We start from the raw sequence: 57671 nt of genomic DNA, 5'->3' as shown, positions 1-57671 counted from the left end.
TTTTTATTACGAATGAGAAAGAATTTCATCGAATGGATAAGGGCGATCTAGTCACGGAGGTTGTTGCTTTAGATTATGCGGAAGCCGAAGAGTTACTAAGTATGCTAGAAAAGCATCGGTTTGACGGTGGTATTGAACGCACTTATCAAAGTTCTATCGGTGCAGATCAAAGACTCAATCAATTAGTGATTACAGATCAAAGGGCTGAAGTGATGAAGCTCAAGCAGGTTATCCGACAACTAGATCAGCCGGCAAAGCAAGTTGAGATCTCCGCATATATCGTTGCGGCATTTGATGATTTTGCAAAAGAGCTGGGCGTGAATTGGGGATTAAGCTATCAGAGTGGATCGCAGAATGTCGGGGGAAATATCTCTTCTGATCAAGCAGGCGCAGGAAATCTTGGAAGTTTAGGTTCGCTTACCTCTTTGGGCGTTTTACGTCCTAATTTTTCGATGGCTTATATGATTCTTGGAAAAGGATTGAATTTAGGATTGGAATTATCGGCGATGCAATCAGGCGGTCGCGGGGAAATTATCTCCAATCCTACGGTGCTCACAACGAGCCGGAAATCCGCTTATATTAAACAAGGAAGTGAAGTTGCTTATTCCACAAGTTCCAATGACGGCACGAATACCCAGTTTAAAGAAGCTGTGATGGAGCTGAATGTCACACCGCAAATTACACCGGATAATAAGATCATGATGGATATTTTTATCTCTAAAGATGAAATCGCAGGTTATACGGCAAACGGTGAGCCAATGATTGCAAAAAAGGAACTCAGTACTCAAGCGATCGTATCTCATGGAGAAACGATTATTTTGGGTGGCATTTATGAATATGAAAATATCGAAGGCTCTCAAGAAGTCCCATTTTTAAGTCAGCTTCCTTTTATTGGCGCTCTGTTTAAAAAAGAGACGACCCAAAGGCGAAAAGCGGAGCTCTTAATATTTATTCGACCACAGATAGTTGATACACTAATACGTTAATCGAGTTAACTCATTAATATCCTCATAGATAATTGAACTCAGATAGGAATGATCTATTAATAACTCATAAATGTTTTATTCAATGGCTCATTGATAAGACATTTATGAGTGGTTATTCATTAATCTAAGAGGTTAGTTTTGTGATGCTTGAATGTAAAATATAAAAATAATGTATTCAATGTGGGGAATAAAGTGTCTGAGGAAATTACAAATATCTTTTTAGTAGGGCCCATGGGTTCTGGAAAAACAACGGTAGGGAAGTTACTCGCTCAGGAATTGGCGTATCACTTTAAGGATAGCGATCATCAAATTGAAAAAATAACAGGCGTGACGATCCCTTATATTTTTGAGATGGAAGGGGAAGAAGGGTTTCGCGATCGTGAAGTCAAAATGATTGAGCAGTTATGTGATATGGAAGGAATTGTGCTTTCTACCGGCGGTGGCGTTGTTTTACGTGAAGAGAATCGAATTGCATTAGCTAAAAATGGCATCGTGATCTATTTGAATGTGCCACCGGCATCTCTTTATGAACGGGTTCGCTTTGATACACAACGTCCGCTTTTAAAAAATGATAATCCCCAAGCTGTATTAGAGAAGCTTTTTGATGTGCGTGATCCTTTGTATAGAGAAATTGCGGATTACATCATTTTTTCTGACAATATATCCCCGAAAGTAGTGGTTAGTGCTATCATAGACGGCATTATTGAAAATAAAACGCCGCTTCCTGAATGGCTTGTAGGAAATAGATAAAAATGAAAACTTTAACCGTAGATTTAGCCGACCGTTCGTACGATATTCTGATTGATAATAATCTCTTAGCTTCTAGACGATTTTCTGAAGAGTTCCCTCATGAGCAAAAACTCGTTCTGACCAATAATACGATTTATGCCCTGCATTCAGATCGTATTTTATCGTTAGTAGATGGTAATCGAGATCGAGTGGTCATTATCGAAGATGGGGAGCGATATAAAAATCTCGAATCTTTTGCGGAAGTACATACTCGCTTATTAGAGTTGGAGTTTAATCGCCGAAGCCTACTCATTGCTTTCGGTGGTGGTGTCATCGGAGATTTAGCTGGTTTTGTGGCAAGTACTTACCAGCGTGGAATTGAATTCATTCAAATCCCTACAACGTTATTATCGCAAGTTGATAGTTCTGTTGGCGGAAAAACAGGCGTGAACCATCCGCTCGGTAAGAATATGATCGGAACGTTTCATCAGCCTAAAAAAGTGTTGATCGATCTCTCAATCTTATCGACATTGCCACAGCGAGAATATATTAGCGGTTTAGCAGAAGTTCTAAAATATGGCTTTATTCAAGATGCGGAGTTTTTAGAATGGATGCGTATTCATTACGAAGCCATTTTAGCGAAAGATCCGGAAATTGTATCAGAGATGATCTATCGTTCATGTGCATGTAAAAAATGGATTGTCGATCAAGATGAGAGAGAGTCAGGTATTCGAGCAACCCTCAACCTTGGTCATACATTTGGTCATGCCATTGAAAAGTTAATGCAGTACCAAGGGATTTTGCACGGGGAAGCCGTTGCTATTGGCATGAATATGGCAGGTTACTTATCTTGCCGTATGGGCTTTATCAGTAAAAAAGATCAGTTATATATCACATCGTTATTAAATCTCTTTGATCTTCCATGTGAATCGCCTAAGTCATTTTCGCCACAGGAATTTTTGAACGTGATGCGTTTAGATAAGAAAAATGTGACGCAGAAAATTCGATTTGTATTGCTGGAAGCCATTGGTAAAGCAATCATTACTGATGATATTCCTGAAGAATACATTATTGAAGCAATAGAGTTCGGTACCCCATAATTATGCGAAAAGAAGATTTTTTTCGAGAGCTTCCTTGGTTAAAGCTTGGCCCAACTGAAGAAGTCATGCGAAAAATAAAACAGCATATTTTTTCTCATCGAGGAGATTTTTACGCGATTTATGGACCTGCGGGTTGTGGAAAAACGCGTTTTATGCAGGAGCTTAAAGCGCGGTTAGACAGCGATGACTTTGTGGTTGCGCATGAAGTAGTTGCGGGTAATAAGACGGTTTATCAGCAAGTTGCGAAAATTCTTGATACTAGCGAAGATGAAGCAGATATTATCGCGCGGTTAGAAGAGATTCCGCCTACAGGTCTGAAAATGGTATTGCTCGTAGATGATGCCGATGGCTTAACTAATGAGGAGCTCTCTTTTCTTTACCGCTTGAAAGAGCATGTGAACAAGAAATATCGCTCTCGACATCTAGTCATCGCACTCTTCATGGATTTAAATAATCAGGATATTTTTTCTAAAGAGTTACTGCTGAAGTCGAATAGCTTTACGATTGGCCCCATTAATTTGATTCAAGTAAAAGAGTTTGTGAATCATCTATATCAAGCACATGGTAAAGAATCGCCATATTCTATGGTGGAGCTAAAACGTTTACATGCATTCTCATATGGATATCCGGGCAGGGTTGCAAGACTCGTTGCACCGGACTTAGAGAGCCGATTTGAATTCAAACTGAAATATCTTCTACTAGGAATTGTATTATTAGGCGTGATTAGCACAGCGATTTGGTCGGCATTTCATTATCAGGATATTTTAGAATATTTTGATTCTGATGAAACTGAGCAGACAGAAGGATTACCGATTCCTCCCGCAAATGAGGAACCTATTACTACTTCGGATATTGTTGAAGATGCCGGTATTAATCCATATCAAGGCATTATCATTATGCAAGAAGGGGATTCTACGTTTAATCCTGATGCGCTATTAGATGATGTGATAGACGAGATATTAGATGAAGTAGAAGCGCCGAAAAATTAGTCGCGATACGTCAATAGTGATGATAGCAAAGACAAAAAACAGTAGAAAAAATGGTAGTAACAGTAACACTAGCAGTAAAATAGAACAAAATAGTAATTACATAAACACAATGATTAACCACAATTATTAAAAACGTTCATTACAGATGATCAATATATAAGGAACAATATGGTTTTACTTCGTTTACAGGATATTTCTTTAGCTTACGGCGCAAGACCACTTTTGAAAGAGGTGAGCTTTGCCATCTCTAAAGGCGAGAGAGTCTGCCTTGTTGGGCGAAATGGAGAAGGAAAATCATCATTACTTCGGGTAGTATCGAAAGAGGTATTGCCGGATGAAGGGGAAATTATTCAGAGTTCGGATCTTAAAATTGCCAAACTCGATCAAGAAATTCCTGAAAACTTAAGTGAAACAGTTTATGAAGTTGTCACAAGCGGTTTAAGTGCTGTGGGTGCGAAGCTTCAAGAGTATCATCAACTATTAGATGCCGGCGATGCCGTGGATTTAGATGCATTAGGCAGAGTGCAACAAGAGCTTGATCGCTTGGATGCTTGGACGATTGATTCAAGAGTTTCAGAGATTTTGACACGTTTAGAGCTTGATGGTAACAAGCGCATGAATGAACTTTCCGGCGGTTGGATTCGCAGGGTACTTTTGGCGCGTGTTTTAGTGAGTAATCCTGATCTTATTTTACTCGATGAACCGACGAACCATCTTGATATTGAGATGATTGAATGGTTAGAGAAAACTTTAGTGGATATCTATCAGGGCGCACTTCTATTTGTCTCCCATGACCGCCACTTCTTAGATAAAATTGCGACAAAAATTATTGAATTAGATCGTGGAAATCTCACAGAATATCCAGGATCGTATAGTGATTATCAAAAATTCAAAGCCATCGAAGTGCATAATGAAGAGATGGAAAATGCACTGTTTGATAAGCGTTTAGCGGAAGAGGAAGTATGGATTCGCCAAGGCATTAAAGCCCGTAGAACTCGTAATGAAGGACGTGTTCGTGCGCTGAAAGCAATGCGCAATGAACGAAGTGAGCGTATTGATCGACAAGGCAAAGTAACCCTTCATCACGAAGAAGCGAAAAAATCTGGTCGCCGAGTGATTTTAGCAGAAGATGTTTCTCTCTCTTTCGGCGATAAACCCTTAATTAAAGATTTTAACTTCACGTTAATGCGTGGAGATAAAGTGGGCATTATCGGGCCAAATGGTGCTGGAAAATCCACTTTAGTGAAAATTTTAATGGGCGATTTAGCGCCTGATAGCGGTGTTGTGGAACTCGGAACTCAGCTTGAAATTGCATACTTTGATCAGCTTCGTACAAAACTCGATCTTGAAAAAACAGTTATCGATAATGTGGGAGAAGGCAGTGACTTTATTGAGATTGATGGTAAGAAACGTCATGTGATTAGCTGGCTTCAAGACTTTATGTTTACGCCAGAACGTTCAAGAAGTCCTGTAAAATCGTTATCAGGAGGAGAGCGTAATCGTCTTCTCCTTGCAAAATTATTTGCGAAACCTTTTAACTTCTTAGTGATGGATGAACCGACGAATGATTTGGATATCGAAACTCTGGAGTTATTGGAAGAGTTGGTATCGAATTATGAAGGAACATTGTTGCTGATTTCCCATGATAGAGCGTTTTTAGATAGCGTTGTCACATCTGTTTTAGTCTTTGAAGAAAATGGAAAAGTGGAAGAATACATTGGTGGCTACAGTGATTGGCAAGAGCGAGTCCGCCAAAATACAACGAAAGAAGTAAAAAATTCTAAGGTAAAAGAGAGTCCTTCAAAAGCTGTGCCGGAAAAAAGTTCGCAAGTTGCGGTAGAAAAAAATACGAATAAGAAAAAGCTCAGTTACAATGAAGTTCGTGAATTAGAGAAGTTACCACAATTGATCAGTCAGTTAGAGGCAGAGATTGAAGCATTAGAAACATTGGTGCAATCCGCAGATTTCTATCAAACCGATCATGCGCATCAGACAGAAAAATTGACAGAATTGGCGGATAAAAACCAAAAGCTCGAAGAAAAATATGAGCGCTGGATGGAACTTGAGAATAATCAATAGAATTTTTTGTAAAAAAGGGTATGATTTACATCTATTCTTCTAGGAGAAAGAATTAAATGAAAAAAACAAGATATTTCATGATGTTAGGATTGGTTTTTTTAGCGGTAGGATGTTCTAAGTTTTCAATGCATCGTGTGGATGTATTTCAAGGAAACTATATCGAACAGCAACGATTAGAAAACTTGAAGCCTGGCATGACAAAATCAGAAGTCCAATTGCTCTTGGGAACGCCATTAATAGAAGATGTTTATGATCCTTCCATTTGGTATTACGTATTCTTCCACTCAAGTTCATCAGGTAGTGTGAAAGAAGCACGTCAAGTACGTCTACATTTTGATGCGCAAGGTCGTTATCAATATATTGATGGAGATATTGCAACGCCTGTGACAGTTGAAGATATTTCAATTGCGGAAATTGAGTAATCAACGTTGAATAATGAGATTAGGTTCTCTATTTAAGAGCGAGAATGATTCTCTCTATTTTGGAATCTCATGGAGATGATTTGAATAGAGTGAATCATTTTTTGTATGCTGATATTTCATGTTAGGCACAGATCTGTCGAGGATGAAGAGATGGTAGATCGCATAAATGTGCTTGCATGAGAGCGCTTTAATTGCGAGATTCGATCAATATTTCGTGAAAATGAAGTAAAGGGTTTCTGAGGGAGATAATTATCCAGATGAGTCATTTTAAAGTTTTATTAGCTTCGAGATCTCCTCGTCGCCGGGAATTGCTAGAGCAATTAGCAATAGATTATGAAACGGTAGATGTCGAGATCGATGAGTCAATAAAAGCACCGATTATGCCGGAGTTTTATGTAAAGCAGATGGCAGAACAGAAAGCGATAAAAGCCCTTAAAGACTTTGGCGCATTAGTCACAGATCGGCAATTACTCTTAACGGCAGATACGACACTGAGCATTGGCGGTAGGATTATCGGCAAGCCGAAAGATGAAGCAGACTTCATTCAGATTATGCATAGTTTATCGAACAAAACTCATACCGTATTCACGGCGCTGACATTGGTTGGGAAGCAAGATGGAAAAGATCGTTTTGTAACCATGCTGAGTGAAAGTGAAGTGACATTCTCTATTTTGCCAGAAGACTTCATCAAAAATTATTGGGCAAGTGGAGAACCTTGCGATAAAGCAGGGGGATATGCCGTTCAAGGAATGATGGCGGGATATATTCAGTCAATCAAAGGCAGTTATTCCGGCATTATGGGATTACCTCTTTTTGAGTTACGGAAAGCATTGGAAGAGTTTGACTATTTTCTGATGAATTAACAGAGATTGATAAATAATATGTGATACATTAATTTTCAATACTTTAAGCGAATATTTAAAATCAGTAATTTTAAAGCAAGACTTTAAAGCAAAACGTTAAAACAATACGTTAAATATTATAAAACAATAGATAATGATGACTCAGAGAGAGAATCTGTATTTGGTATCAATATGAATTCATTAGATGATAGAAAAAAAGTAGATGAATCTACGGCAATTGTAGAACAACCATCTTCCGAACAAGTAAAAGTAGAAAATGCCGATCAAGATGTTCCGGTGCAGGATTCAGACATTCCGACACTTTATAATGATGTTGTGATGAATGTGTCTGAAGTGGATGATGCAGAATTATCTCAAGATTCTGAGATGCCGGCTTTCACTGCAAATCAATTGCATACGCCATTTTCTGCAGACGGCGATTTTTCGGAATTTCCCGAGCTGAAAGCGGATAAAAAGATTACAGATGAAAGACAAGAGCCGGTATTACGAGATCATGATGCGTTAGAAGCGCCAGAATCTCGTTTTGTTGCAGTCGATAAAGATTCAGATGCGGAGAATGACGCCGTTAATGAGGAAGAGGAAGCTGTAGTTGTTCCTCCGAAAAAACAACGAAAAGGAAGCGCACTAGGTATGGGATGGTTTCAAGGATTTAATCTATTTATTTGTGGTCTGATCTTTGTGGGATTAGCACTATTTGCATACTTTATTTTTGGGGAAAAACCATTATATAGTGGCAAGCTTCCTAAATATGTCGTCATTGAAAATGAGGAATTAGGGGCAACAGCGGCCTTGAATCCTGCAATTCCAATGGAGGAGCGAAAAAGTTATATTTATGTTCCTAAAGTAAAACGTGAAGATACTTCAGCATTAGAAAAGCCCCATTTAGACAATCAAAATATTGCCGGAACTACGACAAAAATCGAAATGTATAGCGGTAATGAAGAGGCTGAAATTATTGAGACAACAGATAGTTCCGAAGCAGTAGAGCCGGCATTTGAGCTTTTCTCGATTGATCATAATGCTGACGGTGTTTCAGCAGAAGAGCTTGCGTTAGTGGATGGTTTTATTCTTCAGGCAGAGATTGCATTTATGCAGGGGAATTATGTGGGCGTTGATGAAATGGATGCCTATTTCTATTACCAACAAGTACTCGCATTAGATTCTAAAAATCGTACAGCATTGCAAGGATTAACTTCGATTGCAGATGTATATTATCGAAGTGCTTACGATGCGTTTAATTATGGGGATCTTGATGTCGCACAGCAATATCTTGCGATTGGTTTAGTGGTTCAGCCAAATCACAGATCTCTATTAGATTTGCAACAGCGCTTAGAGCAAGGGGCATTTGTGCCACAGAATAATAACAACGATTTTGGCGGATTTGAGTGGAATTAATGAAGGCATAATCAGTGAATGATTGCATATTACTGGTTGTATTAATCAATTGATGATGAAAAAAGAGATCCTAATCAGCGATCTCTTTTTTTTATGCTAAGCGGATTCAAACATTTGAACCCGCTATGACTCAGCCTCTATTTGATAATGGGATCCTCTTAAATGAATGTCATGATAGATATTGAAGGAATAAAACTTCGGGAATAAAAAAGCTTCTATCATTCTAGTCACACTAGATTTATCGATAGAAGCTTTGATTGTGAGGATCATTATTTACTTTGTCATGATCCTTAGAACATCCTATTAAGATGCCGGTTTGTCAGTTTCAATAAGAGCATCCACAAATTCTTCGGCATTGAACGGACGTAGATCATCAATGCTTTCGCCTACGCCGATAAAGCGAATCGGGATTTTGAGCTCTTCCGCAATCGCGAAGATAATCCCACCTTTCGCCGTACCATCTAATTTTGTGAAGGTAATGCCGGAAAGAGGAACAGTGCTATTAAATTGACGTGCTTGATTCAACGCATTTTGACCTGTTGAAGCATCTACAACTAGCATTACTTCATGCGGAGCGGTTTCATCATGGCGTTTTATGACACGATTAATTTTTCCAAGCTCCTGCATTAAGCCAGAATCGGTATGTAAACGGCCGGCAGTATCAGCAATGAGAATATCGATTTTTTTAGATTTTGCAGATTCCATTGCATCAAAAATTACAGATGCTGGATCAGCGCCTTCTTTCTGAGAAATAACAGCAATATTATTACGCTCGCCCCAAATCTCTAACTGTTCAACAGCCGCTGCTCTAAAAGTATCGCCGGCAGCAAGCATTACGGATTTTCCTTCTGCTTGGAATTTCTTCGCAAGTTTACCGATAGTTGTGGTTTTACCAACGCCATTCACGCCGATCATTAAAATGACATAAGGCTTATGGTTTGTATCAATCACTAATGGCTCAGAAACAGGCTCTAAAATATCCTTCATCTGTGTTTTTAATGCTGCAAATAAATCATCGACATTGGAGAGCGATTTTCGCGAAACAGAATCACGGATATTAGACAACATCTGATCGGTAACAGTAATCCCCACATCAGCCATTAATAGACGAGTTTCAAGTTCTTCGAGGATTTCTTCATTAATTTCTTTCTTACCCAGAAAAAGATCCGCAATCCCATCGGTTAAGTTACTGCGAGTTTTGCTGAGTTTGCTACTAAGCTTTGCAAAGAAGCCACTTTTTTTCTTTGGTTTCTCTTGCGTGACTTCTTGTTGAATTGCCGGTTCTACTTTATGAGAATCATCTTCACTATTTTCAGAAAGCGCTACAGTTTCAGGCGTTTCAGTTGGGGCAATAGAGTGATCTTGAGAAGTATCCGTTTCAGTAACGATTTTCTCAGTAGCTTCAATCTTTGATGCAACAGGCTCTTCAGATTCTTGAGTTGTGACCTCAGATTCAGAGCTAGATTCTACAGTTTCTTGGATAGAATCATCTTTCGATTGATCTTCCGCTGCTTTAATGTTTTTGGCTGCATCATTGGCAATCTCTTCGATAAAAGAGTGCTGAGGTTTAATTGCTTCATGATGTTCCGCATGCTCTTTCGTGCGTGAGAATGATTCATGAATTTCTTCAGCAATATCTTCTACAATCGATGTCGCGACATTTTTTGTTTCAACCGAAGATTGAGCTTCAGTTTGCTCTGATGTTTCAATGATTGTTGCAGGAATCGCTTGATCAATTTCTTGGGGTGCTTCTGGCGCTGATTGTTGTTCTGTAGATTCTACAGGTTTCTGTTCAACATCTTTTTTTCCACCAAATAATCTACCAAACCAACTTTTTTTCTTCTCAGCCATAACTTTTATCTTTTTAAATGAGGGATGATATTGAGGGTAAAATTCAAAGAATATTCTATCAGTTTCTTAGAATTTTTGCTCTTTGAGCGATGAAATAGGTCTATTCATATAGATGATGTTTTGATAATGACTAATTATTAGTAATATTGTAAATAGCACTTGTCAAAGTGAATTTAATGTTGCATTATGTCGACTGATTCTTTAGGCGTATAGCTCAGTTGGTTAGAGCGCCACCTTGACATGGTGGAGGTCGTTGGTTCGAATCCAATTACGCCTACCAAATTTTAGGGCCTTTAGCTCAGTTGGTTAGAGCTCTCGACTCATAATCGAGCGGTCGCTGGTTCGAGCCCAGCAAGGCCCACCAACCTAAAGGTCGAAACCCCACATATTTATGTGGGGTTTTTGTTATCTGTAATATATCTATCGGGATTTTGGGAAAGCCGGCTGTTCTTAGATGATTATTATGAATATTCTATGGCAGTAGAAAAATAGGGTAAATCATAAAATTCATTGGGAACTATGTTGATTAGTGTTGTGAAGAGCTTTGAGAGAAAATGGAATAGCTCCATAAACTTTTATTGGGAAGCCAAGATCTTTGCGTTTCAATATCTCAGAACCTAAATAGAGGTGTTCACTGTCTATTAATGTATTTTTATCAATAATTTTGAGAGAGTTGAAATCAACCGCGTTCAATTTTAAGTTATCAGGCAGGGCTATAAAGTTACCTTGATTTACTTCATAATATTTAGCCTGATTGTCAATGAAAAAGACATTTTCCCCATCAGTATAATAGTTGGTTAAATTAATTTGTTGAAATTGCTCAAAATTGATATTTTTTTTATCATGAAATATCGGAGCTTTATAGCCATATAATGCATTTTTATAGATATAGAGTTCATCGCTGACTTCTCTAAAATGGCTGATTTCTAAAGGTTCATAGGCCCTACTTTTTTGATTATAAATGTAAACATCCTCTGCATCATGTTCAAACAACTCACGTTTCCAATAGTGTTGGTAAAATTTTTGATCATTTTCTGCGTAATATAGTGGGCCTTTGCGCTTAATATCACAACCTTCTTCTCTGCAATCATTAATTTTATCAATATTATTCATAAAATAGAGTTTTTGATCACGCTCAAATAATATAGTGTGAGATGTGTTGATTACCATTTTAGGACGAATCTGATTTAACTTTAATTTATCGAGATCTACAGTTTCAGCAATTTTTTTCTTATCATAGTTATTATAGCGATCACCATTTTTTAGATAAGCCACGGGTCCGGAAATATTTTGTATGTCATGAATTGTATAAGGTAGCTTTAACATATTGCTGTAGGGCACATTTCTATAAAGGTTCTCATCGTAGAGCAGATAGCCATCAATTACTTTTGCAATGATTTCATCACCGCTATTATGAGCGAGCTGAGCATTGAAAGAACAGCATTTCTCAGGATCGTTGTACGTACCAAACCAATACAGCCCCTTTTTATCACTATAAAAATTCTTAGATATGTGTTTAAAGGTTGAAATGTCTAGGTTATATTCTGTGACATCCACAAACTTAGGATTACTTCTTGTGTCTTGCAATGCTAAAAAAATAGAATTGTTAGAGTCTTGCCATAGATATCGCTGAATTCGCTCCCATTCTTTGGGAATATTGAGCCAATATTCCTCACCGTCATATCTAAAAGGTCCAAAATAATAGATAGTATTTTGATCAAGATAGATGTTACCTACTTGTTCATGATCAGTATAGAGGATTTCTAATTGATCGTAGGAGAATGGAGGTAAAAGCTCTTTAAAGTTGGAGTGTGCGGATCCATAGGGTTTAAACTTTTCCACAAAAAAGATATATTCTGTTTTCCCATAGTCGATATTATCAACAGTAAAAAATTTGTGACCATCCCAATTAATCCCTCCAACCATACCTATTTTTCCAATGATTTTGCATCGTGGGTGAATGATATACTCTCTTAAATTGTAGAATTCTGGGGAGCTTTTATTCAATAGGTAACTGTTAATCAAATCATCTCTTTCTTCTTTTAAACACTCAGTGAGATCTATCGCTAAAGATGGTTGTAAAAAATAGCAGAAATAAAGGAGGATAAAAGCGAAAAAGGACAAATACTTGGAGCGTTGTTTTTGGTAATTGTTCATGACATTTAATTTTTATAGTTTGGAATAAATAATATAATGATCAATTTTACATCATTTAACTGGAAAGTTTTTGTTATATATACAATCGTTTGAGAAATAATACATTGATCTATCTTGAGGTCAGGTCAAGATGATTTATCAAGAATTAAAGTATCTATTTCATGTTGGAGTATATGTAGGACAGGGATAAGCTCTTGTGGCAATTGTTCCTGTCGAGCAGGCTTATGTTTTGCTAACTGTAGTGAAATTTAAATGAGTAAGGTGCGCAAGCAGCAACGAGTTCAATTGCTAATCGATAGTTTTTTAGATTATAAATTTAAAGGAAGAATCGAGAGCATCGCACCAGCAACGAACTTATCATTTTTACCAACCTCTCCCAGCAATGTTACTAGAAACTTTACACAAATCACACAAGGAGTGTCAGTAAAAATTGTTTTTGAAGATAATCAACTGGATTTTTATCGTCTAAGTATTGGAATGCCGGTAGTAGTGAGGATTAGTACTGATATGAGCCAAAAAATAGCCTTATATAAAATTATTTGAGCTTACTTGTAATCATTAAACGTTCCCACATTAAAATCATAATATTTCTCTAAAATTTGAATGGTGGCAGGTTGCTGCTGGATATTCACAAAATGCGCTTTTAAAGGTGCGCCGTAATCATCTAAGGATTGTAGATATTCATTCAGATCAGCGCTATTTTCGTATTGTGTGAAGAAGAGTAGAAGATCATGCGCTTGTTTCATCTCTTTTGAAATGCCGGCAATCTCTTCGGGATAAGCGAGAAGCGAGATTGTGTAGGTTTCCGGCGTATCTTCATCGGTGTGATATTCAAAAATCGTGATGATATTGCTGGCGCATTTTACGTGATGTTTTTTATGGAGGTTTTGAAATTGATCATCAATGGCTGTTGTTAGGCATTTTGTGAGATCTAGTGTATTAAACACACATTGATTCAGCATCTCTTTGATAAAGGGATTACTGAAAAGATGAGAGATCATGGGTTGAAACGAAGTATTGAGCATAAGATTTAGAATATCGATTGTAATTAGTTGATGAAATATCGGTTTCTGCGGTGCATATTAAATGCAGGCTTTGATTTTCAAAGTAAAAAAGATGCATGTAGGATAGCAGAATCAGGATTGAAATTAGGAATATCTAGGCTTGAGTGACGCCAATCATAATTTTCGTCACATAGTTATCTAAACCGTTCACACTTACCTCATCAAGCAGATATTCTTCAATGCTATCGCCGGTAATTTTGTAATTTTGATCAAATAGAAACGCTTTGATTTTAAGATATGTTTCGTGAATGTGCAGATAACTGCCTTTGTGATATGCCACAACGTAATCGCCAGCAGGGCGGATGTGCGTGGTTTCGATCAGCGTTGGATCATCAATGCGTAAGCAAAAATGTGTGTAATGTTGATAATCATTGCCGGCAATGGCTTCTTTCGGGAGTAATACGCCGATGGGATGTCCAAAATCAATCGCTTTTTCTTTGGCTTCATTCATGAAATTCATTAACAGTTTCGAGATAAATTTATCAGAATATTGCGTCACTTTTTGGCTTAAAACATATGAATATTTTGAACAGTGCTGAATTTCTATTAAGTCAAAATCAAGGCTGAGCGCATTTTTAATCTGAGATTTCTTATTGTGAATAATATGCTGAATGCGCTGCATTTTTCGGATTTTTTCCGCCATCATCGCTTCTTTTTCGGCAAGAAGGGCGATGGTTTTTTCCGGCGATTTAATCTCTAAAAAATGTTTAATCTCCGCAAGCGACATATCGATCTCTTTGAGCATTTCAATGACGGAAAAGATTTCCACTTGTTGAATGGAATAGTAACGATAGCCATTTGCGCGTTTATAATCCGGCTTGAGTAAGCCGATTTCATCATAATGGAAAATCGTCTGTTTTTTAACGCCACAAATTTCGGCAAATTCGCCGGTAGTAAAGTGTTTCATTGCGGAAAATCCTTGAGCGAAAAGCTAGAAGAATATTAGGAAAATATCAGAAAAAGCCGAATTTGAAGGACATGTTGGAAGAAAGATTGAAAGATATCCTTGACTATATGGTTACCAGATACTTTATCATATCCTCACCTTGAAACGAGTAGAGAAAGAGACGTAACTCATGACGGATAATCATTCATCCATAAAGACAATGAAGCCCACAGCGCTATTTATGAAGTATTTAATCCCCTCACTGCTAGGAATGCTGTTGATGTCGATTAATATTCTGGTCGATGGCTTATTTGTCAGCCACGGCTTAGGCGAGCAAGCGCTTGCGGCGGTCAATATCTCGATTCCAATCTATTCCATTATTTTATCCATCTCTTTGTGGATTGGAATGGGCGGTGCAACGCTCTATTCTATGGCGCTCGGCGAGGGAAATGTTCATAAAGCCAAAGCGATCTTTACGCAATCGGTGCTATTAACGCTGATTGTCACCGGCATTATTTTAGGCATTTGTTTGATCTTCGATCGGGAAGTGGCCTTTCTCTTTGGTGCCAATGAGCAGATTGTCGATTTAGTTTTAGAATATCTGCATGTATTATTGCTCTTTGGGATTTTATTTGTGATTGAAAATATCTTAAGTATTTTTATCCGAAATGATGGTAATCCAACCTTGGCAATGATGGGATTAATCGTCACTTCTGTCGTGAATATTATCCTAAATTATCTCTTTATTTTCGTGTTTGAATTTGGCTTAAAAGGCGTTGCTTACGCCATTGTGATTTCCGGAGTTGCCGGCATTGCCGTGTTATTAACGCATTTTTTGAATGTGAAAAAACAGCTCGGTATTACGAAGTCTTTTATTAAAGAATTAAATCTTGGGGGCATTTTAGCCATTGGTTTTCCGAGCTTTTTAGTGGAAGCTTCCGCGGCTTTAGTGGTAATTTTGTTTAATGTCACTTTCAATAAATTCATGGGCGATATTGGGCTTGCATCTTATGCCGTTGTCAATTATTTGCACATTGTATTTCTCATGCTCTTTATTGGCGTCGGCGCAGCATTACAGCCGATTACAAGTTATCTTTATGGCGCGATTCAATATGGCAGAATGGCAATATTCCTCAAACTTGCGTTGATTGCCGCCGGAGGATTAGGGATTTTCCTAACAATTTTTGGAATTGCCGGCGATCTTTTCTTAATCAAAGTCTTCGGCATTACCGATCCTGAAATTGTGGAATATACGGCAATTGGGATTCAATCCTTTTTCTTAGGATATCTCTTTTTAGGGATCAATATGGTATTGCTGGAGTTCTATCAATCCATTGCCAGAGTGCGCTATGCGGTGATGATTGTCGTCCTTCGAGTCGTCATTTTCTTTGTGCCACTCATCTTCTTATTACCGGCATTGTTCGGAGCGAATAGCATCTGGCTTGCATTTCCGGTCTCAGAAGCCGGCGCTGTTATCGTAGTATTGCTTGCTGTGAAGCTCCACTGGATTCGGTTGATCCCGAAAGAAAAGATAACTTCTGAAGCGATGGGAAGTTAGGTTTTGAGATAAGAAGTAGCAATAATATTTGATCTACAAAAAAATCCTGCACATTGGCAGGATTTTTTATGTCATATGTTACACAAGATATTATTACTTCTTATGTGAAAAGTAAGTTAATCAATGCGACAAGCTGTTCTAAAAACCATCTGATCATTGCTATTCCTTCTTATCAAATATAGATATTCATTGAATGGCCTCTATGTGGTTCAATGGCACATAAAGGTTCGAAAATTAGAATTTCAATCATATCCATATTGACCGCAATATTGAGATTGTCATCGCGGTGAAATCTAATATTATCATTCTATGTATATTGATAATATTATCAATAATAACAGCGCGTTATATTAAGAAATATTGATATATATTACTGTTTCTAGGATGCTGGCAGATGAGTAGTATTTAGGTCTGTTTTTTTATAAAGGCACGTTGTAAGGTATCAATTTCTCGTTCAATACTATGAAATCCCGGAATCTCTGGGATTTTTTTCGCTTCTTCAATTTCTGAAGCATTGGCAGAGTTTGCTAAGGTTTCAAAAAGATAGAGAAGAGAGGCAAGATTCTCTTCAGATAATTCCGGTCTTTCTGGCGATTCTGCGGCGCGTTCTAAGAGAAACGCGAGTTTTTCCATCGCATAAATAATGGGAAAGTAATATTCAATGAGCTCTGTTCTCTTTGGGATTTCTCCAATCGCCGCTTCATACAGTGCCGTAAGATTTGAGAGATTCGTGCGCATTTTGATAAGACGAGCTTTAATCTGCGCCGGCGTACTTGCCCGCTCTTTGGAGAAAAGGAGCAGAATCATTTGGGATTGATTGCGAAGCGTGCGCATTAAAATGCGAGGAATTCTCACGGAAGCGGAGCGTTTTCCCATCAAAATGACGCCAAATAATCCCATCGCACTACCAATTAAAACATCAATAATTCGGGCGCTGGAAAAGTGAAAGAAAGCAAATTCACTATTGGTAATGGCATTCACAATCAGAAGCGCAAGCGGCGTGATAAAAATCACGGCAAGCCCATAATTCTTCACAATGAGAAGTTCAATAGATGCCGTAAAAATGAGAATTAACAGCACAAAAATATAGCTCGAAGGCTCAAAATAGAGAATGGCGCTCGCAATTAAAATGCCGATAATGGTGCCGATGGAGCGTTGAAGCGCACGATGAAATGTGGCGATCATCGAAGTGCCGGACATGACGGCAACACAAGAGAGCGGAATCCAATACGATCTTGTAAAATCAAAGCTGTATGCCAAAAGAGCCGCAAGCGTTGTAATCACGCCAAAACGTAGTGCCGTTAGAAAGACCAATGAGTTACGATCTAGCGCATCGCCTAAAATATCTTTGAGCGTATCTCGATGTTGAAGCGAAATGGGTTTTAGTGATTCTGCCGGCAAAAGTAGGGTTTCTCGCATTTTTCGGAAATATCTTTGCAGTTGTGGATTTTCCGTTTTAGGAAGTTTGAGCGATGCTTCTAAAGATTCTAAATGCCGTAAATTTTTCGCAAGCGCCTGTTCAATCTGTTTGAGAAATGCAATGCATTCTGCCGAAGTATTGGCAGATTGTTCGGTATTAAACGTTTCATCTTGATTCATTAAATAGAGAAAATACTCATTGCCGGTAATGGCTAAGTGCAATAAACGCAGATAAGTCGGTGAAGGTTTCCACGGCAATTCGCCGGCAATTAAGGTATCAATAGTTTCTTTAAATGCAGCCATTGTTCGATATTTTTCTGTGGCGCATTGAGTGGTATCAAGATTTTCAGAAAACTTAATGAGCTGTTGATATGCGCGTTTTACCACTTGAATTTCAGGGCGATGGGGATTGATTAAGAATCCGCTCATGGCAACAAGCCAAGAAAAAGATGCGCCTAATGCGATTAATCCTGATCTCATGAATATTTCAGGAAGATCTGCTTCCGGCATATCGGCTGTAATGGCGAAGACTAATACAAAGAAAATTGAGGAGGGTCCCATAAATTTCAGGGCATTAAAGATAAAGAGCATGACCGCAGAAATTAATCCCATGATCAGCGCAATGGCAAGGGGATAAGGCGCGACAAGCGAGCCGAGTAGCGAGGCAATGACCATAGAAACAGCCACAAAAAAGAGTCTTTTGGAAAGATGCGCATAGGGTAAGCGAAATGCATAGAGATAGGTAAATCCGCCAATACCTGCCATTAATCCATCTTGGAATTGATTGAGCAAAATGCCGATTAAAATAGGAGCTGCCATCGAAATGCCGGCGCCAAGAGCGCGTTCCCAAGGACAGGAGCGGTTATTGACGGCGATGGCTTCTTTTAAAATATCCCAAATTTTTTCGGTTATGCTCATGAATCTTTTCTCTGCGATATGTTAGTGTTTTGAAAGATTGTTTATTGTACGTGATTTTGTAGTTTGATGAGCGCTGTTATCAGGTGTTTCATCTTTTATGAAGGCTTTAAGCGATGTAGCTAGTTTCTTTTGAAGTGCATGCTATGATTTCTTGAATACTAAAAAATGATCATAAAAATAACGATCAATAGCCTTATATAAATACTTATCAATATGCTTATCAAGATCACGATAAATATCATCATAAAGATCATGATAAGCAACCATTCGAGGAGGAAACCATGGTGACATTAGAGCTTGCGCAGATCAGTCTTAAAGATGGCGATATTGCCGGCAATCTGGCAAAAGTTGTGAAGATGATTCGGGAAGCGAAAACGGATAGCGATATTATCATCTTTCCCGAAACATGCTTTAGTGGATTTCCCACACATGAAAATGCCGGCGATTATGCGCAGAATATCAATGGTGAGATCGTGAAAACTCTTGAAAAAGAGGCGAAAGCAAAAGGAATTGCTATCCTTGCCGGCATTTGTGAAGTGGAAGATGGTCGCTATTATAATAGTGCTGTATTTATTGATCCGGAAAAAGGGCATTTGGCAACTTATCGTAAAACCCATATGTGGCTCATAGATCAAGGTCTGTTCATGCCGGGAGATCGTTTCATAAGCTTTGAATGGCGCGGAATTCGTTTAGGATTTTTGATCTGTTTTGATATTGAATATCCAGAATCGGGAAGAGCGAATGCGGAATTGGATGTGGATTTGCTCTTAGTTGTGAATGGCAATATGGATCCTTACAGCGAAACTCATCGAACGGCGATTAAGGCGAGAGCGCAAGAGAATCAATATTACGCGGCATTTGTCAATCGTGTAGGAATGGATAGTTTCGGGCATCAATTTGCCGGCGGAAGTTGTGTGGTTGATCCATTTGGCGAAACGCTCTGCGAAATGGGCAGGGAAGAGATGACGTTACAGATTCAAATTGATCCCTTAAAACGCCGAGAATATCAGAAACAATATCATTATCTACAAGAGCGAGCATTAAAACCGCAATATGAGATTGTGGAAGAAGATGGCACCTCGATTTTGAAGATTCCGCAGCGTTGATTTATAAGAAGAGATTCAACTTGCGGGCGAGAAGTTTAAAAAGATGTGCAAACATTCTCTCCCGCCGTAAATCAGCTTATATAATGTACATCAGCCAATTTTATATGGATGACAACAGGGGAATGAAACAGACTGCATTCTAAAAGTAGAATCCGGCATATAGGATAAAATAGTAAAATTTAGGAAATCGTTGAAAAAACACTCGAAAACCCAAGAAAGTCGGCGAGATGGAAATATATAAGCTATAATATTGCACAAATTTTTTATATGCGCGAAAAGGCTCGGATGCCAAATTTCGTATATTATTATTCAAATAGCAGATAGCATGAAGATGCTTATCGAAGGTGTTTCATGAAATTACTTCACGACAGAATTATCCACGATGGTTTAGCATTTGATGATGGCACATTGAAGGTTGATAGCTTTATCAATCATCAAATGGATCCCATTTTGATGAAATCCATTGCGGTGGAATTTGTTCGCCGTTTTGCCAATCTTCCTATTAATAAGATCGTTACGATTGAAGCAAGTGGTATTGCGCCGGCAATTATGTTGGGATATCTTTTAGAATTACCGGTTGTTTTTGTGAAGAAAAAAACCCCAAAAACAATGGAAAAGATGTATTTATCATCGGTTTACTCATTCACAAAAGATCGTACTTATGATGTGTGCGTGAGCGAAGAGTATCTTTCTAAAGATGATAATGTGCTCTTTATTGATGACTTCCTTGCAAATGGAAACGCGGCATTAGGTGTGAAATCGTTAATTGATCAAGCAGGTGCAACACTTTGCGGAATGGGCTTTATCATTGAAAAGAGCTTCCAAGAAGGTCATGAGCGCCTTGCAAATCTCGGAATTAATGTACAATCATTAGCAAGAATCGGTTCGCTTGCCGGCGGAAAAGTACAGTTTTTAGATTAATCTCACAAGCAGTGATATTCGGTGCGTAGAAGGAAATAGAGCGAACAGAATGAAGCTGTTGTGATTGAATCATATTTATAAACGATTTCTTAAAGTTGATGGAAATATAGGTTTCCGGAAGATGGATTAAGAAGTCGTTTTATCTTTTCTGAAAGATGAAAAAGTAAAAAGGGTGATCGATGGATATTTTGTTAGTTACGTTGAATGCGCGTTATTCTCATGCTTCATTAGGGCTTCGCTATTTGAAAGCGAATCTTCATGAGCTTGAAGATCGTGCGGAAATTTTGGAATTCACTATTCAGCAAAATAAAGAAGCGATGCTAGAAGAGATCTATCGCCGAAAGCCAAAAGTGGTGGGTTTTGGAATTTATATCTGGAATTTCATGGAAACCACATCGCTGATTAAAGATCTACGCGCTTTAATGCCGGAAGTGATTATTACCATTGGCGGTCCTGAAGTGTCCTATGAATATGAGGATATTGAAATTTATCCGCTTGTGGATTATCTCATTACCGGTTGGGGCGATGTTAGCTTTTATCAATTGATGGAATCGCTCTTAGTGCAACAAAAACCTTGGGAAACGAAGGTCATCAAAGGGATTGAGCCACCACTCGATGAGATTAAATTGCCATATTATCTCTATAATGAAGAGGACATTAAGCATCGAACGGTTTATATCGAAGCTTCTCGAGGTTGCCCGTTTAAGTGTGAGTTTTGTCTTTCGAGCTTAGATAAAACGGCGTGGCGTTTTCCTCAAGATGCGTTCTTGGCGGCAATGGATGATCTTTACGAGCGTGGACTTCGTCAATATAAATTTGTGGATCGAACGTTCAATTTGAAGAAAGATTTTACGCTCACGATTTTAAACTTCTTTTTAGATAAACTTGCGAAAAATCCGGAAGAAGCGCTCTTTTTACACTTTGAGCTCGTGCCGGACTATCTCTCGGATGAATTAAAAGAGAAGATTTTAGAATTCCCGGATGGCTCATTACAGTTTGAAATTGGGATTCAAACCCTGAATACGACAACGCAACATCTCATTTCTCGCAAAACCAATCTCACGCTTGCGAAAGAGAATATCTCCTGGTTATCAAAACATACGGATGTGCATCTGCATGTGGACTTAATTGTGGGCTTACCGGATGAAGATTTAGAAAGCTTTGCGGAGGGCTTTAATGAACTTTGGTCGTGGGAACCGCAAGAGATTCAAGTGGGGATTTTAAAACGCTTGAAAGGCGTGCCGATTATTCGTCATAGCACAGAATTTGCTTATAGCTTTAGTCAGGAACCGCCGTATTCCATTTTGAAGAATCGCCAAATGCCATTCTTTGAAGTGATGGAAATGGAACGCTTTGCAAAATTCTGGGATAACGTTGCAAACTCTGGAAGATTTAAAGAGAGCTTGCCGGCCATTTTGGGAGATTTACCGTTCCAAAATTTCAGAGCGTTAGCGGCATCTTTATCAGAGACTTTCGGGCGAGCTTACGGCATAGCACTTGATCGACTCTTTAAAGCAATCTTTGAATACTTAACAGAAGTGCGAGGACTTTCTGTTGAAACAGTCCGAGAAGTGATGCGAGAAGATTTCCTTCGTACCGGCATTAAAGGTTGGCCGAAATATCTCGGAGAAAGACCCGATGATCGACTATTTGGGCCTAAAGAAGACGGCAATGAAGCACTTCCGCAAAGACAAAGACAACATCGAGCACAGTAAATCAATTTCAGTTAGTAATTCTAAAAGGATTGATATAGCTGATGTGTGACTTGCAGAAGAAGGTATATATTTGAGCTAACTATATGTTAGCTTCTGTTTATATATAGTGGTTTTGGTCTGAAATTATAAAAAGCGCTGACATTGCTGTCGCAGGATTTTCAGAAGTATGCAAACATTCGACCCGGCGATGACTCAGCTTCTATTTTGCAATTGAATTTTCTTGAGCCAATTTAATGCTTAGTAAGCAGAAAGTAATAGAACGATAAAGTTATAAAAAATGCACTATCCAAATGGTAGTGCATTTTTGTATCAAGCTTATTGAGCTATTTTCCTATTCTATCAGAAACAAACTATCTCAATTTAATCGGTGCATTTTGATAGAGCATGGATTCATTCATACTTTTGAAAGGCAGTAATTGCCAGTTTTGATCTTCCGCTAAAGATTGCAATAATAGGGATTGTTCTGAATTCATTGTCGGCACGAAGATGCATGAACCTGTGCCGGTAATATAAGGATTCAACTTTAACTCATTCAGTGCATTCATGATGAGACGCATATGCGGATAGAGATGATAAATTGCCGGCAAGCAATCATTAATTGCACGGGAATCATCAAAATAATGATCCTCAAAAATAGGACTGTTACGTGTGAGGTGGGCGCTTTCAAATACTTTCTGCGTGGAGATGTGAATGCCGGGATTAATCAGAATAAATTCCTCTTCAGCGATCTCTATTTCTGAAAGCTTTTCGCCAATCCCTTCAGCCCAAGCGCTTTTTCCGTAAATAAAGATCGGAACGTCAGCACCTAAGGATTTCCCGATCTGCATGAGCTCTTCTTCAGAAAGATATAATTCCCAAAGTACATTGAGGGCAACTAGCGTCGTTGCGGCATTCGAACTGCCACCGCCAATACCGGCGCCCATCGGAAGATTCTTTATAAGATCAATACGAACACCTTTTGTAGAGTGCGTATATTGTTTGAGTGCAATGATGGCTCTGTAGATAAGATCATCTTCAAGGGCGAAATCTTTGTGCTCATAATTAAAGAGAATTTGATCTTCCGGTAATATCTCAAAACCGATCTCATCAAATAGATCGGTAAATTGAAAAATCGTCTGTAAGTAGTGATAGCCATTCTCTTCTCTTCGGATAATGCGAAGCATGCGATTAATTTTGGCAGGAGAAGGAAAGTAGAGCATTAGCGGATGATCCAATTATCAATTAAGAAACGAAGACGAATATCATCGCCACGTGTGAGTGTCATTTTTAAGGGAAGCGTCATGCCATTTTTATCGATCCACTCTTCATAATTGACTGTCCAACCATCTTCAACGAAAGAGCGAGGTAAACCTTTGTCATCTAATACGACTTTTGTATTAGGTTTGTTGGTTCGTCCTTTAATCCATTGTTGAGTGCCAGATACTGGCCAATCAATGCCGGTAAGATTGGCAAATAAACGATCGGGATTGCGATCTTTGAAAGTTTCTTCATCAATTGTAATGGTAGTTTCTTTATCATCGACTTGGATATCGACACGACCTTGGGAGAAAGGACCTTGAATTAAAATATTGACGGCTTCATTTTTTGCTTGCTCAATATTAAAGCTGACTTGTCCGTTTTGAGCGGGATGTTTAATCGCTGTTCGGCCAAATACCTTATAGCTTTCAGTTTCTTCCAATGATTCATACATCGGAACTGTACAGGCGGTAAGTGCGAAGATCGCAAATGATAGTGGGATAATTTTTATTCGTTTCATAGCTTTTTCAAGAAAGTTTGTTAGAATTGCTCTCGTTGATTTAGAGCAGTGAAATAAATGTTTAAAGACATCTATTCTACACTTTGAGTTAGTTTATAAACAGAAGTCTGGGTGATCAAAAAGTGCTCACAAATAAACTAGACAAACCTAAAAAGATGTTTATAATAGTTGTTCTTCTGATGGGCTATAGCCAAGCGGTAAGGCAGCGGGTTTTGATCCCGCCATCCCCAGGTTCGAATCCTGGTAGCCCAGCCATATATTTGAAAGGTATTGCACTGTAATTGAGTTGATTATGTCAAAAAATAAATTACAATTTGTTGCAATACCTTTTTTCTATTCTGCACCCAAAAATTCATTTAATTTATAGAGGATTCTTTGTAATGAGCAGCAAAGACCAGATGATGGTGTTTACCGGTAACGCCAATCCAGAGTTAGCTAAAAAGGTAGCCGAGCATTTAGGGCTTGAGTTAGGAGATGCGACAGTAGGGCGCTTCTCAGATGGGGAAGTAATGATCTCTATCAATGAAAACGTTCGTGGTAAGGACGTATTCTTTATTCAGCCAACATGCTACCCAACAAACGATAACTTGATGGAGCTTTTAGTTGCTTGTGATGCACTTCGCCGTGCATCTGCTGGAAGAATCACTGCGGTAATTCCATACTATGGTTATTCCCGTCAGGATCGTCGTCCACGTTCAGCGCGTGTACCGATCTCTGCAAAAGTTGTTGCAAACATGATTACAAGCGTTGGCTGTGACCGTGTTTTAACAATCGATCTTCATGCTGATCAAATTCAAGGTTTCTTTGAAATTCCTGTAGACAATATTTATGCATCTTCTGTAATCCAAGCGGATATCATGAAAGGTGATAGCTCTAATATCACAGTTGTTTCACCAGATGTGGGTGGTGTTCTTCGTGCGCGTTCAGTTGCGAAGCAAATCCCAGGTGCGGACTTAGTGATTATCGACAAACGTCGTCCGGCGCCAAACGTATCTGAAGTTATGAATATCATCGGCGAAGTTGAAGGCCGTGATTGTATTATTGTGGATGATATCGTGGATACTGCAGGAACATTAGGTGCAGCAGCTAAAGTGCTTAAAGAGCGCGGTGCTAAAACAGTAAAAGCATATTGCACACATCCAATTTTCTCAGGAAAAGCAATTTTTAACATCGAGAACTCAGGTCTTGATGAAATGATCGTGACGGACACAATTCCTCTTCGTGAAGAAGCGATTGCGTGTGATAAAATCCGTGTACTTTCAATTTCTGACATCATTGCGAATACTATTTTAAGAATTCACGAAGAAGAGTCAGTTAGTACATTATTTACGCTTGATTAAGCTAAAATAATCGGTACAATTATCCGAGTTGATTGGGCTATAGCCAAGCGGTAAGGCAGCGGGTTTTGATCCCGCCATCCCCAGGTTCGAATCCTGGTAGCCCAGCCATATCATCGAAAGGTATTACGAGAAATCGTAATACCTTTTTTGTTATCTCGCTTTTAGCGAGAAGATTTAGAAAGATTGATGGTAGTTTTGAGTGGTTTATATTGTGATAGTTATTTTTGTTGATTGTTTCGAATTAAGGTTCTAAAAAAGATGAGTATTGTTGGCTCGGAATTTGAGGAATATGAGGAATATGCAAATATTCGATCCGGCGATGAGTAATCCTCTATTTTGCAATTGAACTTGTTTAAATCGATTTCCCCTATGCATGAAGTGTTATAGAGGCGCAGTTGATATTAGATGTGTGTTTTGAGCGTATATATCTATTTAATCAATTTAGATTTTGAAATGTAAAATGCAAGGGAAGCTGTGAGGGGGTTGTATGCTTGCTTGAATAGATTAAGCTAAAATTAGAAAATAGCTTTAAGGGGAGAGTGTTTTTCAGTGGATTTTTTGCTGAACTATCCTATTTGAGCTTTTGATGGAAGGTGATGTAGGGCGGTAAGGCTGTAAAGCTAGAATCTAACTTGGTCATATTGTAGGCGAAATTTTGGGGTGTTTTGAGATTGAAGATCGTAATCAATTGATTTTTATCTTCTGTTTTTGTGGGAATTTCTTTTTGATGAAAAAAGTCTAAATAGCGCATTATTTGCGCTTGAATAAGCTGAGATAATCGGTAGTATTACCCGAGTTGATTGGGCTATAGCCAAGCGGTAAGGCAGCGGGTTTTGATCCCGCCATCCCCGGGTTCGAATCCTGGTAGCCCAGCCATATCATCAAAAGGTATTACGAGAAATCGTAATACCTTTTTGTTGTTTGCGAGTTTAATGAGGGTGATGAGAGTTCTATATTAGGAGTGGGATTGAGAAATCAAGCATTCCAATAGTAGTTATCCTTATTAGGAAAGGAAACCTCAGCAATCTCAGGTGAGCTTCTATATAATGATCTCTGTTCGAGTAATTTTTACGGAATTCAGAACTCGTAGAAATTATGATCTATTACTTTAGAAAAGTTAGAAGGGATTTTATGACACGTAAAGTATTTTGTGTAAAATTACAAAAAGAAGCTGATGCGATGCCAAGACAAATGTATCCAGGTGAATTGGGTAAACAGATTTTTGAGAATGTTTCGAATGAAGCGTGGCAAAATTGGCTAAAAGCACAAACGATCTTAATTAACGAATATCGTATTAATCCTTTAGATTCTAAATCTAGAGAGTTTTTAGAAAAGCAGATGCATGACTTCTTCTTTGGGGACGGTGCAGATTTACCGGATGCTTTTAAACCGGTATAGATCCAAAATAAGAGAATATTAGCTTCCAGTGAATATCGAATATCGTAAAAATATGGGAAGCCTTAGAAAAGACCTTGACCACTTTTAAAAAAAGGGTTAAGGTCTTTTTTATGAATATAAAAAATTACACACTCCTACAACTACGACTTATTCTGCTGTAACCGCAATGGTTGCAGCCTAAATCTGCTATTTATAGATTTTTGTCGTTTGTTTTGGTGTAATTTTTATGAACTTCCCAATCGTATTTTTAATATGTAACAACTTTTTTGATTGTATAGCTCGTTGGCATGCGCTGATCTATAGCTTACGACTATGCATTTTGACATCTGTAGTAAGTAAAACTTAGAAGATATTCAAATAAGTTATCAAAATTAGTGAATCAAACGCACTAACACTGTGCATCAAAAGAAATAGGAAGAGAAAATTATGATTACGAATCCATCCACAAAATACCCTCGTTTCGAAGCGCCTAATTATAAAAACAGAACTTGGCCTAATAAAGAGATTACAACGGTGCCACGTTGGTTAAGCTCAGACTTAAGAGATGGTAACCAATCTCTCATTGAGCCAATGACGATTGAGAAAAAGATTAGAATGTTTGATCTCTTAATTGAGTGTGGATTTAAAGAGATTGAAGTGGGTTTTCCTTCGGCATCTGATACGGAATTTAATTTTGTTCGTAAGTTGATTGAAGAGAATCGTATTCCGGATGATGTGACGATTCAGGTATTAACTCAATCTCGTCAAGATTTGATCACGAAAACATTTGAAGCATTAAAAGGCTCTAAAAAAGCGATTATTCATTACTATAATGCGGTTTCTCCAACCTTTAGACGCGTTGTCTTTAAGATGGAAAAGCCAGAAATCAAAGCGCTTGCTGTAAAAGGTGGCGAGATGATTTTGGCTGAATCTTTAAAATACCCTGAAACAGATTGGTATTTTGAATACTCTCCAGAGATCTTTTCAGATGCGGAGTTAGAATTTTCCTTAGAAGTATGCGAGGCGGTATGTGATGTCTTTAAACCAACGCCTGAGCATCCACTAATTTTAAACTTGCCGGCAACGGTAGAAGTATCTACGCCAAACGTATATGCCGACCAAATTGAGTGGTTCTGCGATCATATTAGTTGCCGTGATTCAGTGGTAATTAGTGCGCATGTGCATAATGATAGAGGTTGTGCGGTTGCAGCAACGGAGCTTGCGTTAATGGCGGGAGCAGATCGTGTGGAAGGTTGTCTGTTTGGTCACGGCGAGCGAACAGGAAATGTGGATTTAGTGACGGTTGCATTGAATATGTATTCGCAAGGATTGCATCCTGGTTTAGATTTTGGAAAGATGAATACGGTGGTAAGAGAAGTAGAATATTGTACGGATATTCCTGTTCATCCTCGTCATCCTTATGCGGGAGAATTGGTCTTTACGGCATTCTCAGGTTCACATCAAGATGCGATTCGTAAAGGGCTTTCTGAAATGAAGGATAATCCTGAGCAATTATGGAGAGTGCCATATTTACCAATCGACCCGTTTGATTTAGGGCGTTCGTATGAAGCAGTGATTCGAGTCAATAGCCAGTCAGGAAAAGGTGGAGTGACTTATCTTCTTGAGCAGGATCATGGGATTGAACTTCCAAGACGCTTACAGATTGAGTTTAGTAAGGTTGCGCAGATGTTTGCAGATAGCGAAGGTGTAGAATTAACCTCTGAGCGTTTATATGCGATTTTCGAATCAGAATACTTTAATGCAGAGCCTTCTTTGGAGATTCAAACACCCATCGATATTGAAGAAGATTCTGATGGTAATACACATATGCAATTAACATTGAAAACACCACTTGGTGATAAGAAGTTAGATGCAACAGGAAATGGTCCGATTGCGGCATTGGTAAATGGTGTGAATGAGTTGTTTGGTTGGAACGTAGACGTTGTGGATTATAATGAGCATGCGAGAAGTACAGGATCATCAGCAGATGCAGTATCGTATGTTGAAATGCAGATTGATAATCGCACGCTTTTCGGGGCTGCAACGCATGCGAATACTTCAAGATCATCCTTGAAAGCGGTTATTTCAGCGTTAAATCGTGCGATTGATAAAGGCTTGATCTCTTTAAGATAAACCTTTGTATCTAAATGGTAGATGAGCGATTTTTATAAAAATGATTTGTTAAAACAAGAAAAGACATTCTGAGAGGAATGTCTTTTTTGCATCAGGAATTTGTATGAGTATGGGGAATTTTATTCGGCAATAAGAGTGATAAAATGCTAGAATCTTCACAGCCAAAAGCGATCTACGAGAGCGATTATTGTTGCCGATATTTTATGTGATCGCTTTTATTGATTAATGAAATTTAAAGAAGCGTAGTATGACATATTTATTTACCTCCGAATCAGTTTCTGAAGGGCACCCAGATAAGGTTGCGGATCAGATTTCTGATGCAGTCCTTGACGCGATTATCAAGGAAGATAAAGGCGCGCGTGTTGCGTGCGAAACTCTCGTTAAAACTGGTGTAGCAATTGTTGCTGGTGAAGTAAGTACGAATGCTTGGGTAGATCTTGAAGATCTCGTAAGAGGCGTAATTACAGATATTGGTTACGATTCCTCAAAAGTTGGTTTCGATGGCAAAACTTGTGGTGTATTAAACATTATTGGAAAGCAAAGTTCAGAGATTGCGCAAGGCGTAGATCGTAAGCTTCCAGAAGAGCAAGGTGCAGGCGACCAAGGTTTAATGTTTGGTTATGCTTCTAATGAAACGGATGTTTTGATGCCGGCGCCGATTACATTTGCTCATCGCTTGATGGAGTGTCAATCAGAAGCGCGTCGTAGTCGTCAGCTTTCATGGTTAAGACCTGATGCGAAAAGCCAAGTAACTTTTGCCTATAATAATGATGGTTCTATCTCTCACATTGATGCGGTGGTTTTATCAACGCAACATGATGAAGAAGTCAAAGCGAAAGATTTAGAAGAAGCGGTGATGGAACTCATCATTAAGAAAACGCTTCCTGAAAAATGGCTTACAAAAGAGACTAAATATCACATCAACCCAACAGGAAGCTTCACAATTGGTGGTCCTGTCGGAGATTGTGGTTTAACAGGTCGTAAAATTATTGTAGATACTTACGGTGGTATGGCAAGACACGGTGGTGGCGCATTCTCTGGAAAAGATCCATCGAAAGTGGATAGATCAGCAGCATATGCGGGTCGTTACGTTGCAAAAAATATTGTTGCGGCAGGCCTTGCAGATAAGTGTGAAATTCAAGTGTCTTATGCAATTGGTGTTGCGGAGCCTACTTCTATTTCTATTACCACGTTTGGTACGAATAAAGTGCCGGAATCTGTGATTGAAGATTTGGTGCGTAAACACTTTGATCTTCGTCCTTACGGCATTGTAACGATGTTAGATCTCTTGCATCCCATTTATCTTCCAACGGCAAGCTACGGCCATTTTGGACGTAATCCATATGAGATTGAATACACGGATGGCAATAATGAGCTCGTGAAAGCGACCGCATTTAGTTGGGAAAAAACAGATAAAGCGGATCTTCTTCGTGAAGATGCAGGATTGTAGTAGGGTTTGAAAGATTTTTGGGCGATGTCTCATTTGATATTGCTCAAATTAAGAACGTAGAGAAAATGAATTATTCTTGACTTTGGAGTGGAAAAAGCTAGAATAATCCGTTGTCTTAGTATGAATTTGATACTCGTAGGAAACATTGCTTATTTGCTACGAGTATTGTCACTTATATAAATTAAAGGAATTAGGGATGAAACGTACATTTCAACCAAGTTTAATTAAAAGAAAACGTAATCACGGATTCCGTGCGCGTATGGCAACTAAAAACGGTCGTAGAGTTATCAACCGTCGCCGTGCTCGTGGACGTGCTCGTTTATCAGCATAATTAAATAGAGTCTAATAAAGATTCGAGGCGCTTGTTATTATTAAAATAATAGGCGCTTTTTTGTTTTTGTAATGAGCAATTAGGTCATGAATACATTTCGATTTCAAAGAGAAAAACGGCTTTTAACTGCGTTAGATTACAGCACTGTTTTTGGGAAAAACAGATCATTTAAAGATCGATCTTTCCTGATTTTAGTGCAAAAACGATTGCAAGAGAAAGAGGGCTTTACAGTAGTTGGAACGCAACCTAGATTAGGGCTTGCAGTTTCTAAAAAGAATTTTAAAAAAGCTGTAGATCGAAATATTGTTAAACGTATTATTCGAGAATCCTTTCGGTTGCATCAACAAGAATTAGCGGGGCTTGATATTGTAGTGATGAGTCGAGCAACGACAAATATCGCAGATAGAGCAGCATTACATGCATCTCTTGAGCGTCACTGGATAAAGATTATCGAAACATGCGTACCATCTTAATTTGGCTTATTAAAGGTTATAAATATTTTTTAAGTCCATGGCTTGGCAATCAGTGCCGGTTTGAGCCGAGTTGCTCAACGTATGCGATGGAGGCCATAATGCGTTATGGTGCTATTAAAGGAAGTTGGTTAACAATTAAGCGATTAGTTCGTTGCCAACCATTTTGTAAAGGTGGGGAAGATCCTGTACCTTAGGACTTCTCTATTCGTATTCACATTTATTAAAGAAAACTATTTATGCAGAATAATCAGCAACGTCTTTTTCTCTTATTGATTTTGGCTGGCCTTGTGTATTTTCTCTACACTAAATGGGTGGATTACAATAATCCTGCACCTATTACGCCGATCGAACAAACGGTTCCGGGAACTACAACTCCAAATGATGTAAGTCAAGGATCTATTCCAGTCATTGGGCAAGATCAAAATCAATTGGTCGCAGTCAATGCTGACGATTACATCACGGTCATTACCGATGTGTATGAAATGAAGATCGCTAAGAAAGGCGGGGATATTATTGAAGCAGGCTTATTGCAATATCCTGAAAGTCTAGCAGAGCCAGATAAGCCTTTTAAAGTTATGGATAATACTCAAGAGCGTTTCCAAGTAACGCGTACGGGGTTATCAAGCCAAACTCATGAAGGAACTCCAAATCATACGAATGCGCAGTTTGAAAGTGCACAAAAACGCTATGAGATGGCAGAAGGTGCAGATAGTCTATTAGTTCCTTTAACGTATATTGATCCTATCAGTGGTTTAGCTGTTACGAAAACATATGAGTTTAAACGTGGTTTATATACCGTAGGCTTCACGCAAACACTTGAAAATAACTCAAACCAAGTTTGGGTCGGTGGTGAATATCGTGAAATTGCTGCGAAAAAACCGCAAGTAGAGAAAGGTGCAGCAATTGGTGCATCAAGTTTTGATGGAAGTGTGTTCTCATTACCCAATAATGATTATAAGTATGAAAAACTTGCTTATGACAAAATGACGACAAAAGAGCGTGGTTTTAATGCGGAAGGTCATGAAGTCACACAATATCGTCCTAAACAATTTGCCGGCGAAGGTGGTTGGGCGGCGATGATTGAGCAATACTTTGTTGCGGCAACAGTTTCAGGGAAAGATCTTGAAGCAACGAAGCAGACGCAAAATATTATTCAAACATTACAAAATGGTAATTTTAATGATCAATCACAAAACACATACGTGATTCGTATGATGGATCAGAATGCCATTTCAGTAAAACCAGGTGAAACACATAACTTTGAAAGCCGTTTCTTTATTGGTCCTAAATTAAAAGAGCAATTAGAAGAAACTGCAGAGTATTTAGACTTAACGTTAGATTATGGTTGGTTTAGTCCAATTTCAGCATTCATGTTATGGATCTTGAAATTCTTCTACTCTTTTGTAGGAAACTGGGGTTGGTCGATTGTGCTCTTGACGTTAACAGTAAAATTAGCACTCTTTTACTTTGCGAATAAAGGGTATACTTCAATGGCAAGAATGCGTAATGTTGCGCCGAAACTTGCTTTGATTCGTGAAGAATATGCAGATAACCGTCAAAAACAATCTGAAGAGATGATGAAGCTCTATCGTAAAGAGAAGATTAATCCTTTAGGTGGATGTTGGCCGATTGTGATCCAGATTCCAGTGTTTATTGCACTTTTCTGGATGCTCATGGAAAGTGTTGAGCTTAGACAAGCGCCATGGATTTTATGGATTCATGACTTATCGAAAATGGACCCATATTTCATTCTCCCAATTATCATGGGTGTGACGATGTTCTTCCAACAACGCTTGAATCCGGCGCCAACGGATCCAATGCAGCAAAAAATCATGAAATGGTTACCCGTTGTCTTTACCTTTATGTTCATGTGGTTTGCATCAGGAATCGTTTTATACTGGATTACGAATAACTTGTTAACGATCTTACAACAAGGCTATATTATGAAGCGTGTTGCGAGAGATAGTAAAAAGCATTCATAGTAAAAATCAGTGAGATATCCGCTCAATCTTTCTCTCCTTAGTTCAAAGAGAAGAAAAAGGGAAGAGACAGAGAAGAGCGATAATCAAAATAGGTTTTGACAAGATGTCATTAACAACGAACAATCCCCTTTATTGGGGATTGTTTTTTATGAGGATTTAAAAGTGTTAAAAGATCAGACGATTGCTGCAATTGCTACAAGTACGGCAATTGGAGGTATTGGAATTGTAAGACTTTCAGGAAGTGAGTCGATTCGTATCGTAAAAGAGATGACAAATCTTACCGATTTAAAGCCAAGGCATGCCTATTTTTCTCCTTTTCTAGCGCAATCTGGAGAAGTATTAGATGAAGGTGTTGTGATCTATTACAAAGGCCCGAATTCTTTTACTGGCGAAGATGTGATTGAACTTCAAGGGCACGGCGGACTCGTGGTATTAAATCGTGTGCTTTCAAGAACCTTAGAGCTTGGCGCAACAATGGCTCGCCGGGGAGAGTTTTCTGAAAGAGCGTTTATCAATGGTAAGCTCGATTTAGTACAAGCAGAAGCGATTCACGATCTAATTGTGAGTCAAAGTGAGGCACAAGCGAAAGCGGCAATGAATTCCTTAACAGGGAATTTCTCTAAAAAAGTGAATGAGCTTTTAGAATCATTAGTCATGATGCGAGTCTATATCGAAGCGGCTATTGATTTTAGTGAAGAAGATATTGATTTTATTTCAGATGGAAATGTCTTAAAAGGGCTTAATGAGCTCAATGATCAAGTGACACTGCTTCTGAAGTCTGCCGGCAATGGGAAAGTATTAACCGATGGTTTAAAAGTTGTAATTGCTGGAAAGCCAAATGCCGGTAAATCTAGCTTACTGAATGCATTATCCGGCGAAGAAACGGCGATTGTAACCGATATTGAGGGAACAACACGTGACGTGCTCAGAGAGCGCATTATTATCGATGGTGTTCCGTTATATATTATTGATACAGCAGGACTTCGAGAAACAACGGATCAGATTGAAGCAGAAGGCATTAAGCGTGCGAAACGTGAAATGGCCGCTGCTGACTTAGTATTGTGGATGCATGATGATTCTCAGGAGTTTATCGGCATTGATGAAGATATTGCGGCGCTCAATATTCCGGTGATTAATATTCACAATAAAGCGGATATTTCCGGCAATGCTATTGGGAAATATGATGAGTACCTTGTCATCAGTGCAAAAGAAGATTTAGGAATCGATCTAGTAAAATCAGCAATATTGAATTACGCCGGTTTTGAATCGCAGGAAGGATTGTTTAGTGCAAGAGAGAGACATATTCAAGCATTAAAAGGAGTGCTAGAGCACTTTGCCGTAGCACTTCGCTTGATTCATGATGAAGTTGCGATTGAATTAGTTGCCGAGGAGCTTAGATTGGCGCAAATTTCTCTTGGCGAGATTACCGGAGAATTTAGCACGGATGCCTTATTGGGAGAAATTTTTTCGAACTTCTGTGTTGGAAAATAAGTCGCTGTTTCAAAGATCTTCAAGAATGAAGAAGCTACTGATGAGCGGTATTGATGAAAGATTGTTGATTGAAATAATGCGAAGGAATAGGGCATGTTAACAAAAGAGAATCTTCTTAAACTAGCGACGATGAAAATGCCATTTGGGCGTTATCAAGGTCGCTATTTAATCGATCTTCCTGATGAATACCTGTTGTGGTTTACCAAAGGCGATAAAGGTTTTCCGAAAGGGGAATTAGGACAATTGATGGAATTAGCATTAATGCTAAAAATCGATGGTTTAGATGGATTAGTGAAACCGCTCAAGTATCAAGATTAACAATCTTATTTAGATCTAAGATATTAGTAGCGATACATTCTCTTGAGAAAGTAGAGTATGAAAAAAGCATTACCCTTTAATGAGTAATGCTTTTTTATGATCTGATATTTTATCATGTATATTCAGATCGTGAAATCAGCTAAAGCTTTTGTAGGAGTTACTGTTTGATTGCATCAAATGCTTTCTTAGTTTCTTCTACTGTTTTATCCATTGCTTCTTCTGCTGCTTTTTTCATCTCTTCAGCTATTTCAGTTGCAGCTTTTTGTGCCGCTTCTTTTGCTTCTTCAATTTTGCTTTTATTTTCTTCTGCTTTTTTCTCAGCATCAGTTGTTGCATCTTCTACAGCTTCTTCTGTTTCATTCGCTAATGCTTCCGCTTTTTTCTCTTCTGCTTCAGCAAGCGCTTTGGCATCATCTTCAGCTTTTTGTGCTGCTTCATCAGCTGCTTTTTTCTCGGCTTCCGCTTTTGCCTTCGCTTCTTCTTCTATTTTTTTAGCTTCTTCTTCAGCCGCTTTCTTGTCAGCTTCCGCTTTTGCTTTCGCCTCTTCTTCTATCTTTTTAGCTTCTTCTTCAGCAGCTTTCTTATCAGCTTCTGCCTTTGCTTTTGCTTCTTCCTCAGCTTTTTTAGCAGCTTCTTCAGCGGCTTTCTTTTCAGCTTCCGCTTTTGCTTTCGCTTCTTCTTCTACTTTTTTAGCAGCTTCTTCTGCCGCTTTTTTCTCAGCTTCTGCTTTGATTTCTGCTTGTCTTGCTACTTCTTCAGCTTGTTTTACTGCTGAATCTTTAGATTCATCAGAACATGCGACTAATCCAGCGAAAGCAATTGATGCAATTAGAAGCAATTTTGTGATCTGTTTCATTGTGTAAAATCCTTATTTTAAATTCTAGGTTATTATTTTATGGTTGTAATATAAACTTTTATTTTATAAGCCAATATTTAAAAATATACTCTTGCGATTAAGGTCATAAGATTAATTTTTAAATATATTATCATATTTTTAAAATTTTTTTAAAGCCATGATAGATAGTATTCAGATACGTAATCTTAGTCAATAATTGCTAGAAGTTATAGAAAAGATATTTTTAATGTTGCATGTGTAAATCTACAGTCCTTCTTCTTTTATTTGTAATATTTCATCGATACTTTGTATGAGATTATTTTCTTGAATAGCCGCTACTTTTAAGATATTGAAGAGGCTTTCAACGAGCTGTGTTGAATAGTTCAGATCATTGAGAATAGAACTAGTATTAAAGCCATCGATTCGATTTTCTTTCAGTGCTGTATAGACGGAGGTTCTAAACTTTCCTTCAAACTCTCGAGATTGCTCGATGAGCGAAGAGAGCGGGATAGATTGTAATTCCTGAATAATTTCTGGATTGTCTCTGATATCTATAGAATCAAAATGCATTTGGTAGGTGGTTCTGAGATTTTTAACGATATATTCTCGGAGCTCCATATAAAACTGTTGTGTGGTAGAAGGGCTACGTGTTAGGTAATAGCGAAGATTTTTCTGTAAGTGGTGACTGTTTTTTACGGCAGATACCAGTTTAAAGGCAATAATTTGAGAGGTTGCCATAATTTGTTGATATTTATCATCGGACTCATGATATTGGATCTTGCTAATAAACGTTAGAAGTTCGCTGTAGAGATTTTTAATATATTTCTGGTAGAGAATATCGGCACTTTGAGGCTCAAAATCATTAAAGTCGTTGATATTTCCTTGATTGACCGCTTTTGCGGACAATACGGAAGTATTGAGATAGAGGATATGGCAGATTACTTCAAGACTGATTCGGGAAAGATGGCTTAACTCTTGCATGACTGCTTGCATTGCTGTTCTTGTAGAGGAAAGATTGGCTTCTAATAGGAATTTAGAACTTTGCACTTCAATATCGAGATCAGCATGATGTTCGTCGACAGTTTCTATAAGCTGTGCTGGCTCTGGAAGCTCAGGAATAATTTTTTCTAGTAATGTTGCAAGCGGTGTTTTGAGTGGCCAAAAAAGTAATAAACCCACAATATTAAATATGGTGTAAAAAATAGCGAGTTCTGTTAATGAGTTGATATCAAAATGAGCCGTAATATAAGAAATAAGATACACAATGGGTTGAAAGAGTATCAAGATAATGACCGCTGTGCCGGCATTATAGATAACGTGAGCACCTGCCACTCTCATGCCGGAGCGATTCCCACCAATAAATCCTAAAATACCGGTCGTAATAGCGCTTCCCACAATCGCACCGATAGTAAGTGCAAAAGCATGAATAGTGGTAATTTGTTCAAGGGATAACATGGTGAGGATTAACATGATTGATGCGTGGCTAGATTGTAAAATAATCGTTAAAACTAACCCAATGCCCACAAGAATAAAGATTCCACTCCAGCCGATGAGTTCGTAAGAGAGAATATCAAAATCTTGTGTGAAATCTGAAAAGCCATTTTTAATGAGATCAATGGCAAGTAAAATAAAGGCAACGCCAATCAGCACTCTTCCGCCTGCTTTTGCAGGTTTTCCGGCAAAAGATGCCAGAATGCCGATGACAATCATCGGATAAGCAAAAGGCCCTAAGCTCACATTTTGTCCTGCTAATGCTAAGAGCCAAATTCCTCCGCTCGCACCGACGTTTGCACCAATCACAATACCAATGCCGGCACTTAATGTAATTAATCCGGTGCTGATAAAAGCAATAATTAGTAGAGAAACAACAGTTGTAGATTGTAAGATCGCAGTGGAGCTAATTCCAAATAGGAGGCTTTTTAGAGGCGTTTCGGTGCTTTTAGCGAGGATTTGTTCTAATTTTCCGCCGGCAAGTTGGGTAAGACCATCTTGCATGCTCTGCATTCCAAATAAGAAAAAGGCAAGCCCCGCACAGAGCTCCATCCAGCTAGCATTTAGATAGAACGAATAGAGGAGAAGCGTGATGATCGCAATAATGCCAATATTTTTAAATAGTTTTTTAGTCACTGAAGTTCACTTTTTTATAATTATATTGAAGAACAGGAAAATAACATATATCTCTTTAGATACTGAAAGTGGTGGTTTAAGCATAATGCCGATAGTTATAGTATCTGAAAATAGGATAAAACTGTATGTACAGCCTTAATAATTTTTACAATGTGGTTTTTTATAAATATTACAGGCTCTATTTTAAGTTAAAAGAGAGAGGGTTTAAGACTTTTGCTACAATCAGATGTTGTAAATACTTGTGAGAGTTAATTGCTTCAAAAATCATGTAGACAATAAGCACTATTAATGAAGTGCTTATTGAGGACTGATTGATTGGGGAATCGCAAGTAGTAAATCGGTAAATATAGTTTTAGTGTAAAAACATTCAGATGCCATTTTATAGGATGCACGATAGTGCTATAAAGAAGTCATGACAAATATAAACGATACAACCATCATTGAACGCTTTGGTGATTCTCTATTGTTTGAAAAAGGGGCGAGTGAACGCACTGATGATTCTTATATGCGAGATCTCAATAAACTGAGTCATTATCTTGTAGAGCGTGAAGGATCGCAAGAGCTCGTTATGGTATCTGAGGCAGAGCTACAAGACTTTTTTACGCAAGAATTAGAAAAAGGGAGTAATCCTCGAAGCCTTGCACGTTATCTCTCCTGTTATAAGCATTTCTATAAGTTTTTAATTTTAGAAAAAATTCGAGAGGATAATCCGGCAGAGCTCATTAAGCTTCCTAAATTTTATCAGCCATTGCCGATCACTTTATCAACAGAAGATGTCGTGTCGCTCTTAAATGCGCCAGATCGAAGCACAGTGATGGGGATTCGTGATTATGCGATGCTTGAGATTCTCTATTCTTGTGGGTTTCGAGTCACTGAGTTGATCTCGCTCGAATTTAGCCAAATTAATTTTGAAGTGGGTTATGTGCGTGTGATCGGAAAAGGCAATAAAGAACGTTTAGTGCCCATTGGTGAAGTCGCATTGGAAGCCGTGAAGGATTATATTCTCAACGCTAGGCCGGCATTGTTAAAGGGTAGAGCCAGTGATGATTTATTTGTGAGTAATCGAGGGTCTGCCATGTCTCGACAAGCTTTTTGGTATGTGATTAAAAAGTATGTGGCAGAAGTGGGTATTAAAGGCGAAGTGTCTCCTCATACTTTGAGGCATGCATTTGCAACACATCTTGTAAATAATGGCGCTGATTTGCGCGTTGTTCAACTTCTTTTGGGACATAGCAGTCTTTCAACCACTCAAATCTATACACATGTGGCAAAAGAGCGATTGAAGAAACTTCACGCACTGAATCATCCACGAGGATAATGATGAAAAAGATCGTAAAGGAATCAGGTAGATTATTTACTTTATGCGCAAATCATATACACTCACACCATTGTTATTGAGAAATAACCCCATATATTAGTGATCCTGCATCCGTTTGTGATCAGACTATCCATAGAGAAAATCAATAGAGGTTTTTATGAAAAAGTTACTCCTTTCGAGCGCTATATTTTTAGGCTTATCAAGTTCGGCATTTGCTGAGGCTAATCTTCAGCACTTTAATAACTTGATTCAGGGCGTGACGATTGAGAAAGTTCAAGCATCTGAAATTGATGGATTATATGAAGTGTTTGTGAAAGAGAGCCTTTATCCCATTTTTCTCTCAAAAGATGGCAAATATATGTTGGAAGGAAATGCGATTGATCTTGTGAAAGGCGTGAATTTAAGCGAAAGCTACGTGAATAGTAAGAACAAAGCAAAGCTGGCGACCTTAGCTGAGAAAGATATGGTCATCTATAAAGCGCCGAATGAGAAATATGTGGTGACGGTATTCACGACAACAGATTGCCCATTTTGCCGTAGATTACATGATCAGAGAGATGAGTATTTAGCAGAAGGCATTACGATTCGTTATTTAGGATTCCCATTTAGAGGATTATCATCACAAGGTTATAGTGATTTAGTATCCATTTGGTGTTCTGATGATCGTAAATCGGCGTTAGACAATGCCGTTAAATTTGCAGATGGTAAAGGCGGTTCTGCACCAAAATCTGCAAGCTGTAAAAACCCAATACAAGATCAATACCAGTTAGGGATTGATATGGGTGTTTCCGGTACGCCGGCAATAGTGATGCCTGATGGTTCTATTATCGCAGGATATGTACCCGCTAAAGAGCTTGTAAAACGTTTAGAGCTATTAGATTAAAGTTAGATTGAAATATTGGTCTAATATGAATGGCTAGGAAGGTCAGCTAAACATCGGTTTTCGTCAATAAGGTATAAAAAAGAGATTAAAAAAATAGAGAAACAATTGTTTCTCTATTTTTAATATCTGCTTCAATCTTATTGAATTACACTAAACTTGATCAATTAATTGTCTGATTTTCTTTAGTAGCTATTTGAAGTTAAAGAAGATCTTGGGCTCTTCATGATTTCTTTTAAAGAGAACAATCATGCCACCAATTTTTTGAACGAGCGTTGCATTTAGTGCCGTCACAAGCTCAGTTGTGATAGACTCTCTTTGATCGCGATCATATCCTTTGAGCTTGATTTTAATCAGTTCGTGATGTGAAAGCGCGTTGTTCGCTTCTTTAATAAAGCTCTCAGTAACACCTTTATCTCCTAAAATGAGAATAGGATCTAGATGATGAGCTTTGCCTTTAAGGAACTTAATGTGTTCCGTTGTGAGTTTAATTTGTGTCATGAATAATGAAAATAGTTCTCGAAATAAAGAGATTAGCGTATCACATAATGATCAGCTTCGTCATCTTTTTAAAAGTTTGAAAGCGTTAGCTTTTGGGATGTTGTTTGCCGGCATTACCTTGTTGATCATCCTGAGCTTTATGGATTTAACACCGGCAATGGAATTAGCGGTATTGCTCTTTTTTGGTTTAGCAGGTGGGCTATACCTCGTGGGGCGCGGTAAATCGATTTTATTGCAATACAATACGGTAAAAGCAAATATTGCTAAGAGAGATGCCTTGAATGAAAGAGAAGCTTTGAATGAAAATTCTAAGGATTCATCAGATCATTAAAAAGAAGATCATTGAAAAAGATCATTATAAATAGGTTTGTCATCATAAAGTGGCTCGCCTAAAGAAGAAAAAACAGACCATACTTATTGATAAACCGTGATTGAAATGGCTATTGAAATAGTTATTTCGAAATAGCTATTAAATAACAATAAATTACGATAGATAATGTATGGAACTATTGCACAAGAGTGCTTGAGCAATACTATTAATAGAAATACAGATAAAAATTGAGATAAGAGATTATGGCAAAGAAAAGAAGTGCAAGTAGTACAAGATGGTTAAAAGAACATATGGATGATGAGTATGTTTTACGCTCGAAAAGGGAAGGTTGGCGTTCTCGTGCGATCTATAAACTCCAAGAGATTGATGAGAAAGATAAGCTCTTTAAGCCAGGAATGACGGTTGTGGATCTAGGTGCAGCGCCGGGAAGTTGGTCGCAATATGCAATGCACCGCGTTGGGCATAATGGAAAAGTGATTGGATTGGACTTATTGCCGATCGATTCGCTAGCCGGCGTTGACTTTATTCAGGGAGATTTCCGGGATGATGAAGTCTTAGAAATGCTTTTAGAGCGTTTAGATGGGCGAATGGTGGATGTGGTTTTATCCGATATGGCACCGAATATGAGTGGTATTAAAGGCGTAGATCAGCCCAAATCCATGTATCTTTTGGAATTGGCATTAGATTTCATCAAAGGGAATTTAAAACCAGGTGGCGATTACCTTATGAAAATCTTCCAAGGAGAAGGTTTCCAAGAATATTATAAAGAGCTACAGAAAAACTTTACAAAAGTTGTGACGCGTAAACCGAAAGCATCAAGAGCGAGAAGTGCGGAGATTTATCTTTTAGCGAAAGGATATAAAGGGTAATGATCTATTTTCCGCTTCTCAAAAAAGCCTTTGAAATAAACCTTCTAGAAAATAAAGAACTTTAAAATTGTGATTTCTCTTGAAATGAGGAAAAAAAGCCTCAGATTAAGAGGAATTACTCGTAAAGCGTGATAGACTTCTACATGGCTTTTTGATAAAAAGAGTAAGCAAAAGTAAGTGGGGAAACTGATACAGTCATTCATTTACCTAATTGAACGCAGGGAATATATACGCTTCATCAATGAGTGATATGTTTACACATTGCAATTGATTTCAACTATAAAATCGAGGTTAATCTTTTGAAGTATAAAGGAAGAGATATAGCTTTATGGCTTGGAATAGGTATTTTTGTATTTATGCTATTTCAAGGCTTTGGCGGCAGCGGGGGAAGAGAAATTCCCTATTCAGAATTCTTAAAGCAGGTTGAGAATGGTCAAGTGCGGGACGTTCAGATGAGTGGCGCAAATAGTGCTAACATCGAAGGTGTCACGACAGATGGCGTTCGCTTCTCTACTTTTAACCCTGAAACGAATAATGGTGCATTAGTCAAAAGCTTAATGGATCAAAATGTGAAATTCACAGGGAAATCATTACGTACACAAGGGCTTTTTCTTTCTGTATTCTTGAATCTATTGCCAATTTTGCTTCTTTTAGGATTCTTCCTATTCATGATGCGTCAATCTGGCGGTGGCGGAAAAGGCGGACCGATGAGCTTTGGGAAATCTAAAGCGAAAATGTTGACGCAAGACCAAATTAAAACAACGTTCGCAGATGTTGCCGGAGCTGATGAAGCGAAGCAAGAAGTCGGTGAAATTGTAGACTTCTTACGTAACCCAGGCAGATTCCAGAAATTAGGTGGGAAAATTCCACGCGGAATCTTAATGGTTGGTTCACCAGGAACAGGTAAAACATTACTTGCGAAAGCGATTGCCGGTGAAGCAAAAGTCCCATTCTTCACAATTTCCGGTTCTGACTTTATGGAAATGTTTGTGGGGGTTGGTGCATCACGTGTTCGTGATATGTTTGAACAAGCGAAAAAACATTCACCATGCATTATCTTTATTGATGAGATCGATGCGGTCGGTCGTCATCGTGGTTCAGGAATGGGCGGCGGACATGATGAGCGTGAACAGACATTGAACCAACTCTTGGTTGAAATGGATGGATTTAGTGATAACTCAGGCGTGATCATCATTGCGGCAACAAACCGTCCTGATGTTCTTGACCCAGCACTTCTTCGCCCTGGTCGTTTTGATAGACAAGTTGTTGTTCCGCTTCCTGATGTAAAAGGACGAGTAGCAATCTTAAAAGTGCATTTACGTAATGTGCCGGCAAGTGGTGATGTGGATATTGAACAAATTGCGCGTGGAACTCCTGGTTTCTCAGGGGCAGATCTTGCAAACCTTGTAAATGAAGCAGCATTATTTGCAGCACGTAAAAATCAGACTGAGGTCACGCTTTATGATTTAGAAGAAGCGAAAGATAAGATCATGATGGGTGCGGCGCGTAGCTCCATGCAAATGACAGATGATGATAAAAAATTAACGGCGTATCATGAAGCAGGTCATGCAATCGTGGGTTACCGTTTAAAATCAGATCCTGTTTATAAGGTGACGATTATTCCTCGCGGAAGAGCGTTGGGAGTGACGATGACACTTCCAGAGCGTGATCATGTGAGTGTGCCACGTATCTGGCTTGAGAATAAGCTTTCAATGGTATTCGGTGGTCGTATTGCAGAAGAGTTAATCTTTGGGTATGAAGCTGTGACTACGGGAGCTGCAAGTGATATTCAGCATGCAACAGGCTTAGCGAAGAAGATGGTTACTGAATGGGGTTTATCTGACAAAATGGGCTTTAGATCATATGCTGAAAGTCAGGAATCATATCTTGGTGGTCATAGTGGTAATGCTGCCGGCGTTTCTGATGAAACAGCAAGACAGATTGATCTTGAAGTAAGAGCGATTATTGATCGTAACTACGAAAGAGCAGTGCAAGTACTTGAAGATGATTTAGATAAACTCCACAAAATGGCAGAAGTACTTCTTGAAATTGAAACCATCGATGCAGATCAGGTGGAAGATATTATGGAAGGACGTCCTGTTCGTGGAATGGATAGAAAACATGAAAGCGATACAGCGGGACTTGATATGAGTGGTCCACCAAAAGTTGATATCGTTTCATAATCAGATCGTTTTTGATTAGAAGTCGAGTTTAATCAGATTGTTAAGAAAACCATCTCCTTGGAGATGGTTTTTTATTGTTATTTTTTTGTCTGAAGCTAGGTTCGAAAAGGGTTCTATCGTAGAATATGACTCTTAAATAAGATTGATGATAGGTATTGGGAAAGCATGTTGGAACAGATTAAAAATTTAACGACGCCGGTAGCAGTTGATGTGAGCTCTTTAAAAACAAAAAAATCGGAATCATTAACAGATAACAAGAGCGATCAGTTATCTTTTTCCAAGTTGCAAAAAAAACTGCGTCATCAAGTGGGTAATGCTGTGATGGACTATCAGATGATTGAGGAAGGCGATCGGATTATGGTCTGTTTATCTGGCGGAAAAGATTCATACACGTTATTGGATCTTCTTTTGACCTTACAAAAACATGCGCCGATCTCTTTTGAAATTATGGCGGTGAATTTAGATCAGAAACAACCGGGATTTCCTGAGTACATTTTGCCGGCGTATCTCGATAGCATCGGTGTGAATTACCATATTATTGAGCAAGATACCTATTCTATTGTGACTTCGAAAATTGAAGCTGGGAAAACGATGTGTAGCCTCTGTTCTCGTCTTCGCCGAGGATCACTCTATACTTATGCGAAAGAGCACGGTTTTAATAAGATCGCACTCGGTCACCATCGTGATGATATTGTCGAAACGTTATTTATGAATATGTTTTTTGGCGGTACGATGAAAGCGATGCCACCGAAATTACGCAGTGATGATGCGGATAATATCGTTATTCGTCCATTAAGTTATTGTAGTGAGGCAGATATTCAAGCCTATTCTGATATGAAGGAATTTCCGATCATTCCTTGTAACCTTTGTGGATCTCAAGATGGTTTACAGCGTCAAGAAGTGAAGAAGTTATTGCAAGAGTGGGAAGCGCAAACACCGGGAAGAATTGAGAATATCTTTAGAGCAACGAAGAATATTCGACTGTCACAGCTGTGTGATACCGATCTTTTTGACTTTGATGCATTTACCAAAAATAGTGAATATGTGAAATCCTAGTTGCATATTTTTAGAAATACATTATCGATAGATTGAATTAAAAAAGCGATTAACTGAATGTTAATCGCTTTTTTTATAATCAGTAAGATAACTTTGATGGTTTATTCGTGTTTAATGAAGATTGACCAGCCTTGTTTTTCTGCTTTTTCAATGTACTGTTTAATATCATCTTCGCCACGGAAAGTATCTTCTTCTTTAAGAATGACGAAAAATGTATCGCCATCTTTCTTCTTCTCAACTTCAGTAACCTGTCTGCCATGTTCAAAAATCGCATCATTGATTAACATGCCTACTGTTGGCTCGACATCAAGTTCAATTGTTTTAGTGATGCGTTGATGTGCTTCGTGTTTTTCTAATTTTGCTTCTAATGGAAGTACTAATTCTAAAATCATTTAAAATCCTTTTTAAATAAATATACGGTTTCAAATATAACTTCAAATGTAAATCTATCACAAGTGGTAAATATTATTTATGTTTTGTGGTAAATTTTTACATTAACTCCGTTTAAATAGAATTTACTTTGAGTTAGATCTTGAATTAAGGAAATATTTTTAATTTATATATCTTAGTAAAGAATGGTTTTTGGAACATTATTATTTTACAAATACCAGTTTTATGGAGAGAGGTGATAAGGATTATCACTATGGATTTTTGAATGAGAAGTATCTGCATGAAACTCTAAATATGGAGGAAGAATATTTAGAAAATCTTGAGAATTCATACTTAAAAAAGTGCGATTATCAAGCATTATTTTTTTTAATTAAAGAGGATTAGCAAACCCATCATAGTAGCTATGTTTGCTGATAGTTGTATAAATTCTCTGCCCTTAGAGCAAGTTACTTTAAGGATTAAAAATGCTATAGTTGTCGCAGTAAAAATTAACTTAAACCTTTCCCAACACTTAAAATTTAGATCGCATATCTCTGTATGTGATCTGTCTCTATTTTTGAGGGTTTTGAGTCTTGAAAAAGGTTTACTTATGCAAATTTATGAAATTAAAGGGCAGTGGCAATGATTAATTACGTAGTAAAAAGCAATGGCGAACGCGAGAAATTTGAGGCTGAAAAGCTGAACAAATGGGCGGAGTTCGCGGCACATTATGAAGTTGATTGGAGTGCCATTGCTTTAGAAGCTTATCGTAAATGTTACGATGGCTGTACTACGTTAGAATTGCATAAAGCCATGATTGATGCGTGCGTTGAGCGTGAAGATCATCAGCATCTTAAAATGGCAGGTCGCCTTTTAATCGGTACGATCTATAAAGAAGCGTTTGGCGGTTATCGTCAAATCCCAACCGTAAAAGAGTTCCATGATCGCATGGTTGAACTCAATCACTGGGAAGCGATGGATTACTCTGAAGAAGAGTTTGCCGAGCTCAACAATATTATCAACCACGAGATTGATATTAACTACAACTACACGACACTTCATCAGATGAAGGATCGTTACCTCATTAATAATCGTGTAACAGGGCAATGCCTTGAATCTCCACAATTTATGTTTATGGGAATGGCGATGCAAAATATGCAGAACCAACCTCGTGAACGCCGTATGGAAGATATTGCGAAACTTTACCGTTATTTAAATGAACTTAAGATTAACACGCCAACGCCGATGTTAATTAACATGCGTACGCCACATAAAGGCTATGCATCTTGCTGTGTATATACCGTTGATGACAACGTGAAAAGCTTGGCAGTAGGCGACCATATCGCCTATATGATGACGTGCGCATCTGCCGGCATTGGTTCACATCTTTTGACACGATCAAAAGGGGACCCTGTAAAAGAAGGCCGCGTTGTACATCAAGGGAAACTTCCTTATTACCGTATGATTCAATCAGCGGTTCATGCCAATATGCAAGCATCACGAGGCGGCTCTGCAACAGTTTACTTTAACGTATTAGATCCAGAAATTTTCGATCTTCTCGTGCTTAAAAACCCCACAACGATTACACAAAAACGTATTCGTGATATCGATTACGCAATGCTTGTGAATCGTTACTTTGTAGAAAAAGTGGCACGTAATGAAGATTGGATGCTCGTAAGCTTGAAAGATGCGCCGGCATTATATGATCTTTTCTATCATGAAGATTATGAAGCGTTTAAAGCAGAATATGATCGTGTGTTGGCGGATGATTCTATTAAGAAAACATTGGTAAAAGCACGTGATATTGCCCTTAAATCTTTAACAGAAGCTGCGGAAACGGGCCGTATTTACTTAACGTATATTGATGAAATGAATCGTCATACGCCGTTTAAAGATACGATCTATTCATCAAATCTCTGTCTTGAAATTGCATTGCCGACAAAAGCGTATACCGGCATGCCGGATCTCTACTCTGAAGATCCTGAAGGAGAGATTGGTCTTTGCTCATTAGCATCAATCGTTGTGGGCCGTGTTTCTGAAGAAGAATATGAAGATGTAGCATATTACTGTGCGCTCATGATCGATAACGTGATTGAGATTATGGAATATCCATTTGCATCACTTAAAACAACCGCGCAAGCTCGTCGCTCTATTGGTGTTGGAATCACAAACCTTGCGCATGAAATGGCACTGCAAAAGTTAAGCTATGCATCAGCGGCAGGGAAGAATTACATTCACTTTATCGCAGAACGTCATTCTTACTATCTGCATAAAGCGAGCTTGAAGCTTGCAACAGAGAAAGGAAATGCAACATGGATCGATCGCACGAAATACCCAGAAGGTTGGTTACCGATTGATACTTACAACAAGAACGTCGATAGCGTTCACACTCAAGCTTTAATGTACGATTGGGAAACACTTCGTCAGGAAATTATTGCGCAAGGCGGGATTCGTCATTCAGTATTGGAAGCGATGATGCCGGTAGAATCGAGCTCGCAATTAACCAATACGACCAATGGTTTATACCCAATTCGTAATCTTAAAGTGATGAAAACATCAGGAACAGGGAAAAACCTCTTATTAGCGCCAGATATGGATGAATTAGCATCTTATTATGATATTGCGTGGAACCTTGACTCAAAAGATCTGATTGAAATGTACGCAATTATTCAGAAGTTTACAGGTCAAGCCATTAGTGCGGACCTTTACTTGAATATGCAAAATCAGCAAACAATTTCAAGCCGTCAATTACTGTCAGATTTCATCTATATGATGAAGCTTGGATGTAAAACACGTTACTACCTCAACAGTGCTTCCGGCATTGTGCATGAAGGGTATGAGAAAGTAGAAGATCAAGGTTGCGCTGGTGGTGCTTGTACACTTTAATTAATTAATCAGTGATGTTCTGCAAACATCACTGTTTTATAGGAGAGTAAGTTCATGCAGGATACATCAATTTTTAACCAGAAAAATGATAACTGGAAATCAGGCCAATATCCGCTTTTTTTAGGCGAGCCGCTTGCACTTTATGATTCAATTAACACGCCTTATCCGCGTCTTTTTGAACTCTACAAATTACAAAAGTCTATGGATTGGACGGAAGATGAAGTGAATCTTGAGCAATCAAGAATGGATCTTTTAAACTGTTCCAAAAATAACTACGACATCATGGTGAAAACCCTCGCATTCCAATGGGAGCTTGATTCTGTAGCTTCGCGTACGATTGCGCCGCTTTTCGCACCATTTGTGACAAACTCTGAGCTTTGGGTAATGTTATCAAAGCAGTCAGAGATGGAAAATCTTCACGCGCTTACCTATTCAGAGATTATTCGTCAATGTATCTCAGATCCGCAAGAAGTTTTTAAAGAAGTGATGCGTAATGATGAAGTTCTCAATCGTTCAACCACCGTTTTAGACTGCTTTGATACATTAGATCGTTATGGTGCGATGTATAAGCTTGGTCAAATTGATCGTGAGTCAAAAGAGTTGAAATCAGTGGTATTAAGAGCATTTGTTGCACTTTACTGCCTTGAAAAAATTGAATTCATGAGCTCATTTGCATGTACATTTGCATTGGCAGAGCAAAATATCTTCCAAGGTATTGCAAAATTAGTACAAAAAATTGCTCAAGATGAGCAAGTGCACGTGATGATGGATGAAGCCGTTCTTGAAATTCTCTTAAAAGAAGAAGAGTGGAAAATGCTTCTTCATGAGAACAGAATCGCGATTTACGACATCATTAAAACAGTGATCGATCAAGAATTAGATTGGAATCGTTACCTTTTCAGTGAAGGCCGTTCGATTGTGGGTTTAAACAAGACGTTATTAGATGAGTGGGTTCTCTGGAACGCACAAGATCTCTACCAGTTCTTAGGCTTACAAAATCCAAATCCACGTATTGAAAAGAATCCATTGTCATGGATGGATAACTGGTTTGATTTGAATAAAACTCAAAACGCAAACCAAGAAATGGATAACACAAACTACCGTTTAAACAGCGTTACAGATGACGCTGAAGATGAGATTTTTGATATCTAAATCGAATCAATATTAGATTTTATATAGAAGAAAGCAACTTAGAGATAAGTTGCTTTTTTTGTTCCGTATTAGTTTTTTTAATGCTGGTTCTTAAATTTAAATAAATTTACAAATATTTTTAAATTCCCTTATGATGACATTCTGAATGTGACACTTTAAAAAAATACGGCATGTGATGCTTGAGGAATAATTATAATGGAACATTACACAAATCAATGGTCGATTGATCAGGCTTTAGCGTTGTTTGAAAAACCGCTTTTTGAATTGCTCTTTGAAGCGCAAACGGTGCATCGCCAAAACTTTGATCCGACAAAAGTCCAAGTGAGTACATTGCTCTCTATCAAAACAGGGAAGTGCTCAGAAGACTGTAAGTATTGTGCGCAGAGTGTGCGTTACGATACGGGATTAGAACCTGAAAAGTTACTCGAAGTTGAAAAAGTGATTCAGGAAGCGAAAGCGGCGAAAGAAACTGGCGCAAGTCGTTTCTGTATGGGCGCTGCTTGGCGTAATCCAAAAGCACGCGATATGCCGATGATTAAAATGATGATCGAAGGCGTCAAATCGTTAGGATTAGAAACATGCATGACGCTTGGGCATTTAGATGCCGAGCAAGCAGGTGAACTTGCCGATGCAGGATTGGATTACTACAACCATAACTTAGATACATCGCCGGAGTTCTACGAAAGTGTTGTGACAACGCATAATTACAAGCATCGCTTAGATACGCTTGATTATGTACGTGATGCCGGCATTAAGGTTTGTTCTGGGGGAATCATTGGGCTTGGTGAATCTGTGCGAGATAGAGCATCTCTCTTAGCGCAGCTTGCAAACTTAGGAACGCCGCCGGAAAGTGTGCCGATTAACCGTTTAATTCCGATAGAAGGAACGCCGTTTGAAAATAATAAGATCGTGGATGATTTTGATTTCTTAAGAACCATTGCCGTTGCAAGAATCATGATGCCAACATCGATGGTAAGACTTTCAGCGGGAAGAGAATCCATGAGCGATGAATTGCAAGCATTATGCTTCATGGCCGGCGCAAACTCGATTTTCTACGGTGATAAGTTACTCACAACCCCTAATGCCGATCAAAACTCAGATCAGGCGTTATTTGAGAGATTAGATTTAACGGCAACGCATGACCCATATAAAGCAGGGCATAATCCCCATGTTGCGTTAAATGATGAAACGTGTGAAGTTGTGAAAACAGCAAAAGTTGGCTAATAGAATTTTGGAATTGAGAGCTTCTGTTACCAAATAAGCTCTCAATATTCATTAGAATCAAAGATAAAAATGCTTTAACCCAAAAAACCGATATATTTCTATATCGGTTTTTTGGGTTTTGCTTGTTTGAAAATTTTAAATCATTTAAATAAGTAAAATCATTTTGAAAATCAAATGATTAGATTCAGTGAATCAGCAATCCACTGAATCTAGGATTTTGGGTTATCCCACTTTCTCTTCCGTTAATGCATCTTCTGTTGCCGGCACGAATTCTTGATTCATAAATGATTTGTAAGAATCGTCCATAATTTCTAACCAAGGTTTTGGTAAGCAAGACGCTAATGTGCCAGTAATGGTTGAGCAATAGCTCTTATTACGGAATCCCATAATGTCTTCTTGCTTATCGCCTTGCCATGATTTGAGGATTAAACCTTGCTCAAATACATTGAAATCAGGGTAATCGGTCACTTGTAATAGATCTTGAATGTAGCTTGCTTGATAATCAATAAATTCTTCATCTGTTGAGCATTTTGCAAGTTTTTCCATCCAATGAATGCTGTCTTCTCGCATCACTTCTTTTGATGGGAGTTTAATTCTGCCCATAATCACATCGCGCGCATACCATGCTTGCGTATCGAACATATTAAACGTGTAATATTGATCTTGCATGCCGACATACATCATTTTCGGGTTATCAATTAGGAAAATCCCTTTATAGAGATCCGCTGGATAGATACTGCTTTTCGCTTTCAGGCGAACGCTATCGTGCAAGAAGCTAAAGTTGAATTTAAATCCAGTACAGAAAATAATGGTATCGAATGTTTTTGATGTGCCATCTTTAAAGTAAGCAGTGGTGCCTTTCACTTTTTCCAGTTGCGGACGTTCTTCAAATCCTTCCGGCCAATCATGCCCAATAGGATTGGTGCGATAGCTAAATGTGATGGATTTGGCACCATATTTAAAGCATTGCGTGCCGATATCTTCTGCTGAATAGCTACTGCCGATAAGTAAAATATCTTGATCTGCAAATTCTCTTGCATCTCTAAATTCATGAGAATGAAGGATTCTTCCCGGGAACTGATCTAATCCGTTTACTGCCGGAATATTAGGTGTTGAGAAATGTCCTGTTGCGCAAACGACATAATCAAACTCTTCTGTAATCAGCTCATCGCTATTATGATCCATGATCGAAACGATAAATTTCTGACGATCTTCGTCATATTCTACCCATCTGACGGCATGGTTAAAGCGGATATATTGGCGGATATTGTTCTTTTCAACGCGCGCTGTGATGTAATCTTTTAGAACTGCGCGGGGAACATAAGAGGGAATTGGCTCATTAAAGTGATCATCAAACGTATAATCGCCAAACTCTAATGCTTCTTTAGGGGCATTAATCCATAAGAACCGGTACATACTGCCGTGGATTGGCTCGCCGTTGTTATCTGTGCAAGTTTCCCAGCTGTAGCGCCACATTCCGCCCCAGTCTTCCTGTTTCTCGAAACAAACTACTTCGGGAATGTCGTGACCTTGATCGCGTAATGTTTGAAAAGCTCTTAATTGTGCAAGTCCGCTTGGTCCTGCGCCTAAAATTGCAATACGTGTTTGGTGCTTACTCATAAAATCCTTTTATTAGTTATTATTCACCTCTATACCGTAACGAAAAAATATTACGAGCTCAATATTGACAAGTATTAGATATGTGTTATGAGAATCATGCTATTGGCGGATAACTTTAACAGTATGATTTCATTCAGTTATCACTCATTTTAAAAATCTCATAAAATCGACTCGCAGAATCTCATTTTATGAGAAAAAGCTGAAATCCGCTCTGATGGCTTAGATTTAACATAATTTTTTTAAGGAAGGATTTTTTGTGTAGTGGAATTGTAGTGGTATTTTTTTTGTATGATAAAAACGGTTCATAACAGGCTAAAAAGCATAATTGTATAATTTTTATCCATTTATTAAAAAAGATAATATTGAGTCTTTTTTCTTGATAAAAATTTATTTTTTTATCATTTTTTTCGCCTTTATTTTAAACAAAGTTAGATAAAATGATGCTTTCAGCAAAGAGATGTTGAATTTTGAATAGTAAATAAATATCAATTTCGGGGATTGATTGATAAAAAAGTAGAAGCTAAGAAAGGATATTGAAGAGTTATCTACATGAAGAAATGTCTTTAAAGTAGCAAAATTGTAAGAAGAAAAAACCTGTAACAGAATGTGTTACAGGTTTTCTGGAAGTGAATTTGGAAAATAATCTAAAAAGTCATCTAATGAGAGATAAAAATATGAATCCCAAGTGCCTATTTGAAAAAAGGGATTTAGCGTGAAATTAGATATTTTCCGTTAATAAAATATTCCAAGATTGTTCTCGTGCTGAAAGAATTACGGCGCTGTTGAGCGCACCTTTTGCGAGAAGATAATGTTTCGCAGAGTTTGCTGAGAGATCCACAATGAGCTGATAACTTGTCGTATTGCTACTCATGAGCTGGCGAACTGTAAGCGAAATCTTCTTAATAGATGCCGGCAATGATTCATGCATTTTTTCCATCTCTTTAATAATACCGGCGGAGATGGTGCTTTCCACATCGGTAAAAGAGAGACGATGTTCCGGAGAATCTTCAAGCGTGAAATTGAGCGTTAAGTTATAACCTCGGGAAAGGTTACTAAATTTGAGCTTATAAAATTCTGCGGTCGGCATCACGATGGTGGAACTATTATGATCTAAGTAGACAGATTCCGGCGTTTGACGAATGACATTCACAATGCGTTTATCGGGAAGCAGTAAAAAATCTCCTTTTCGGCTGGGGAACCATAATTCATCGGTATTGGTATGACGAGAATAGATTTTATCAAGAAGATCAATGGTTACTCGAAGTTCGCCATTATCTAACAGGGGATTTGTGAGATAGACGTTATAGAGATTAATTTTGGAAATTTCCCACGGAATCTCATTATAAATGACACGTTCACCTTCTCGTGCTTGCCCAAGATTGAGGAATACACGCAATCTGTGAATATAGTTGGGAATGGTATTTCGGAAACTAATGACAATAAAGAGCAGTAACAATGCCGCAAGCCCAAAGAGCATAATATTGCCGGTGGTATGTAAAATCACAAGGAAGATCATCAATGCCGAGAGAATATTGATGGCTTGTAAAATGAGGAGCGTTAAGCGCCATTTAAAATCAACAACACGAAGTTTATCTTTTCTCTGATAATGGGTAAAAAGGATAATGAGCTTACTAATGCCGTAATAGGTGGAGATGGAAATGGCAAAGGCAAAGAGTAGCGCAATCCCTTCATGAGTCACAAAATCCCAGAGATTATCGATAAACTTGCGGAAGAAATGTCGATTATCCGTTAAATCTAGTAGTTTTAGCTGAACAATACTTTCCTGATGCTCAAGGGATTTCAGGCGATCACTCCATTCATCATTGACTTTGGTCAGTAACTTTTGAGAATTATCATTAAGCTCATCTGAATGAATGGTTTCAAGCGTATTTAAGCCTGATTTTGCCAGTGAAATTTTCTTCTGTAACTCTTTTTGCTCTTCATGTAGAAGATCAATTTGCTGCGTTTTCTCGGTCGCTCTTTGCATCTGCGCAAAGAAAGGCTGAAGAATCTGTAAAATTTCTTGTTGCCAATTATAGTTTAAATTCGCCGTTGCGGGATCGGGTTTTACTTCGGTAAAAAGGGAGATATCAATACCGCCCAACACCGTCTGCTCAAAGAGCGAAGCGAATTCCTTACTTTGATGATTGAGCGTTTGTAAGCGCTGCGTGAGATCTTGTTTCTCATCTTCCGATATATCCTTGCGATTAATCTCTTTCTGCAATTCACTTCGGCGCTGATTGATATCTGCAATCTTAAGTTCAATATCATTGAGTTTCGTGATGCGCTCTTGATTTGAAATTTCTTCAGAAAAAGAGATCGATGTGAAACTTAACGACAGTAGAAGTATTGCGATACTTAAAATAGAGATACTGATCGATTTGAATGCCCGCATGTACACGCCTTCTATTAAATGGTGTTATCAAGATGATATTTCAAAAGAATAGGGAATGTTTAATCATAATATAAAGCGTATGAAAAGGGCATGAAAGAATCAAGATTCTCATGAGAAGGTAGTCTTCATTACGTAGTTATAGTCACTTTTTGATACTTAGACAATGATTTTAAAAGATGATTTAAATCGATATTCCTCAAATGAATTATTTTTTATATAAACAATTTTTCATTAAATAGTATAAATTTATTAGATATTATTTTTAATAATTATCAATTTTTATTGAATAGTGTATTTAGTTACTTGTGTTTTTTTGAGGTAATCAATATATGTTTAAAAGTAAAATGCTCAATAGTGAGGTAAATAGTGTACTTGCAAGACTTGGACATACAGATCAACTTGTTGTTGCAGATGCAGGATTACCGATTCCAAACAGCGTAACACGCATTGATTTAGCGCTTATTCCCGGTGTTCCAAGTTTCATTGAAACCTTACAAGCGATCATGGAAGTGATGCAGATAGAAAAGGTGATTTTAGCCGATGAGATTGAAACTCAAAATCCAGAACTTCATACAGCGACATTGAAATTAATAGAAAGTTATTCTCAAAAAAATAGAGAAGCATTGAATAAACCGGCGATTATCATTGAGTATGTTTCCCACGAAGAATTTAAGGCTAAAACGCAATTAGAACCTTGCAAAGCGATTGTTCGCACAGGGGAATGTACGCCTTATGCGAATATTATTTTAGAATCAGGCGTGGTGTTTTAATCATGAATGAAAAATTATTGAGTATTCAGGAAGTCAGCAAAGCTTTTCCCGGCGTTCAAGCTCTAAATAAAGTAAATTTAAATGTATATGCCGGCAAAGTTATGGCGTTATTAGGTGAAAATGGGGCGGGAAAGTCTACTTTAATGAAGGTGCTGACCGGCATTTATAGTAAAGATACCGGTAAGATTGAATATTTAAATGATGAAGTGATCTTTAAAAATCCTCGAGAATCTCAAATTGCTGGCATTGGGATTATCCATCAAGAATTGAATTTAATTCCTGAATTATCCATTGCTGAAAATATCTTTTTAGGACGAGAATTTACCAATCGTTTCGGCTGTATTAACTGGAAAAAGATGCATGTGGAAGCACAAGTCTTATTGGATCGATTAAATGTTCCTTATAGTACCGATACGCTTTTGGGGGAATTATCCATCGGTGGCCAGCAGATGGTGGAGATTGCAAAAGTTTTAAGTTATGACACAAAAGTCATCATTATGGATGAACCCACGGATGCCTTAACAGATACAGAAACCGAAGCATTATTTAGCGTGATTCGGGAGTTAAAAGCAGAAGGTGTTGGCATTGTCTATATTTCTCATCGGTTAAAAGAGATATTTGAAATATGTGATGATGTGACGGTGATTCGAGATGGACAATTTGTCGCCGAAAAACCTGTTAGCGAGTTAATGGAAGAAACGTTGATTGAGTTAATGGTTGGGCGAAAACTAGAAGATCAATATCCTCGATTAGATAAAGATGCCGGTGATACGATTTTGGCGGTGAAAGACCTTCATGCGGACGGCGTCAATGGCGTAAGCTTTGAATTGAAAAAGGGAGAGATTTTAGGTATTGCCGGATTAATGGGATCTGGCAGAACAGAGTTAATGAAAGCGATTTACGGCGCAAATTCTAAAAGTTCGGGAAGGGTTGAGTTAGAAGGAAAAACCATCTCTATTCGTTCGGCAGTAGAAGCTCTCAAATATGGCATTGTGTATATTTCTGAAGACCGAAAACGAGATGGTTTAGTGCTATCCATGAGCGTAAAAGAGAATATGACCTTAAGTTCATTAGACCTGTTTCAGGGAATGACTAAAAGTTTAAGATTAAAAGAGGAAATTGTTGCTGTGAAAGAATATATCGATGCTTTTAATATTAAAACACCTCATTTAGAGCAAAATATCTCTCTACTTTCCGGCGGAAATCAGCAGAAAATTGCGATTGCAAAAGGGTTAATGACTCAGCCGAAAGTGTTGATTTTAGATGAACCCACACGGGGTGTTGATGTTGGGGCGAAAAAAGAGATTTATGATTTGATTAATGAATTTAAAGCACGAGGATTAAGTGTGATTTTAGTATCCTCGGAAATGCCGGAAGTATTAGGAATGAGCGATCGAATCCTTGTGATGCACGAAGGCAAAATCACAGCAGAATTCACACACGATGAAGCGACACAAGAGAAAATTATGACAGCTGCGGTTGGTAAAATAGAAGGAGAAGTGTAATGCAACACGGGATTAAAAAGTTTTTAATAGATCAGAAATCGCTGATTGCATTAGTCGTATTAATCATTGGTGTTTCAACGTTAAATGAAAATTTCTTCACGCTGAATAATATCTACAATATTCTGCAACAAACCTCTGTAAATGCAATTATCGCCGTAGGAATGACTTTAGTAATTTTAACAAGTGGCATCGATCTTTCTGTGGGTTCCGTTTTTGCTTTAACGGGCGCTGTTGCCGCATCCATTATTGGGCATGATATGAATCCTTTTATCGCCATTATTGCCGCTTTAGCATTAGGCGCTTTGATCGGCTGTAGTTCTGGGATTATTATCGCAAAAGGGAAGCTTCAAGCATTTATTGCTACATTAGTGATGATGTTGATTATCCGAGGGGCAACGCAAGTATATACTCAAGGAAGTCCGATTGGACTTGGAATGAGTGATTATGCCTTTATGTTTGAGTGGATTGGTTTTGGCCGAGTATTGGGGGTTCCTGTACCGATTATTATTATGGCGCTAGTGTTTATTGCCGCTTGGTATCTTTTAAAGTTTACGAAATTAGGCAGACATATTTATGCCGTTGGGGGAAATGAAGCTGCGACAAAATTATCCGGCATTAATGTGGATCGAGTGAAAATTATTGTCTATATGCTAAGTGGTTTACTTTGCGCTGTTGCGGCAATGATCGAGGTTTCGAGATTATCATCTGCGCAACCAACCGCCGGAATGGGATATGAAATGGATGCCATTGCCGCAGTTGTATTAGGCGGAACAAGCATGGCAGGTGGAAGAGGGAAAATTATTGGCACTTTAATTGGTGCCTTGATTTTAGGATTCTTAAA

General features: G+C 38.3%; 48 protein-coding genes and 5 tRNA genes (2 of these 53 cut by a window edge). 40 read left to right on the top strand and 13 right to left on the bottom strand.

Annotated features, from left to right (window positions below; translation table 11 throughout):
* The 8 genes from pilQ to ACYSN2_RS06775 all read left to right on the top strand — a co-directional run.
* Positions 1–986, top strand: partial view of a type IV pilus secretin PilQ gene (gene pilQ / locus ACYSN2_RS06810; protein WP_461749502.1) — the 3' portion only. The gene continues 310 nt to the left of window position 1, outside the view; 986 of the gene's 1296 nt are visible here — the last part of the coding sequence; the start codon falls outside the window, past its left edge; it ends in the stop codon at positions 984–986.
* A gap of 192 nt (positions 987–1178) precedes the next feature.
* Complete coding sequence (locus tag ACYSN2_RS06805; RefSeq protein ID WP_461749501.1) at positions 1179–1736, top strand: shikimate kinase; 558 nt, start codon at positions 1179–1181, stop codon at positions 1734–1736.
* 2 nt (positions 1737–1738) lie between these two features.
* Entirely contained in the window at positions 1739–2815 is a 1077-nt protein-coding gene (gene aroB / locus ACYSN2_RS06800) for a 3-dehydroquinate synthase (RefSeq protein WP_461749500.1), read from the top strand.
* 2 nt (positions 2816–2817) lie between these two features.
* Positions 2818–3804 carry an AAA family ATPase gene (locus ACYSN2_RS06795; protein WP_461749499.1) on the top strand — a complete coding sequence of 329 codons (987 nt, stop codon included), beginning with the start codon at positions 2818–2820 and terminating at the stop codon, positions 3802–3804.
* 168 nt (positions 3805–3972) lie between these two features.
* Complete coding sequence (locus ACYSN2_RS06790) at positions 3973–5883, top strand: ATP-binding cassette domain-containing protein (RefSeq protein ID WP_461749498.1); 1911 nt, start codon at positions 3973–3975, stop codon at positions 5881–5883.
* A gap of 56 nt (positions 5884–5939) precedes the next feature.
* Positions 5940–6305 (top strand): outer membrane protein assembly factor BamE, encoded by a 366-nt coding sequence (locus tag ACYSN2_RS06785; protein WP_461749497.1) that lies wholly within the window; start codon positions 5940–5942, stop codon positions 6303–6305.
* A 257-nt stretch (positions 6306–6562) separates the two neighbouring features.
* Positions 6563–7168, top strand: a complete 606-nt coding sequence (locus tag ACYSN2_RS06780) for a Maf family protein (RefSeq protein ID WP_461749496.1) — start codon at positions 6563–6565, stop codon at positions 7166–7168.
* A gap of 171 nt (positions 7169–7339) precedes the next feature.
* Positions 7340–8563, top strand: coding sequence for a tetratricopeptide repeat protein (locus ACYSN2_RS06775; RefSeq protein ID WP_461749495.1), 1224 nt, complete (start codon positions 7340–7342; stop codon positions 8561–8563).
* 303 nt (positions 8564–8866) lie between these two features.
* On the opposite strand, the gene ftsY is transcribed toward ACYSN2_RS06775, so the two are convergent.
* Positions 8867–10414 (bottom strand): signal recognition particle-docking protein FtsY, encoded by a 1548-nt coding sequence (ftsY, locus tag ACYSN2_RS06770; RefSeq protein ID WP_461749494.1) that lies wholly within the window; start codon positions 10412–10414, stop codon positions 8867–8869.
* Positions 10415–10617: 203 nt separating this feature from the next.
* On the opposite strand from ftsY, the gene ACYSN2_RS06765 reads away from it, so the two are divergent.
* Both ACYSN2_RS06765 and ACYSN2_RS06760 read left to right on the top strand, forming a co-directional pair.
* Positions 10618–10694, top strand: a tRNA-Val gene (locus ACYSN2_RS06765).
* Positions 10695–10701: 7 nt separating this feature from the next.
* Positions 10702–10778: transfer RNA gene (locus tag ACYSN2_RS06760), tRNA-Ile, on the top strand.
* Between the two features lie 143 nt (positions 10779–10921).
* Here ACYSN2_RS06760 and ACYSN2_RS06755 read toward each other — a convergent pair.
* Positions 10922–12571: a hypothetical protein gene (locus ACYSN2_RS06755; protein WP_461749493.1), complete on the bottom strand. Its 1650-nt coding sequence runs from the start codon at positions 12569–12571 to the stop codon at positions 10922–10924.
* A gap of 252 nt (positions 12572–12823) precedes the next feature.
* Between ACYSN2_RS06755 and ACYSN2_RS06750 the strand changes: the two genes are divergently transcribed.
* Positions 12824–13114: a hypothetical protein gene (locus tag ACYSN2_RS06750; protein ID WP_461749492.1), complete on the top strand. Its 291-nt coding sequence runs from the start codon at positions 12824–12826 to the stop codon at positions 13112–13114.
* Positions 13115–13116: 2 nt separating this feature from the next.
* Here ACYSN2_RS06750 and ACYSN2_RS06745 read toward each other — a convergent pair whose 3' ends face one another.
* Both ACYSN2_RS06745 and ACYSN2_RS06740 read right to left on the bottom strand, forming a co-directional pair.
* A complete protein-coding gene (locus ACYSN2_RS06745; protein WP_461749491.1) occupies positions 13117–13518 on the bottom strand; it encodes a hypothetical protein in 402 nt (133 codons plus the stop codon).
* Positions 13519–13729: 211 nt separating this feature from the next.
* A complete protein-coding gene (locus ACYSN2_RS06740) occupies positions 13730–14542 on the bottom strand; it encodes a MerR family transcriptional regulator (protein WP_461749490.1) in 813 nt (270 codons plus the stop codon).
* A 169-nt stretch (positions 14543–14711) separates the two neighbouring features.
* Between ACYSN2_RS06740 and ACYSN2_RS06735 the strand changes: the two genes are divergently transcribed.
* Complete coding sequence (locus ACYSN2_RS06735) at positions 14712–16079, top strand: MATE family efflux transporter (RefSeq protein WP_461749489.1); 1368 nt, start codon at positions 14712–14714, stop codon at positions 16077–16079.
* Between the two features lie 405 nt (positions 16080–16484).
* Here the strand turns inward: ACYSN2_RS06735 and ACYSN2_RS06730 are convergent, their stop codons facing one another.
* Entirely contained in the window at positions 16485–18416 is a 1932-nt protein-coding gene (locus tag ACYSN2_RS06730) for an FUSC family protein (RefSeq protein WP_461749488.1), read from the bottom strand.
* 281 nt (positions 18417–18697) lie between these two features.
* Between ACYSN2_RS06730 and ACYSN2_RS06725 the strand changes: the two genes are divergently transcribed.
* The 3 genes from ACYSN2_RS06725 (at position 18698) to ACYSN2_RS06715 (ending at position 22158) form a co-directional block, all read left to right on the top strand.
* A complete protein-coding gene (locus ACYSN2_RS06725) occupies positions 18698–19522 on the top strand; it encodes a nitrilase-related carbon-nitrogen hydrolase (RefSeq protein ID WP_461749487.1) in 825 nt (274 codons plus the stop codon).
* A 351-nt stretch (positions 19523–19873) separates the two neighbouring features.
* Positions 19874–20443 (top strand): xanthine phosphoribosyltransferase, encoded by a 570-nt coding sequence (xpt, locus tag ACYSN2_RS06720; RefSeq protein ID WP_461749486.1) that lies wholly within the window; start codon positions 19874–19876, stop codon positions 20441–20443.
* 179 nt (positions 20444–20622) lie between these two features.
* Positions 20623–22158 (top strand): B12-binding domain-containing radical SAM protein, encoded by a 1536-nt coding sequence (locus ACYSN2_RS06715; RefSeq protein WP_461749485.1) that lies wholly within the window; start codon positions 20623–20625, stop codon positions 22156–22158.
* Between the two features lie 350 nt (positions 22159–22508).
* On the opposite strand, the gene ispE is transcribed toward ACYSN2_RS06715, so the two are convergent.
* A complete protein-coding gene (gene ispE / locus ACYSN2_RS06710; RefSeq protein ID WP_461749484.1) occupies positions 22509–23357 on the bottom strand; it encodes a 4-(cytidine 5'-diphospho)-2-C-methyl-D-erythritol kinase in 849 nt (282 codons plus the stop codon).
* Positions 23357–23914 (bottom strand): lipoprotein insertase outer membrane protein LolB, encoded by a 558-nt coding sequence (lolB, locus tag ACYSN2_RS06705; RefSeq protein ID WP_461749483.1) that lies wholly within the window; start codon positions 23912–23914, stop codon positions 23357–23359. Before lolB ends, ispE begins: the two co-directional genes overlap by 1 nt.
* A 180-nt stretch (positions 23915–24094) precedes the next feature.
* Here lolB and ACYSN2_RS06700 point away from each other — a divergent pair.
* From ACYSN2_RS06700 to ACYSN2_RS06640, 13 genes are all read left to right on the top strand, one after another.
* A tRNA-Gln gene (locus tag ACYSN2_RS06700) sits at positions 24095–24169 on the top strand.
* A gap of 125 nt (positions 24170–24294) precedes the next feature.
* Complete coding sequence (locus tag ACYSN2_RS06695) at positions 24295–25254, top strand: ribose-phosphate pyrophosphokinase (protein ID WP_461749482.1); 960 nt, start codon at positions 24295–24297, stop codon at positions 25252–25254.
* 33 nt (positions 25255–25287) lie between these two features.
* A tRNA-Gln gene (locus ACYSN2_RS06690) sits at positions 25288–25362 on the top strand.
* Between the two features lie 693 nt (positions 25363–26055).
* Positions 26056–26130, top strand: a tRNA-Gln gene (locus tag ACYSN2_RS06685).
* A gap of 255 nt (positions 26131–26385) precedes the next feature.
* Complete coding sequence (locus tag ACYSN2_RS06680) at positions 26386–26652, top strand: oxidative damage protection protein (RefSeq protein WP_461749481.1); 267 nt, start codon at positions 26386–26388, stop codon at positions 26650–26652.
* A gap of 426 nt (positions 26653–27078) precedes the next feature.
* A complete protein-coding gene (gene leuA, locus ACYSN2_RS06675) occupies positions 27079–28764 on the top strand; it encodes a 2-isopropylmalate synthase (RefSeq protein ID WP_461749480.1) in 1686 nt (561 codons plus the stop codon).
* 247 nt (positions 28765–29011) lie between these two features.
* Positions 29012–30214 (top strand): methionine adenosyltransferase, encoded by a 1203-nt coding sequence (gene metK, locus ACYSN2_RS06670; RefSeq protein WP_461749479.1) that lies wholly within the window; start codon positions 29012–29014, stop codon positions 30212–30214.
* Positions 30215–30410: 196 nt separating this feature from the next.
* Positions 30411–30545, top strand: a complete 135-nt coding sequence (gene rpmH, locus ACYSN2_RS06665) for a 50S ribosomal protein L34 (RefSeq protein ID WP_461749478.1) — start codon at positions 30411–30413, stop codon at positions 30543–30545.
* Between the two features lie 86 nt (positions 30546–30631).
* The gene (rnpA, locus tag ACYSN2_RS06660) at positions 30632–31018 is read left to right on the top strand and encodes a ribonuclease P protein component (RefSeq protein WP_461749477.1); all 387 of its coding nucleotides are present in this window, start codon (positions 30632–30634) and stop codon (positions 31016–31018) included.
* A complete protein-coding gene (yidD, locus tag ACYSN2_RS06655) occupies positions 31003–31212 on the top strand; it encodes a membrane protein insertion efficiency factor YidD (RefSeq protein ID WP_461749476.1) in 210 nt (69 codons plus the stop codon). Before rnpA ends, yidD begins: the two co-directional genes overlap by 16 nt.
* Positions 31213–31254: 42 nt before the next feature.
* Complete coding sequence (gene yidC, locus ACYSN2_RS06650) at positions 31255–33000, top strand: membrane protein insertase YidC (protein WP_461749475.1); 1746 nt, start codon at positions 31255–31257, stop codon at positions 32998–33000.
* A gap of 162 nt (positions 33001–33162) precedes the next feature.
* Positions 33163–34491, top strand: a complete 1329-nt coding sequence (mnmE, locus tag ACYSN2_RS06645) for a tRNA uridine-5-carboxymethylaminomethyl(34) synthesis GTPase MnmE (protein ID WP_461749474.1) — start codon at positions 33163–33165, stop codon at positions 34489–34491.
* 93 nt (positions 34492–34584) lie between these two features.
* Positions 34585–34809, top strand: coding sequence for a DUF3820 family protein (locus ACYSN2_RS06640; protein ID WP_461749473.1), 225 nt, complete (start codon positions 34585–34587; stop codon positions 34807–34809).
* A 157-nt stretch (positions 34810–34966) separates the two neighbouring features.
* Here the strand turns inward: ACYSN2_RS06640 and ACYSN2_RS06635 are convergent, their stop codons facing one another.
* Positions 34967–35665, bottom strand: coding sequence for a hypothetical protein (locus tag ACYSN2_RS06635; RefSeq protein ID WP_461749472.1), 699 nt, complete (start codon positions 35663–35665; stop codon positions 34967–34969).
* Between the two features lie 243 nt (positions 35666–35908).
* Positions 35909–37771: a Na/Pi cotransporter family protein gene (locus tag ACYSN2_RS06630; protein WP_461749471.1), complete on the bottom strand. Its 1863-nt coding sequence runs from the start codon at positions 37769–37771 to the stop codon at positions 35909–35911.
* A gap of 412 nt (positions 37772–38183) precedes the next feature.
* On the opposite strand from ACYSN2_RS06630, the gene xerD reads away from it, so the two are divergent.
* Positions 38184–39089 carry a site-specific tyrosine recombinase XerD gene (gene xerD, locus ACYSN2_RS06625; RefSeq protein ID WP_461749470.1) on the top strand — a complete coding sequence of 302 codons (906 nt, stop codon included), beginning with the start codon at positions 38184–38186 and terminating at the stop codon, positions 39087–39089.
* A gap of 157 nt (positions 39090–39246) precedes the next feature.
* Positions 39247–39972: a thioredoxin fold domain-containing protein gene (locus tag ACYSN2_RS06620; RefSeq protein ID WP_461749469.1), complete on the top strand. Its 726-nt coding sequence runs from the start codon at positions 39247–39249 to the stop codon at positions 39970–39972.
* Between the two features lie 189 nt (positions 39973–40161).
* On the opposite strand, the gene yhbY is transcribed toward ACYSN2_RS06620, so the two are convergent.
* A complete protein-coding gene (yhbY, locus tag ACYSN2_RS06615; RefSeq protein ID WP_461749468.1) occupies positions 40162–40470 on the bottom strand; it encodes a ribosome assembly RNA-binding protein YhbY in 309 nt (102 codons plus the stop codon).
* Between yhbY and ACYSN2_RS06610 the strand changes: the two genes are divergently transcribed.
* The 4 genes from ACYSN2_RS06610 (at position 40469) to ttcA (ending at position 44909) form a co-directional block, all read left to right on the top strand.
* Positions 40469–40801 carry a hypothetical protein gene (locus ACYSN2_RS06610; RefSeq protein WP_461749467.1) on the top strand — a complete coding sequence of 111 codons (333 nt, stop codon included), beginning with the start codon at positions 40469–40471 and terminating at the stop codon, positions 40799–40801. The genes yhbY and ACYSN2_RS06610 overlap by 2 nt on opposite strands.
* Before the next feature lie 242 nt (positions 40802–41043).
* Entirely contained in the window at positions 41044–41670 is a 627-nt protein-coding gene (gene rlmE / locus ACYSN2_RS06605; protein WP_461749466.1) for a 23S rRNA (uridine(2552)-2'-O)-methyltransferase RlmE, read from the top strand.
* A gap of 299 nt (positions 41671–41969) precedes the next feature.
* Positions 41970–43853: an ATP-dependent zinc metalloprotease FtsH gene (gene ftsH, locus ACYSN2_RS06600; RefSeq protein ID WP_461749465.1), complete on the top strand. Its 1884-nt coding sequence runs from the start codon at positions 41970–41972 to the stop codon at positions 43851–43853.
* A 165-nt stretch (positions 43854–44018) separates the two neighbouring features.
* Positions 44019–44909, top strand: a complete 891-nt coding sequence (gene ttcA, locus ACYSN2_RS06595; protein WP_461749464.1) for a tRNA 2-thiocytidine(32) synthetase TtcA — start codon at positions 44019–44021, stop codon at positions 44907–44909.
* A gap of 101 nt (positions 44910–45010) precedes the next feature.
* Here ttcA and ACYSN2_RS06590 read toward each other — a convergent pair whose 3' ends face one another.
* Positions 45011–45301 carry a hypothetical protein gene (locus ACYSN2_RS06590; RefSeq protein ID WP_461749463.1) on the bottom strand — a complete coding sequence of 97 codons (291 nt, stop codon included), beginning with the start codon at positions 45299–45301 and terminating at the stop codon, positions 45011–45013.
* A 619-nt stretch (positions 45302–45920) separates the two neighbouring features.
* Here ACYSN2_RS06590 and ACYSN2_RS06585 point away from each other — a divergent pair.
* From ACYSN2_RS06585 to bioB, 3 genes are all read left to right on the top strand, one after another.
* Complete coding sequence (locus ACYSN2_RS06585) at positions 45921–48164, top strand: ribonucleoside-diphosphate reductase subunit alpha (protein ID WP_461749462.1); 2244 nt, start codon at positions 45921–45923, stop codon at positions 48162–48164.
* A gap of 54 nt (positions 48165–48218) precedes the next feature.
* On the top strand, positions 48219–49316 hold the full coding sequence (locus ACYSN2_RS06580) for a ribonucleotide-diphosphate reductase subunit beta (RefSeq protein ID WP_461749461.1): 1098 nt from the start codon (positions 48219–48221) through the stop codon (positions 49314–49316).
* 195 nt (positions 49317–49511) lie between these two features.
* Positions 49512–50540: a biotin synthase BioB gene (bioB, locus tag ACYSN2_RS06575; RefSeq protein ID WP_461749460.1), complete on the top strand. Its 1029-nt coding sequence runs from the start codon at positions 49512–49514 to the stop codon at positions 50538–50540.
* A 222-nt stretch (positions 50541–50762) separates the two neighbouring features.
* On the opposite strand, the gene ACYSN2_RS06570 is transcribed toward bioB, so the two are convergent.
* Positions 50763–52160, bottom strand: a complete 1398-nt coding sequence (locus ACYSN2_RS06570; RefSeq protein ID WP_461749459.1) for a flavin-containing monooxygenase — start codon at positions 52158–52160, stop codon at positions 50763–50765.
* Between the two features lie 718 nt (positions 52161–52878).
* The gene (locus ACYSN2_RS06565; protein ID WP_461749458.1) at positions 52879–54555 is read right to left on the bottom strand and encodes a hypothetical protein; all 1677 of its coding nucleotides are present in this window, start codon (positions 54553–54555) and stop codon (positions 52879–52881) included.
* A gap of 329 nt (positions 54556–54884) precedes the next feature.
* Here ACYSN2_RS06565 and rbsD point away from each other — a divergent pair, with 329 nt between their 5' ends.
* The 3 genes in view from rbsD to rbsC are tightly spaced (at most 2 nt apart) and all read left to right on the top strand, a layout consistent with a single transcriptional unit that may run on beyond the window.
* The gene (gene rbsD / locus ACYSN2_RS06560) at positions 54885–55325 is read left to right on the top strand and encodes a D-ribose pyranase (RefSeq protein ID WP_461749457.1); all 441 of its coding nucleotides are present in this window, start codon (positions 54885–54887) and stop codon (positions 55323–55325) included.
* Positions 55326–55327: 2 nt separating this feature from the next.
* Complete coding sequence (gene rbsA, locus ACYSN2_RS06555; protein ID WP_461749456.1) at positions 55328–56830, top strand: ribose ABC transporter ATP-binding protein RbsA; 1503 nt, start codon at positions 55328–55330, stop codon at positions 56828–56830.
* Positions 56830–57671 carry the 5' portion of a ribose ABC transporter permease gene (rbsC, locus tag ACYSN2_RS06550; RefSeq protein WP_461749455.1) on the top strand. The gene runs 106 nt beyond the window's last position, so the window shows 842 of its 948 coding nt (coding positions 1–842); it begins with the start codon at positions 56830–56832; its stop codon lies beyond the right edge, outside the window. The genes rbsA and rbsC overlap by 1 nt, the downstream gene beginning before the upstream one ends.

The organism is Ignatzschineria sp. LJL83 (assembly GCF_054871845.1).
This window is presented reverse-complemented; position numbering and strand designations above follow the sequence as displayed.

Coding starts and splice junctions, on each gene's coding strand:
- aroB (WP_461749500.1), top strand. CDS start 1,739: ATGAAAACTTTAACCGTAGATTTAGCCGACCGTTCGTACGATATTCTG.
- ACYSN2_RS06795 (WP_461749499.1), top strand. CDS start 2,818: ATGCGAAAAGAAGATTTTTTTCGAGAGCTTCCTTGGTTAAAGCTTGGC.
- ACYSN2_RS06790 (WP_461749498.1), top strand. CDS start 3,973: ATGGTTTTACTTCGTTTACAGGATATTTCTTTAGCTTACGGCGCAAGA.
- ACYSN2_RS06785 (WP_461749497.1), top strand. CDS start 5,940: ATGAAAAAAACAAGATATTTCATGATGTTAGGATTGGTTTTTTTAGCG.
- ACYSN2_RS06780 (WP_461749496.1), top strand. CDS start 6,563: ATGAGTCATTTTAAAGTTTTATTAGCTTCGAGATCTCCTCGTCGCCGG.
- ACYSN2_RS06775 (WP_461749495.1), top strand. CDS start 7,340: ATGAATTCATTAGATGATAGAAAAAAAGTAGATGAATCTACGGCAATT.
- ftsY (WP_461749494.1), bottom strand. CDS start 10,414: ATGGCTGAGAAGAAAAAAAGTTGGTTTGGTAGATTATTTGGTGGAAAA.
- ACYSN2_RS06755 (WP_461749493.1), bottom strand. CDS start 12,571: ATGAACAATTACCAAAAACAACGCTCCAAGTATTTGTCCTTTTTCGCT.
- ACYSN2_RS06750 (WP_461749492.1), top strand. CDS start 12,824: ATGAGTAAGGTGCGCAAGCAGCAACGAGTTCAATTGCTAATCGATAGT.
- ACYSN2_RS06740 (WP_461749490.1), bottom strand. CDS start 14,542: ATGAAACACTTTACTACCGGCGAATTTGCCGAAATTTGTGGCGTTAAA.
- ACYSN2_RS06735 (WP_461749489.1), top strand. CDS start 14,712: ATGACGGATAATCATTCATCCATAAAGACAATGAAGCCCACAGCGCTA.
- ACYSN2_RS06730 (WP_461749488.1), bottom strand. CDS start 18,416: ATGAGCATAACCGAAAAAATTTGGGATATTTTAAAAGAAGCCATCGCC.
- ACYSN2_RS06725 (WP_461749487.1), top strand. CDS start 18,698: ATGGTGACATTAGAGCTTGCGCAGATCAGTCTTAAAGATGGCGATATT.
- xpt (WP_461749486.1), top strand. CDS start 19,874: ATGAAATTACTTCACGACAGAATTATCCACGATGGTTTAGCATTTGAT.
- ACYSN2_RS06715 (WP_461749485.1), top strand. CDS start 20,623: ATGGATATTTTGTTAGTTACGTTGAATGCGCGTTATTCTCATGCTTCA.
- ispE (WP_461749484.1), bottom strand. CDS start 23,357: ATGCTCTACTTTCCTTCTCCTGCCAAAATTAATCGCATGCTTCGCATT.
- lolB (WP_461749483.1), bottom strand. CDS start 23,914: ATGAAACGAATAAAAATTATCCCACTATCATTTGCGATCTTCGCACTT.
- ACYSN2_RS06695 (WP_461749482.1), top strand. CDS start 24,295: ATGAGCAGCAAAGACCAGATGATGGTGTTTACCGGTAACGCCAATCCA.
- ACYSN2_RS06680 (WP_461749481.1), top strand. CDS start 26,386: ATGACACGTAAAGTATTTTGTGTAAAATTACAAAAAGAAGCTGATGCG.
- leuA (WP_461749480.1), top strand. CDS start 27,079: ATGATTACGAATCCATCCACAAAATACCCTCGTTTCGAAGCGCCTAAT.
- metK (WP_461749479.1), top strand. CDS start 29,012: ATGACATATTTATTTACCTCCGAATCAGTTTCTGAAGGGCACCCAGAT.
- rpmH (WP_461749478.1), top strand. CDS start 30,411: ATGAAACGTACATTTCAACCAAGTTTAATTAAAAGAAAACGTAATCAC.
- rnpA (WP_461749477.1), top strand. CDS start 30,632: ATGAATACATTTCGATTTCAAAGAGAAAAACGGCTTTTAACTGCGTTA.
- yidD (WP_461749476.1), top strand. CDS start 31,003: ATGCGTACCATCTTAATTTGGCTTATTAAAGGTTATAAATATTTTTTA.
- yidC (WP_461749475.1), top strand. CDS start 31,255: ATGCAGAATAATCAGCAACGTCTTTTTCTCTTATTGATTTTGGCTGGC.
- ACYSN2_RS06640 (WP_461749473.1), top strand. CDS start 34,585: ATGTTAACAAAAGAGAATCTTCTTAAACTAGCGACGATGAAAATGCCA.
- ACYSN2_RS06635 (WP_461749472.1), bottom strand. CDS start 35,665: ATGAAACAGATCACAAAATTGCTTCTAATTGCATCAATTGCTTTCGCT.
- xerD (WP_461749470.1), top strand. CDS start 38,184: ATGACAAATATAAACGATACAACCATCATTGAACGCTTTGGTGATTCT.
- ACYSN2_RS06620 (WP_461749469.1), top strand. CDS start 39,247: ATGAAAAAGTTACTCCTTTCGAGCGCTATATTTTTAGGCTTATCAAGT.
- ACYSN2_RS06610 (WP_461749467.1), top strand. CDS start 40,469: ATGAATAATGAAAATAGTTCTCGAAATAAAGAGATTAGCGTATCACAT.
- yhbY (WP_461749468.1), bottom strand. CDS start 40,470: ATGACACAAATTAAACTCACAACGGAACACATTAAGTTCCTTAAAGGC.
- rlmE (WP_461749466.1), top strand. CDS start 41,044: ATGGCAAAGAAAAGAAGTGCAAGTAGTACAAGATGGTTAAAAGAACAT.
- ttcA (WP_461749464.1), top strand. CDS start 44,019: ATGTTGGAACAGATTAAAAATTTAACGACGCCGGTAGCAGTTGATGTG.
- ACYSN2_RS06590 (WP_461749463.1), bottom strand. CDS start 45,301: ATGATTTTAGAATTAGTACTTCCATTAGAAGCAAAATTAGAAAAACAC.
- ACYSN2_RS06585 (WP_461749462.1), top strand. CDS start 45,921: ATGATTAATTACGTAGTAAAAAGCAATGGCGAACGCGAGAAATTTGAG.
- ACYSN2_RS06580 (WP_461749461.1), top strand. CDS start 48,219: ATGCAGGATACATCAATTTTTAACCAGAAAAATGATAACTGGAAATCA.
- bioB (WP_461749460.1), top strand. CDS start 49,512: ATGGAACATTACACAAATCAATGGTCGATTGATCAGGCTTTAGCGTTG.
- ACYSN2_RS06570 (WP_461749459.1), bottom strand. CDS start 52,160: ATGAGTAAGCACCAAACACGTATTGCAATTTTAGGCGCAGGACCAAGC.
- ACYSN2_RS06565 (WP_461749458.1), bottom strand. CDS start 54,555: ATGCGGGCATTCAAATCGATCAGTATCTCTATTTTAAGTATCGCAATA.
- rbsD (WP_461749457.1), top strand. CDS start 54,885: ATGTTTAAAAGTAAAATGCTCAATAGTGAGGTAAATAGTGTACTTGCA.
- rbsA (WP_461749456.1), top strand. CDS start 55,328: ATGAATGAAAAATTATTGAGTATTCAGGAAGTCAGCAAAGCTTTTCCC.